Origin of the sequence: Streptomyces sp. NPDC048417 (assembly GCF_040651615.1) — a bacterium.
Lineage (GTDB): Bacteria > Actinomycetota > Actinomycetes > Streptomycetales > Streptomycetaceae > Streptomyces.
In genome coordinates, this window is sequence record NZ_JBEZKI010000031.1 from 71,382 (window position 1) to 129,052 (window position 57,671).

Genomic DNA, 57,671 nt, shown 5'->3' on the forward strand with positions numbered 1-57,671 from the left:
GGCACGAGGAGCCCGCCGTGAGAGGCGCGGGCACGAGGAACCCGCCGTGAGAGGCGCGGGCACGAGGAACCCGCCGTGAGAGGCGCGGGCACGAGGAACCCGCCGTGAGAGGCGCGGGCACGAGGAGCGCGCCGTGAGGGGCGCGGGGGACTGCGCGATCAGCCCCCCGCCGGACCGCGGCCGTGCAACCGCCGGCCGCCCCCGGCCCCGTCTCTCGGCGGACCGAGTCGGACGGGCGGGCAGGCGGCCGGGCGGGGCAAAGTGTTACGGCTGGGGGTGGTGCGCCGGGATGGGCGGGAGGGCGCCCGTCGTCTCGTACTCGGTCAGCATCTCGATGCGGCGGATGTGGCGCTCGCCCTCGGAGAACGGCGTGTTCAGGAAGGTCTCGACGAACTTCGTCGCCTCCTCCTGCGTGTGCATCCGCGCCCCCACCGCGACGACGTTCGCGTTGTTGTGCTGCCGGCCCAGCGACGCGGTCTCCTCGCTCCAGGCGAGCGCCGCCCGCACGCCCTTCACCTTGTTCGCGGCGATCTGCTCGCCGTTGCCGGAGCCGCCGATGACGATGCCGAGGGACTCGGAGTCCGCCGCCGTCCGCTCGGCCGCGCGGAGGCAGAAAGGCGGGTAGTCGTCCTGGGCGTCGTAGATGTGGGGGCCGCAGTCGACGGGGTCGTGACCCGCTTCCTTCAGCCACTCGACGAGGTGGTTCTTGAGTTCGAAGCCCGCATGGTCGGAGCCGAGATACACGCGCATGGGACGAGTGTGACATGCCCGTTAACGCACGGCAGCGTCGGGGCTGAGCCCTGGAAAGTGTGAGTAACACTACAGAACCTCAGGAAAACCTCAAGTAACGATATGGATTCAAAGGTTCAGGAATTCGCCTGCCTCCGTTTCACTGGACCGACTCGTACGCCGCTCGTACGGGACCCCCGCTCAACGGCGCAAAGGAATTCCCCCCATGACTTCGCAGCCGACCACGACTGCCCCGTCCCCGGCCGGTGATCCCGGCAACGGTCTGCACGCAGGACTCAAGAACCGTCACCTGTCGATGATCGCCATCGGCGGTGTCATCGGCGCCGGCCTCTTCGTCGGTTCCAGTTCGGGTATCGCCACGGCAGGGCCCGGCATCCTGCTGTCGTACGCCCTCGTCGGCACACTCGTCGTCCTCGTGATGCGGATGCTCGGCGAGATGTCCGCCGCCAATCCGACCTCCGGTTCGTTCTCCGCGCACGCCGACCGCGCGCTCGGCCGCTGGGCCGGGTTCTCCATCGGCTGGCTGTACTGGTTCTTCTGGGTCGTGGTGCTGGCGGTGGAGGCCACCGCCGGCGCCAAGATCCTGGAGGGCTGGATCCCGGCCGTGCCCCAGTGGGGCTGGGCGCTCATCGTGATGGTGGTCCTCACCGCCACCAACCTGATCTCGGTCGGCTCCTACGGCGAGTTCGAGTTCTGGTTCGCCGGGATCAAGGTCGTCGCGATCGGCGCGTTCATCGTCGTCGGCCTGCTGGCCGTCTTCGGCGTGCTGCCCGGCGTGCACGCCGACAAGGCGAGCTTCGCCAACCTCACCGACCACGGCGGATTCCTGCCCAACGGGCCCGGCGCGATCCTCACCGGTGTGCTGCTGGTCGTCTTCTCCTTCATGGGCAGCGAGATCGCCACCCTGGCCGCCGGTGAGTCCGAGGACCCGCAGCGGGCCGTCACCAAGTCCACCAACAGCATCATCTGGCGGATCGGCGTCTTCTACCTCGGCTCGATCCTCATCGTCGTCGCCCTGCTGCCCTGGAACGACCCGTCGATCAAGGAGAAGGGCTCGTACGTCGCCGCCCTCGACTCCCTCGGTATCGCGCACGCCGGCGAGATCATGAACTTCATCGTGCTGACCTCGGTGCTGTCCTGTCTCAACTCCGGTCTGTACACGGCCTCCCGGATGGCGTTCTCGCTCGGGCGGCGCGGCGACGCGCCCAAGGCGTTCGCCCGGACCACCTCCCGCGGTGTGCCGATGGCCGCGATCATCGCCTCCGTCGTCTTCGGGTTCGTCGCCGTCTTCTTCAACTACCGGTTCCCGGACTCCGTCTTCCTCTTCCTCGTCAACTCCTCCGGCGCGGTCGCCCTGTTCGTCTGGCTGGTCATCTGCTTCTCGCAGCTGCGCATGCGGAAGATCATCCAGGCCGAGGCGCCGGAGAAGCTCGTCGTGAAGATGTGGCTGTACCCGTATCTGACCTGGGCGACGGCCGGTCTGATCGTGTTCGTCCTGGGCTACATGCTGACCGACACGGAGGGCGAGAGCAGCGGTCGTACGACCGTGCTGCTGTCGCTGCTCGTCGCGGCGCTCGTGATCGCCGTCGCCCTGGTGAAGCAGAAGCTCACGGGGAGCCGCGCCGCGGCGACCGCCGCGGAGGCGGGCGAGCCCGCCGACAAGGTGTCCGTCGGCTGAGCCGACCGCCGGTCACAGCAGGGTGAAGTCCTCCTTGACCTGCTCGTACGTCCGCACGGCCTGGGTTTCGATCGCCGGCTGGTACCAGGTGTTGATCTGGTACGACTTGCCGTCGGCGTCGAAGCCCAGCAGCCGTGCGTGCCAGCGGACGCCCTTGAGGGTGAAGGTGTACTCCCAGATCACCGCCGGGTAGCCGCGGAACGCCGTCTCGACCAGCCGGATCTTGGTGTAGTCCCGGCCCTGGTGGGCGCTGCGTTCGGAGGCGCTCCAGCTGTCCATGAGGTCACCGCGGGCCAGGGAGGACTTGGCGACGAGTTCCTGGCTGCCGTCGGGGGACGTGTAGTGCACCTCGGCGCCGGTCTTCACGTCCCGGCGCCAGCCCTTCGGGGTCACCCAGGCGAATCCGCCGGCCTCCTCGTGGGCGCCGGGCGGGAGGCTGCGGGGGCGGGCGGTGCCCTCCACTGTGGGCGTCGATGTGGTGGGCGTCGATGTGGTGGGCGTCGCGGTCGAGGGGGGCGGGGAGGTACCGGCTGCTGTGTCGTTGTCGCCGCCGCCTGTGGTGGTGGTGAGCAGGATGGCGAGGGCGGTGGCTACCGCTGTGGTTCCCAGTACGGCCAGGAGAGTTGTGCGTTTGGGGGCTTTGCGACGGTGGGGCGCTGCGGGTGCGTGGGGGCTGGGCGCGCTCCGCGGCGGAGCCGCTGATGAATGCAGCCCCGCGCCCCTGACGGGGCGCTCCGGTTCGGGGCGCCGCGATGTGAAGCCTGCTTGAGGGAGGGTCGGGCCCGCTGAATTGCTGGGCGGAGTTTCCGAGCGGACCTCGGAGCGTTCCGTCGCCGCCTCCGTCGACGCACTCACCGGCGGGGACGTCCGCACCTGCGTCGGCCGCGGCTGCGGGCGTTCGTCCTCGGGCTCCGCAACGCGCGGCTTCGTCAGGTCCACGTACGCCGGGGTCGGGCGCTCCGCTGGAACCGGGGGCGGGGCCGGAGCTGGGGCCGGAGCCGGAGCCGGGTAGGTCTCTGTCGGGGTCTGGGGTGGGTACGCCACCGGGCGCAGGGTCTGTTCCACCTCCGCCAGGCCGGGCCTCGCCGTCGGTTCCTTCGCCAGCAGCGCTGCCAGCAGGTCGTGCAACGGACCTGCCTCGGCGGGGAGTTCGGGCTCCTCGTAGAGGACCGCGTGCAGGGTGGCCAGGGTCGTGTCGCGCGAGAAGGGGGAGCGGCCGCCGAGAGCCGCGCACAGGGTCGCGCCGAGCGACCAGATGTCCGACGGCGGGCCCTGCGGGCGGCCGGAGATCCGCTCGGGTGCCATGTAGTCGGGGGAGCCGACGAGCATGCCGACCATGGTGAGCGCCTTGGCGTCCTGGATCGCCGCGATGCCGAAGTCGGTGAGGACGACCCGGCCGGCGGTGTTCTCGACGAGTACGTTCCCGGGTTTGATGTCGCGGTGCAGCACTCCCCCGGCGTGCACCTGGCGCAGCGCGGCGACCAGGCCGAGGCCGATCCGCGCCGCCGCACGCGGGCTCAGCGCCCCCTCCTCGGCCATGATCCACTCCAGGGAGCGGCCGTTGACCAGCTCCATGACGATCCACAGGCGTTCGCCCTCGTCGACGACGTCGTAGACCCGTACGACGTTGGGGTGGTCGATCCGGGCGGTGGCCCTGGCCTCGCGCAGGGTGCGTTCGCGGCGGGTGCGGGTGTCCTCGGCGTCCAGGCCGTCGATCCGCATCTCCTTGACGGCGACCTGCCGGTCGAGCGTCTCGTCGGCGGCCCGCCACACCCGCCCCATTCCCCCCTGCCCGATACTCTCGGCCAGCCGGTAGCGACCGGTCACCAGCAGCCCCGGGACACCACCGTGCCCCGCGCTCCCCGAATTCCCTGGACCACCTGAATTCCCTGGACCAACTGAATTCCCTGGACCACCTGAATTCCCCGGACCACCTGAAATCCCTGAACTCCCTGAATTCTCCGGCAATTCGCTGCACCCCCTCAACGACCGCCCCTGCTGACACACAATGGTCACACTTGCGGCCGTACCAGCATAGTGCGGAGAAATCTTGTGGTACCTCTTCAAGTGACCGCGAATTCAGGCGCGGTCCAGGGGGTTGCAAGGGGGACGAACATGAGTTCTCGTCGTATGGCAGTCGTCACGGGATCGCTGGTCACGGCATCTTTCTCGGCCGTGATGATCCTCCCGTTCACGGCTGCCGCCGATGACCAGGGACCGGCAAGCGGCAAGGGGGGAAAGGCGGTTGACCAGGCACCGGCGGGTGTGAAGCTGACGACCACGCTGCCCGAGAAGATCTCGGTCGACAACAGTTCGCAGAAAACGGCGATTACCGCCACGGTCAAGAACGAAGGAACCAAGGACAGCACCGGCATCAGGCTTTTGGTGGTCGGTTTCGACGGCCTGAAGGTCACGAACGTGCAGGGCTGCGACGCCATCGCGGCGAAGGACCTGCCGGCCGGTTCGAACAGCGGCTTCAGCTGCCCGGTCGGCGCGCTCGGCGCGGGCAAGTCGAAGTCGTATCCGGTGGACGCCACGTTCGACCTGGGCAGGACCGGGAAGATCTGTCTGCCCGTGCAGAGCGCGGACGGGAAGAAGACCTTCTGGCAGCAGGGCCCGGTGCCGTTCGGTACGACGAACCCGTCGCCGAACGCCCCGGCCACCCCGCTGCTGCTCGGCACCGACAACAAGCCGGTCGGACCGAGCGGCGACCAGTTGCCGAAGACCGGTGCGGGCAGTGACGTGCTGCCGCTCGGCGCGGCCGGTGCGGCACTGGTCGCGGCCGGGGTGGCGGGCGTGTGGTGGTCGCGGCGGCCGACCGGCTGAGCGGGACACCCATGGGAAGGGGCCCGGGGGGGGGGGGGGGCCCCGGGGCCCCCCCGGGGGGGGGGGGGGGGGGGGGGGGGGGGGGGGGGGGGGGCGGGCCCGCGTGAGCGGGGGGGGGGGGGGGGGGGGGGGGGGGGGGGGGGGCCGCCCCCCGCGCCCCTTCCCGGCTTCGGTCCCGTCAGTTCTTGTCGGCGAACTTCCAGGCGGCCGGCAGCGCGCCCATCGCCAGGGCCGCCTTCACCGCGTCGCCGATCAGGAACGGGGTGAGGCCGGCGGCGACCGCCGCGGACGCGGACAGGTCGGCGGAGTAGGCCAGGTACGGCACGCCGATCGCGTAGATGATCGCCTCGCCGAGCACCATCGTGCCCGCCATCCGCAGCACATTGCGGTCGGCGCCGCGGCGGGCCAGGGCGCCCACGACGGCGGAGGCGAGCATCATGCCGAGGATGTAGCCGAAGGAGACGGAGACCCCGGAGGTGCCGCTCGCGAACCACGGCACGCCCGCGAGGCCCGCCAGCGCGTACAGGGCCAGGGAGAGCAGGCCGCGGCGGGCGCCGAGGGCGGTGCCGACGAGCAGGGCCGCGAAGGTCTGGCCGGTGACCGGGACCGGGGAGCCCGGGACCGGTACGGCGATCTGGGCGGCGAGGCCGGTGAGCGCGGCGCCGCCGGCCACGAGGGCCACGTCGCGCACCCGGGACGCGGGCAGGAGGTCGGCGAGGACGGTGCCGGTGCGGGTCGACGCGGCTGCGGTGGCGGTGCTCATGGGGACTCCGCGAGGTGAGGGTGGGCGGACAACCAGGGGACACCGTGACGCTATCTCGGCCCGCCTGAGCCGAACACGTCAGCGATCGACAAAGCCCGGAACGGGCGGTTGGTGGGCTCCCCACAAAGGGTGCGGGTTACACGCGGTTCGAGGTGACGCCGATCACTGAGGCAGAGATGTTTCAGTCACGTCAACGGCGTTGAACAGGTCTGTGGAGTTCCACCAATCGAATCCTAGTGGTCTGGTGGGATTCCTGGTTGCTGGCCTACGCTCTCGGACATGGTCGCCCAGTCCCGGAACTTCACGTCGCGTCGCTATGTCGACCTGCGACGGCAAGGGGCTGCCACCTGTCGCCGTCCGGCCTGAGGCCGCGCGGCAGGGACCGGACCCGGCGCGCCTCGACCGCCAAGACGTGTCGGCCCCCGTTCCCGAGGACGGTTTCCATGCCCCGTACCGCGGCACCCCCGCTCCCCTCTCCCCCCGGCGACCGGCGGCGGACCAGCGCCAGCGTGGTTCTGCGGTCGGTGCTGGAGCACGGGCCGGTGGCCCGCTCCACCATCGCCCGGCTGACCGGCCTTTCCCCGGCCTCCGTCACCGACTACTGCGCCCGGTTCACCGAACTCGGCCTGATCCGGGAGGCGCAGGCGCCGCGCCGGGCCGGCGGGGTGGGCCGGCCGCACGTGCCCGTCGACCTGGACGACTCGCGGTTCGTGGTCGGCGGGGTGCACGTGGCCGTGCCGTACACCACGGTCGCGCTGCTCGACCTGCGCGGCCGGGTGGTCCTGCGGCGGGAGTTGAAGCACCGGGACACCGAGCCGCGCGGGGTGCTGGAGCGGGCCGCCGCCGGGCTGGCCGCGCTGCTCGACCGGGTGCCGGGCTGCCGGCCGCTGGGCGTCGGGGTCGCGGTCGGCGGCTGGGTGGACCGGGACTCCGGGACCGTCGTCGAGCACCCGCTGCTGGGCTGGCGCGAGGTGCCGGTGCGCGAACTGCTCGGCGCGGCCACCGGGCTGCCGGTCCATGTGGACGGGCACGCGCGGGCGTTGGTCAACGGGGAGCGGCTCTTCGGGCGGGCCCGAGGCAGCCGGAGCGTGCTGCACCTGTTCGTCGGGAACGTGGTCGACGCGGCCTTCGCCACCGGCGACGAGGTGCACCACGGCCCGCGCTCGCAGGCGGGCACGATCGCCCATCTCCCGGTGCCGGGCGGCACCGAGCCGTGCGGCTGCGGGCGCACCGGCTGTCTCCAGGTGGAGCTGAGCGAGCGGACGCTGGTGCGCCGGGCCCGGGCGGCCGGGGTCGTCGACGGTGTCAATCCGATGGACGTCCTCGCGGCGGCCGGCGCCGGTGATCCGGTGGCGGTACGGCTGCTGGTGGAGCGGGCGCGGCTGACCGGGCGGGCGGCGGGGCTGCTCCTCGACGTCCTCAACCCGGAGAGCGTGGTGGTCACCGAGGTGGGGGTACTGAACCGCGAGGACTGCCTGGCGGCGCTGCGGGAGGCGGTCGGGCCGGCGCGGGCGGCCGTGGTCGCGCCGACCAGTTTCGGGGACCGGGTGCTGGCGGTGGCGGGCGGTTCGGTGGTCCTCGACGTGCTGTACCGGGACCCGTTGAGCGCGTCACCACGGCTTATTTAATTCAGAAACTCGGAATGTTGACAGCCGTCGTCCACGGCAAGGAACATCCTTCTCATGACCTGTCGCACCCTCTGTTGCTGACGTCTTGACGCGCCCCGAGCGCGCATTTCACGCTGCGTGAGATCTCTCTTTCCGGCCTTCTGTCGCCGGAAATTCTCCCTGCCTTTCTGCTGCTTCTCAGCTGCTTTTCTCCCGGGAGCCCTCCCATGCCTTCTGCGTCCTCCTCCGGCATCGACCGCCGGCTCTTCCTCACCTCGCTCCTCGGCGCCTCGGCGGCCGTGGCCGGGCTCAGCGGCTGCGCGGGCGGCACGGCCGCCGCCGAGACCACGGGCGCCTCGACCGCTCCGCTGGCCGCCAAGGTCCCGGCCGGCACCAGCCTGAAGATCGCCTCCTATCTGAACACCCAGCAGTTGCAGTTCAAGCTGGCGAAGCTGCCCGCGCTGCCGTTCACGGTGTCGAGCTGGCTGAACATCGGGGCCGGCCCCGATGTCATCAACGCGTTCCGCGCCAAGTCGCTGGACCTCGCCAACAACGCGGGAATTCCGCCGATCCAGGCGCAGTTCCAGGGTTTCGCGGCGAAGATCGTGGCGATCAACATCACCCGCAAACCCAACTATCTGTTCGCCACCAAGCCCGGCAGCGACATCCGCACGGTCGCCGATTTCAAGGGAAAGAAGCTGGCGTTCTCACAGGGCCAGGCCCAGGGGGTCGTGCTGCTGCGGGCGCTGAAGGAGGCCGGGCTCGCCTACGACGACGTGCGGCTGGTCCCGCTGACCAGCAACCAGTTCTTCACGGCCCTGCAGTCCGGCCAGGTGGACGTGGCCCCGCTCCCCAACACCCAGGCGCCGGCCTATATCCAGCAGTACGGCGCGAAGGGCGCCCACACGATCGCCACCGACGTCGTCGACCTGCTCAACCTGCTGTGGGCCCCGCAGGCGGTGCTGAACGACCGGGCGAAGGCGGCCGCGGTCGCCGCGTACATCCCGCAGTGGGCCAAGGGCCTGGTCTGGCAGTGGGAGAACCCGGACACCTGGAACGAGGAGTTCTACGTGAAGACCCAGAACCTGACCCTCGCCCAGGCCCAGGGCATCACGAAGCTCGCGAACAAGCCGTTGTTCCCGCCGAGCTGGGACGAGGCGATCAAGTGGGAGCAGGAGACCGCCGATCTGCTGGCGGAGGGCGGTTTCGTGAAGAAGACCGACGTCTCCTCGCTCTTCGACCACCGCTTCGAGTCGATCGCCGCGAAGGCCGTACCGGCGGAGTACCGCAAATGACCGCCGTGGCCACCGGCACCGTGCCGGTTCCCGTCGAGGAGGAGGCCCGCCGGGTCCGCCCGCGCCGCCGCCTCTCCCCCGGCCGCCGGCTGCCCGCCGCCCGCCTCGCCGGGCCCCTGGTCTTCCTCGCCGCGTGGGCGATCGCGTCCGCCGCCGGACAGCTCGACCCGGGCGCCATCCCGGCGCCCTGGACCGTCCTGGACACCGCCGTCCACCTGTGGACGGCCGGGACGCTGCGCACCGACATCCTGACCTCCGTGGAACGGGCCGGGTACGGCTTCGCGATCGGGCTGACCGCCGGGGTGCTGCTGGCCCTGGCCGCCGGGCTCAGCCGGACCGGGGAGGCGCTGATCGACGGGACCGTGCAGATCAACCGGGCGATCCCGACCCTCGGTCTGATCCCGCTGTTCATCCTCTGGCTGGGCATCGGCGAGACCTTCAAGATCGCCATCATCGCGATCGTCGTCTACATCCCGGTCTACCTGAACACGCACGCCGCGCTGTCCGCCATCGACAGCCGGTACGTCGAACTCGCCGAGGTGCTGGACCTGTCGAAGCTCCGGTTCATCCGGCAGATCGTGATCCCCGGCGCGCTGCCCGGATTCTTCGTGGGACTCCGGCTCGGTGTCACCGGATCCTGGCTCGGCCTGGTCGTCCTGGAGCAGATCAACGCCACCAGCGGCCTCGGCTACATGATGTTCCAGGCCCAGAACTACGGCCGCAGCGACATCATCCTGGTCGGTCTGCTGATCTACGGCGTCTTCGGCCTCGTCTCCGACACCGTGGTCCGTGCCATCGAACGGAGGGTGCTGTCATGGCGCCGCACACTGAGCAGCTGACCCGCCCCGCCGTCGAGATCCGGGGACTGACCCGGTCGTTCGGCGGCCGTACGGTCCTCGACAGCGTCGATCTGGACCTGCCCGCCGGACAGTTCACCGCCCTGCTCGGGCACAGCGGTTCCGGCAAGTCCACCCTGCTGCGGGCGGTCGCCGGACTCGACCACGGGGTCGCGGGCAGTGGCCGACTCACCGCGCCCGAGCGGGTGTCGGTGGTCTTCCAGGACTCCCGGCTGCTGCCCTGGCGCCGGGTGCTGGACAACGTGGTGCTGGGACTGGACGGCAAGGACGCCCATGCGAAGGGCCGGGCGGCGCTGGAAGAGGTCGGTCTCGGCGGCCGGGAGCGGGCCTGGCCGGGTGAGCTGTCCGGCGGCGAGGCGCAGCGTGCCGCGCTCGCCCGCTCCCTGGTCCGGGAGCCCGAACTGCTTCTCGCCGACGAGCCGTTCGGGGCGCTCGACGCCCTCACCCGCATCAAGATGCACCACCTGCTGCGCGAGCTGTGGAAGCGGCACCGGCCGTCCGTGCTGCTCGTCACCCACGACGTCGACGAGGCGATCGTCCTCGCCGACCGCGTCCTGGTCCTGGAGAACGGCCGGATCGGCCTCGACCTGACCGTCGACCGCGCCCACCCCAGCGCCCTCTACCGGAAGCAACTGCTCGCCGCCCTCGGTGTCACGGAGGCCCCCGCATGACCCGCTCGCTCCACCTCAACGCCTTCCTGATGAACACCGGTCACCACGAGGCCTCCTGGCGCCTCCCGGAGAGCGACCCCTACGCGCACGTCGACCTCGCGCACTACGTACGGCTGGCCCGCACCGCCGAGCGCGGCACCTTCGACTCCCTCTTCCTCGCCGACGGCCCGCATCTGTGGGGCAGTGTCGAGCAGCGGCCCTCCGGGGCGCTCGAACCCCTCACCCTGCTCACCGCGCTGGCCACCGCCACCGAGCACATCGGCCTGATCGCCACCGCCTCCACCTCCTACAACTCCCCCTACAACCTGGCCCGCAGGTTCGCCTCCCTGGACATCCTCAGCGGCGGCCGGGCGGGCTGGAACATCGTCACCACCGCGGGGGCGGAGGCGGCCCGCAACTTCGGTCTGGACGCGGAGCCCGCGCACGCCGAGCGGTACGCCCGGGCCGCCGACTTCCTCGACGTGGCCCTGAAGCTCTGGGACAGCTGGGAGGACGACGCGATCGTCGCCGACAAGGCGGCCGGCGTCTGGGGCGACGACGCGAAGATCCACCCGCCTCGGCACCAGGGGCCGTACTTCAGTGTCGAGGGCGCCCTCAACGTGCCGCGCTCCCCGCAGGGTTACCCGCTGCTGGTGCAGGCGGGCTCCAGCGAGGACGGCAAGGCGTTCGCGGCCCGGTACGCGGAGGCGGTGTTCACCGCGCAGCAGACCATCGAGGACGCCCGCGCCTTCTACGCCGACCTCAAGGCCCGCACGGCCGCGGCCGGCCGGGACCCGGACCACATCAAGGTGCTGCCGGGCATCGTCCCGGTGATCGGCTCGACCGAGGCCGAGGCGCGGGCCAACGAGCGGCTCCTCGAGGACCACATCGTGCACCGGCACGGTGTCGACCGCCTGGAGCGGCTCCTCCAACTGGCCCCCGGCACCCTGGAGCTGGATGCGCAGCTGCCGGCCGACCTGCCGTCCGAGGACGCCGTCGAAGGGGCCAAGAGCCGCTACACGCTGGTGGTCGAACTCGCCCGCCGCGACCGGCTCACCGTGCGGCAGCTGATCGGCCGGCTCGGCGGCGGCCGCGGCCATCTGACCTTCGCCGGGACACCCGAGCAGATCGCCGACGCGATCGGGACCTGGTTCACCGAGGGCGCCGCCGACGGCTTCAACATCATGCCGCCGGTGCTGCCCTCCGGTCTGGAGGCCTTCGTCGACCACGTCGTACCGATCCTGCGCGCCCGCGGCCTGCTGCGCGCGGAGTACGACGGCCGCCCCCACCGCACCCTGCGGGAGCGCTACGGCCTCCCCCGCCCCGCCAACCAGTACGCCGGCCCCGTGCTCGTCTGAAGCTCATCCGAAGCTCATCCGAAAGGAACCGCGATGTCCCTCGAGATCACCAAGATCACCGCGAACATCGGCGCCCGGATCTCCGGCGTCGACATCTCCCGGCCGCTCGGCGCGGGGACCGCCACCGCGATCCGCGAGGCCCTCAGTACGCACAAGGCGCTCGTCTTCGACGACGTGAACCTCGACGACGACACCCAGCAGGCCTTCGTCCGGCACTTCGGCGAGGTCACCACCGCGCATCCGACGGTCTCCTCGATCGCCGGCGTCCCGAACGTCCTCCCGGTCGACAGCGAGCGCGGCCGGGCCGCCAACCACTGGCACACGGACGTGACCTTCGTCCTCAACCCGCCGCAGGCCACCACCCTGCGCTCGGTCACCGTCCCGCCGTACGGCGGCGAGACCCTGATCGCCAGCTCGGCCGCCGCCTACCGCCAGCTCCCGGAACCCCTGCGCCAGTTGGCGGACAGCCTGTGGGCGGAGCACACCAACGACTACGACTACGCCGTACCCGACGAGGAGATCGACGAGGAGCAGGCCGCCCAGCGCGCCCAGTTCACCTCGATCACCTACCGCACGGTCCACCCTCTCGTCCGCGTCCACCCGCTGACCGGTGAACGCGGCCTGTTCATCGGCGGCTTCGCGCAGCGGATCGTAGGCCTCTCGCCGTCCGAGTCCCGCAAGATCCTCGACCTGCTCCAGGCATACGTCACCCGGCCGGAGAACATCCTGCGCCACCGCTGGTCGCCGAACCAGCTGGTGATCTTCGACAACCGGATCACCCAGCACTACGCCATCGACAACTACGACGGCCTGCCGCGCCGGCTGCACCGGGTGACCCTCGCCGGTGACGTCCCGGTGGGCACCGAGGGCAAGGAGAGCTACTCGATCGCGGGCGACGCCTCGCACTACACCTCCGTGGCCGCGTGACCGCGGCGCGTTAGGGGCGTGTCGGGACAACGGGCGGTCTCCCCCTCTGAGCGGGGAGGCCGCCCAGACTGGCCTTCTCGTCCGTTGCTGTGCCGCTGCGCGGCACAGGGTTCGGACGGGAATCGTGGCGCGGAGCGTCACGGATGCCGTCCTGCGGAGCATGAGAGTGCGGGTGTCACCACGGCCGGCACGGAGCGTCACGGGCCCGATCCGGCGAAGCTGGGTGACGCCTGTCCCGTTCGGCCCGTTCTGCTCCCCGGTTCAGGGGGATCGGCCGCACATACGGTCCCTCTGCCAGCGGGTAGCGCTCGTTCGTACGATCTCCGCACGCAGCTTCGGTACGCCTTCAGGCGGTACCCGGAACCCGGCCAACGCCTCGCGCCGGCCAGGGCGTTCGGGTGCGCCCGCGTCGTGGACAACGATGCCGTGCGCGCCCGCGAGCGCGCCCGCTGAATCAGGCCCAGCGGGCGCCGTCCCGCAAGCAGAAGGGATCCAGAAACCGGGAGGAGGCCCGCCTCAAGGTCGCCCGCACCCACGCGAAGGTGACCGGTGCGCGTCGCGAGCAGCGGCGGCGCGCCGGCGGCTGATCCCGCCCGTTTCCCGCGAGGCCCTCACGTGACGACACGTGGGGGCCTTGTTTCTTGCCCGCACCAGGCTTCTTGTTGCTAACGTGTAGTTGCAAGTCTTGTGCAATAAGAGGTCCGGAGGGGACTCACGCCCATGCCCGTCTACACGCTCCCTGAACTGCCCTACGACTACTCCGCGCTCGCACCCGTGATCAGCCCCGAGATCATCGAGCTGCACCACGACAAGCACCACGCGGCCTACGTCAAGGGCGCCAACGACACGCTGGAACAGCTCGCGGAAGCACGGGACAAGGACAGCTGGGGCTCGGTCAACGGCCTGGAGAAGAACCTGGCATTCCATCTGTCCGGCCACATCCTGCACAGCATCTACTGGCGGAACATGACCGGCCCGAAGGACGGCGGCGGCGAGCCGCTGGCCGCCGACGGCGTGGGCGACCTGGCCGAGGCCATCACCGAGTCCTTCGGCTCCTTCGCCGGCTTCAAGGCCCAGCTCACCAAGGCCGCCGCGACCACCCAGGGCTCCGGCTGGGGCGTCCTCGCGTACGAGCCGCTGAGCGGGCGGCTGGTCGTCGAGCAGGTCTACGACCACCAGGGCAACGTCGGCCAGGGCTCCACCCCGCTCCTGGTCTTCGACGCCTGGGAGCACGCCTTCTACCTCCAGTACAGGAACCAGAAGGTCGACTTCATCGACGCCATGTGGGCCGTCGTCGACTGGCAGGACGTGGCCCGCCGTCACGAGGCGGCGAAGTCCCGCGCGGATGTGCTGCTGCTGGCTCCCTGAGCCTTCGGAGCGTCCTGCCTCGTGATCGTCTTCTCACCGCTCACGGGGGCAGGCGGAAAGAAGGGAAGCCCCCGCGAGTGGGCACCCCCCTCCGGGGGAGTGACTCGCGGGGGCTTCCCCGTAAGGGTTCTCGGGCCTACAGGTTGCTGAAGTCGGGGCCCTTGGTGCGGGTCCGCTTGATCTCGTAGAAGCCGGGGACGGAGGCGACCGCGAGGGTGCCGTCCCACAGCCGGGCCGCCTCCTCGCCCTTGGGGGCGGGGGTGACGACCGGGCCGAAGAAGGCGATCTGCTCGCCGTCCGCGCCGGGGACCGCGATGACCGGGGTGCCGACGTCCTGGCCGACCTTGTCGATGCCCTCCTTGTGGGAGGCGCGCAGCTCGGCGTCGAACTCGAAGTCCTCCTGCTCGGCGTAGTCGATCAGGTCGGCGGGCAGACCGACGTCCGCGAGGGCGCCCGCGACAGCCTCCAGGGTCGGGCCCTCGCCGTTGTTGTGAATACGGGTGCCGAGCGCGGTGTACAGCGGGCCGAGGACGTCGGCACCGTGCTTCTGCCAGGCCGCGGTGACCACGCGGATCGGCTTCCAGGCCTTGGTCTCCAGCAGCTCGCGGTACTCCTCGGGCAGCTCGTCCAGCCTCGGCTCGTTGAGCACGGCAAGGCTCATGATGTGCCAGCGGACCTCGATGTCCCTGACCTTCTCCACCTCCAGCACCCACCGGGAGGTCATCCAGGCCCAGGGGCAGAGCGGGTCGAACCAGAAGTCGACAGGGGTCTTGCCGGGACTCGTCACGGTGTCGGACATGGCTCTCCTCGGAATACGGGCCTTTTCCAGCCGCAACACCGCCATCGGTCGCCCCATTCCCGGGTCCCCCGGTCAGGGGCGCATGGGAGGATCGGTGCTGTTCCGGCGTACCGACAACGATGAGGGAGTGCCCCCCGTGCCCGGTGAGAATCTGTCCCGCGACGAGGCCCGGGAGCGGGCCGCCCTGCTGTCGGTGGACGGCTACGACGTGTCGCTGGACGTGCGGTCGGCCGCCGGCGAGGGCCAGCGCGAGCCGCGCACCTTCCGCTCGGTGACCACGATCCGCTTCCGCTGCAACGAGCCGGGCGCGTCGAGCTTCGCAGACCTGATCGCGCCGAGCGTGACCGCGGTGACACTGAACGGCAAGGACCTCGATCCGGGCGAGGTCTTCGACGGCACCCGGATCGCGCTGGAGGACCTGGCCGCGGAGAACGAGCTGGTGGTGGACGCCCAGTGCGCCTACTCCCGCACCGGCGAGGGCCTGCACCGCTTCGTCGACCCCGAGGACGGCGAGGTCTACCTCTACACGCAGTACGAGCCGGCCGACGCCCGCCGGGTCTTCGCGGGCTTCGAGCAGCCGGACCTCAAGGCGCCGTTCCGCTTCGAGGTGCGGGCGCCCGAGGAGTGGACGGTGTGGAGCAACGGGGCGGGCGAACTCGCCGACGGGGTGTGGCGGTTCGCGGAGACGAAGCCGATCTCGACGTACATCACGTGCGTGGTGGCAGGCCCCTACCACTACGTGACGGACACGTACTCCCGCACGCTCCCCGACGGGACGACGCTGGAGATCCCGCTCGGCGCGATGTGCCGCAAGGGCCTGGCGCCCTACTTCGACGCGGACGACGTCTTCCTGATCACCAGGCAGGGCCTGGACTTCTTCCACGACCACTTCGACTACCCGTACCCGTTCGGGAAGTACGACCAGGCGTTCGTGCCCGAGTACAACCTCGGCGCGATGGAGAACCCGGGTCTGGTGACGTTCCGGGAGGAGTACATCTTCCGGGGCAAGGTGACGCAGGCGTCGTACGAGGCGCGGGCCAACGTCATCCTGCACGAGATGGCGCACATGTGGTTCGGCGACCTGGTCACCATGGTGTGGTGGGACGACCTGTGGCTGAAGGAGTCCTTCGCGGACTTCATGGGCGCCTTCGCCAACGTCAACGCGACCCGTTTCAGCAACGCCTGGACCACCTTCGCCAACCGCCGCAAGGCCTGGGCCTACCGCGCCGACCAGCTGCCCTCCACGCACCCCGTCACGGCCGACATCCGCGACCTCCAGGACGCCAAGCTCAACTTCGACGGCATCACCTACGCCAAGGGCGCCTCCGTCCTCAAGCAACTGGTGGCGTACGTCGGCCAGGACGCGTTCCTGGAGGGCGCCCGCCGCTACTTCAAGCGCCACGCGTACGGCAACACGCGCCTCGGTGACCTGCTGTCGGTCCTGGCGGAGACCAGCGGCCGGGACATGAGCGCCTGGGCGCGGTCCTGGCTGCAGACGGCGGGGGTGAACTCGCTGACCCCGCAGGTGCTGCTCGACGGCGAGGGCCGGGTCGCCGAAGTGGCCGTGCTGCAGGAGGCGGCCGAGTCCCACCCCGAGCTGCGCCCGCACCGGGTCGCGATCGGCCTGTACCGCCTGTCGGACGGCCGTCTGGAGCGGTACGCGCGCGTGGAGGCGGACGTCGACGGCCCGCGCACGGTGATCGCGGACCTGGCGGGCGCCGAGGCCCCCGAGTTGGTCCTGGTCAACGACGACGACCTCACCTACTGCAAGATCCGCTTCGACGACACCTCGCTGGCGACGCTCCGGGACCACCTGGGTGCCCTGACCGACCCGCTCGCCCGCGCCCTGTGCTGGTCGGCGCTGTGGAACCTGACCCGGGACGCGCTGCTGCCGGCCCGGGACTTCGTCGACCTGGTGCTGCGGTTCGCGAGCCGTGAGTCGGACATCGGGGTACTGCAGATCCTGCACGCGTGGGCGAACACGGCGCTGGTCGGCTATGTGGCGCCCGAGTGGCGGGAGACGGCCGGGCGGCGGCTCGCAGAGGGCGCCCTGCGGGAGCTGCGGCAGGCCGAGCCGGGCAGTGAGCACCAGCTGGCCTGGGCGCGGTTCTTCGCGTCGACGGCGGCGGACGGGGCCGACTTCCAGCTGCTCCAGGAGCTGCTGTCGGACACGGCCACGATCGACGGCCTGGACGTCGACCAGGAGCTGCGCTGGGCGTTCCTCGAACCCCTCGCCGCGCACGGCGTGGCCGACGAGTCCGCGCTGGCGGCCGAACTGGCCCGCGACGACACCGCGTCCGGCAAGCGCCACCAGGTACGCTGCCTGGCCGCCCGCCCCTCGGCGGCGGTGAAGGCACAGGCCTGGGCGCAGGTCGTGGAGTCGCAGGCGCTGTCCAACGCGCTGGTGGAGGCGACGATCGCGGGCTTCGCCCAGCCGTCCCGGCGGGACCTGCTGGCGCCCTATGCGCAGAAGTACTTCGAGGTCATCGCACGGATCTGGGAGGACCGCTCGATCCAGATCGGCATGGACGTGGTCCGGGGCCTGTACCCCTCGCTCCAGGACCGCCCACAGACGCTGGAGGCGACGGACGCCTGGCTGGCTGCCCACGCCGACGCGCCGCCGGCGCTGCGCCGGCTGGTCCTGGAGGCCCGCGACGACCTGGCACGGGCGCTGCGCGCACAGGAGTGCGACGCGAGGGCCGCCGGCGCCTGACCTTTGGCCTTGGGTTTCCCGCCGGGTGACCGTTACGGAATTCAGTCAATCATGGCCGTAACCCCTGGTCCGCACCCGATCGGACCAGGGGTTTTCGCCTCCTACTCGGCACTCGAACACCTGACCTTTAGCACCGTCTTGTCCGCATTCTTCAACAGGAACGTAACAGCGGTTAACGGGCAGACCGGACGCGGGAATCTCCGGTCCATGACCCACAACACCCCACTCTCCCCCCGCCCCCTCCGTCACCTCTCCGACGTCCACCGCCGGGTGCTGACGACGACTCAGCTCCGCTCCCACGGTGTCCCGGCCACCGAGATCGCCGAGCAGTGCCGGGCGACCGGCCCCTGGCAGCAACTGCTCCCCGGTGTGGTCCTGCTCCACCCCGGCCCGCCGACCAGCGAGGAACGCCTGCACGGAGCGCTGCTGTTCGCCGCCCGCGAGCCGGCCCCCGGTGTCCCCACCCAGCCGAACGCCGACTCCCCGCACCGCCCGGTCTACCCGGAGGCGATGATCACGGGCCTGGCCGCGCTGACCCTCCACGGCTTCTCCTCCACCCCGCCGCTGCTCTCCCTGGACCACGTGGACGTCCTGGTCCCGCGCCTGCGCCGGATCCGCTCCACCTCCTACGTCCGCGTGCTCCGCACCCCGGCCCTGCCGACCCCCGAGCCGGTGACGGGCCTGCCCGTCGCCCCGGTCCCCCGCGCCCTCGCGGACGCGGTGGCGGACCTGACCGACGCGGAGGCCGTACGCCGGCTGCTGACGGAGGCGGTACGCGGCCACCACTGCGAACCGGCCGCGGTGGTGCGGGCGTTGAACGAGGCGAAGCTGCTGTCCCGCCCGCATGTGGTCGACGCCGTCGACTCGCTGGTCGCCGAGGGCCGGGCCATCGCCGAGGACCGCCTCTACCGGATGGTCCGCGAGTACGGTCTCCCCGACCCGGTGTGGAACGTGGACCTGCGCCTGCCCGGCGGCCCCCACCTGGGCGGCCTGGACGCCTACTGGCCCGAGCAGGCCGTCGCCGTCGAACTGGACACCCGCGCACCGCGGCAGGGCCAGCGACAGGGCCACCAGCACGGCCTCCAGCCCGGCCCCCAGCAGGACGACGACGCCCTGTGGTCCGAATACGCCCGCAAGCGCGAGCACCTGGAGCGGCTGGGCATCACCGTCGTCCACCTCACCCCGAAGAAGCTCCGCGACACGATGGAGCAGCAGGCGGCGGTGGTCCGTACGGCACTGATGGCGGCCGACGACCGGGACCCGGCCGCGTATGTCGTGGTGCTGCCCCGATAACGGAGGGGGATCACGGAGGGGAGCGGAGGGTCCGTCGGTCCGGAGGGGGACCGACGGCCCCTCCTCGTGCCGTCGGGGGCGACGCCCGAACGCCGGCCGTCAACCCGTGCACCCTCGGCGACCAGGGTGCACACGACGAGCGAGACGGAGAACGTCGCCGAGCAACGCGCGCTTTGGAAGACCGGCTTCACCCGTGGGGCGCGTCCTGCGCGGCATCGTGTTCCGCGACGGTCACTGGCGGGACGGTGTCCTCTACAGCGTCCTGCGCGACGACCCGCTCCCTGGGTGACCCGCCGGCCCCGCCCTTCTACTGCCCGCCGACGCCTGGGCGCAGTTCGTCGCGTACGTCGCCGGCGACGCGGGCGAGCAGGTCGGCGTACGCGGCGATCATCCGCGTACGGCTGAACCTCTCGCGGCTCGCGAGCAGCGCCGGTGCGAAGGCGTCCCGTTCGGCCACGGCCGCCGACCACGCGAAGGCGATCGCGTCGGGGTCGAAGGGCGTCACAAGACCGTGCCCCTCGACGATCGACGCGCTGTCGCCGACGTCCGTCGTGACCGGTACGGCGCCGCACATCATGCCCTCGATGAGGCAGAGCGGTGCCGCCTCCCCGGAGACGGAGGTGAGGGCGACGACGTCGGAGCCGGCGTAGACGGCCTCCATGTCGTGCCGTACGCCGAGGAGGTGCACGCGGTCGCCGAGGGCGGCCCGGTCGGCGCCGAAGGCGACCTCCATGTCGGCCCACAGGGCGGCGTTGTCCTCGGTCATCCCGGCCCCGCACATGACCACGTGGCCACCGCCCTCGCGGGCCAGCCAGGCGCGGGCCGCCCGCAGGAAGAGCGGCACGTTCTTCATGCCGGCGTACCGGGCGGCGAAGACGACGACGGGGGCGGTGGCCGGGATCCCGGCGGACTCGCGGAACGCGAGGCGCACCGCCGCGTCCGGGCGGAACCGGAGCAGATCGACCCCGTTCGGGATGACGTGCAGCAGCTCACCGGGGATGCCGGCCGCCTCGTACGCGTCCCGCGTGGACTCGGCGCAGCACACGCACGCCACGACCTTGCCCTCCGCGATGGCGGTCTTCAGCTCGTCCAGCGCCGGGCCCTGGTTCTCCGGGTCGGACCGGTGCAGGCAGACGACGACGGGACGACGGGGCAGCCCGGCCTGGTTGAGGAGGGCGAGCGGCTGTTCCTTCAGCGAGAGGATGACGTCCGCACCGGCCATGGCCCGCGCGGTATCGGCCAGCTCGGGCCCGCTGAAAACCGACGCCGCGACCGTGCCGTCGACGAGGCCCGCGGTGCGGCCGAGGGAGGTGACGTCGATGCCACCGGCGGTGAGCGCGCGGTAGCAGGCGTCGTCCTCCATCCGTTGTGTGGTGGCTTCCCGGTGGACCTCACCGTGCAGACTCAGCACCCGATGCCACTGCTGGCCGCCCTCTACCAGACCCAGCAGCACATCACTGTGCACGATCCGGGCTCCCCCGGAGAAAAACCCCTCGTAGACCGAGAGGACACGAAGTCCGAGCCGAGCGTCCACACGACCACCTGCCTTGCACCAGATCGAGCCATCCCCGGGAACCGCGGGTTAGCCGATATGAGGCGGTACGGACGTTTCATTCGGATGAACGGTATGTCTCGTATCGGAGTCCGATTCGTTTACACGGCGAGTGCCGGAACCGTCACGCGCGGCATCGTCCGACGACCTTCGTTGTCACCCCTCTGACCTGCGGTTTCACGAGAGCGATCGGAGCGGAGGGGGGCCAGGGGACCGGCCCGGCCGAGGGCAAAAAATCGGCAAGCGCGCCACCCGAACGTACGACGGTGTCAGCGACGGTGGCGGCCGGCGTTGAGCCGGGCGGCCTGGCGGGTCAGATGGTCGCGTTCGGCGAGGACGGTCGCCTTCCGGGCCGCCTCGGCGTACAGCCGGGCCGCGGTCGGCAGGTCGCCGTCGCGCTCGTGGAGGTAGGCCTGGGCCGCGGTGTGCCGGGGCAGGGCGGGGTCGAGTGCCGCGAGCGCGGCCAGACCGGCCCGGGGGCCGTCGGCCTCTCCCACGGCGACCGCGCGGTTGAGCCGGATCACCGGGCTGTCGGTCAGGCGGGCGAGTTCGTCGTACCACTCGACGATCTGCACCCAGTCGGTCTCCTCGGCGGTGGGCGCGTCCGCGTGGAGTGCCGCGACGGCGGCCTGGGCCTGGAACTCGCCGAGGCGGTCGCGGGCGAGGGCCGCCTGGAGGATCCCGACGCCCTCGGCGATCGAGGTGGTGTCCCATCGGCCGCGGTCCTGCTCGGCGAGCGGCACGAGGCTGCCGTCGGGTGCGGTCCGGGCGGCTCGCCGGGCGTGGTGGAGCAGCATGAGCGCGAGCAGGCCCGCCACCTCGGGGTGGTCGATCGAGGCGGCGAGTTGCCGGGTGAGCCGGATGGCCTCGGCGGCGAGGTCGACGTCACCGGAGTAGCCCTCGTTGAAGACCAGGTAGAGGACGCGCAGCACGGTGGCGACATCGCCGGGCTGGTCGAAGCGCACGCCGGAGACGGTGCGCTTGGCCCGGCTGATGCGCTGGGCCATCGTCGCCTCCGGCACCAGGTAGGCCTGGGCGATCTGCCGGGTGGTGAGCCCGCCGACGGCACGCAGCGTGAGCGCGACCGCGGACGACGGGCTCAGGGACGGGTGGGCGCACAGGAAGTAGAGCTGGAGCGTGTCGTCCACCGCGGGCGCCGGCCCGGGGGCCGGCTCCTCGTCGACGAGGTCCTCACGGCGGCGGCGGGCGGTGTCCGCCCGGGTCGCGTCGAGGAACCTGCGCCAGGCCACGGTGACCAGCCAGCCCTTCGCATCGCGCGGCGGGTCGGCGGGCCACCCGCGGACCGCCTCGACGAGCGCGTCCTGTACGGCGTCCTCGGCCGCCGCGAAATCGGCTCCGCGGCGGACGAGGATCCCGAGCACGCTCGGCGTGAGGCTCCGGAGCAGAGCCTCGTTCACCTCTGAGGTCATTCCGTGACCGTGGGCCGCACGCCGTAGAACGGGCGCAGCTCCAGCCACTCGTGGATCGGCTTGCCCCCGGCCCCGGGGGCGGCCGACAACTCCCCCGCCAGCTCGACGGCACGCTCGTAGCTGTCGACGTCGATGATCATCCAGCCGGCGATGAGGTCCTTGGTCTCCGCGAACGGTCCGTCGGTGACCGGCGGCCGCCCCTCACCGTCGTAGCGGACCCACATCCCCTCGGGGGCGAGTGCCTGCTCGCCGACGAACTCGCCGGTCTTCTCCAGCCGGGCCGCGAAGTCGTTCATGTACTGGATGTGCGCCGTGATCTCCTCGGGCGCCCACTGGTCCATGGGTACGTCGTTGACCGCGGCCGGCGCGCCCCGGTAGTGCTTGAGCAGCAGGTACTTGGCCATGGTGTTCTCCTCGGTGCTCGTGCGACCCATTGTGGCCGCGTTCACCCCTGGGACGGAGCCGACCGCGCGTTCTCGACATCACCCTCGACGTCGTCGCCGGATTTTTTTTCCGGGCGCTCGCGGAAGCGCTCAGCCTCCGCAGAACTCCGCGTCGAGGACGGTACCCGGGTCGCCCGCCCAGTCGCCGTTGAAGTTCACGGCCAGGGCGTGGCGACCGTCGGCGGTGGTGGCCGCCGTGGAGGCGGAGCCGTGGATACCGCCGTCGTGGCCCCAGACGTGGACACCGCAGGAGAGGGTGTGGTCGATCAGGCCGAGGCCGTAGGCGCTGTTGGCGGCGCCGGGGACGGGGACCGTGGTCTTCATCTCCTTCAGCTGCCGCGGGGCGAGGAGCTTTCCGCGGAGCAGGGCCTCGTAGAAGCGGGTCAGGTCGGCGCCGGTGGAGATCAGCTCGCCGGCGGAGGAGGCCATGGAGGGGTTGAGGGCGGTGACGTCGTAGGTCGGACCGGCCGGGTCGGTCAGTTTCGAGTAGGCGCGGCTGCTCGGGTGCGGGAGCGTGGTGCGGGTGCCGGGGAGGGACGTGCCGGTGAGGTGGAGGGGCCGGATCACCCGGTTCGTGATCTCCTCGGCGTACGAGTGGCCCGTCACCGCCTTGATCACCATGCCGGCCAGGACGTAGTTCGTGTTGGAGTAGGCCCAGCTCGTGCCCGGCGCGAAGGCCGGCTTGTGCTTCATCGCGATCGCGACCAGCCCGGCGGGCGTCAGCGTGTCGTAGCGGTGCTGGAAGAAGCCGTCCTTCGTGAAGTACGTGCGGCCGAAGTCCTCGTCCGCCGTGTAGTTGAAGATGCCGCTGGTGTGGTTGAGGAGCCGGCGGACGGTGACACGGCGGCCGTCGTTGCCGTGGCCGGTCACCACTCCCGGCAGCCACCTGTCCACCTTGTCGTCCAGGGACAGGCGGCCCTCCGCCTCCAGTTGGAGCAGCACGGTGGAGACGAAGGTCTTCGTGATGCTGCCGACCCGGTAGCGGTCGGAGGCGGAACGCGGGGCGCCGGTCCGGGTGTCGCCCACCCCGGCCGTCGTCGACCAGGTGCCGTGCGGGTCACGGGCCGTGGCCGTCACCCCGGGTACCCCGGCCTCGACCGCGGCCCGCACCGCCTTGCGGGTGGCCTGGTGGCCGGCGGCGGGTGCGGCCACCGCCGGTGCCGCCAGTGCCGCGGACAGGGCCGCCGCCGTGGCCGCCATCAGTGTCGTACGCAGGAACATGTCTCTCCCCCAGTCGGGTCAGCGGTCGAGTCGACTCGGTCGTCGGACTCGGTCGGGGGGAGGGACACCGTCGTGATCGGCGAGGTTGCCCGCTGTGGGCCGGTTGGGTGAGTTTCAGCCCTTCTTCAGGACCAGCTCGGTGTTCCGGTCCACGGCGTCGCCGCCCAGGACCTTGCTGGAACCGGGGGCGTTGAAGGCCAGTTCGCGGTAGAGGGCCGCGAGGCCGGTCTGGGAGAGGTCGGAGAAGTCGGTGCGGTGCGGGGCCGCCGACTCGATCAGCGTGGTGAAGAGCGAGACCGTGCCGTCCTTGTTGTCCACCAGCTCCACGACCCGGGCGAGCTGGGGGTAGTCGACGTGCGAGGCGGTGGTGATCTCCCAGAAGGAGTTGCCGTTCGAGGCCCTGTGCGGGGTGATGAGGTTGCGGTGGATGTGGCCGTTCACCCAGGCCAGCACATTGGCGTGGCGGTTGAGGAGGGTGACCAGCTCGGCGCCCGAGTGGCGGCGGTCGCCCGGGTGGGCCGGGTCGGGGCGGGTGTTGGTCATCGTCTTGCCGGTGTGGTGGCTGAAGACGACCGCGTAGGAGTCCTTGTTCTCCTTCAGGGTCCGCTCCAGCCATGCCAGTTGGGCCGTGCCGATCGATCCGTCGTAGTGGCCGCCGGCGTCCGTCGTGTCCAGGCTGATGCCGATGACGTCGTCGGAGATACGGAAGGCGTAGTACTGGGTGCCCGCGGCCACGTTCGCGGAGGAGTAGCCGTGGCCGACCGGGCCGACGCCCTGGTAGGCCGGGTCCAGGTGGGCCTTGAGGTAGTCCGCGGCCGTGTACGGGGCGCGCTTGTCGTCCGCGGTGACCGAGCGCGTCGAACGGGCGTGGGCCTTGAGGAAGTCGCGGTAGCCGCTGCCCTTGGGGTCCCGGGCCGTGCGGATGGAGTCCTGGAGCTTCTTGGCCTCGGCGTCGGTCACCGTCATCAGCTTCTTGCCGGCGACCGCGGCCGCGGCGAGGTAGGGGTCGGCGTGGGAGCCGAAGCAGCCGAGCGGCAGGGCGTCGTGATTGCCGACGGTGGAGTACCAGGGGAGGTTGAGGCCGGGGCTGTTCACCTCGCGGATCGCGGCGGCGAGGAAGCCTGCGAGGTGCGGGAAGCCGAGCGCCTTGTCGTTGTCGCGGGCCGTGGCGGAGGCCTGCCAGTACAGCTTGAGGCCGCTGTTCTGCACGCCCTCGTAGTGCTTGGGGTCACCGCTGTTGGGGGTGATCCGGCCGCCGCTCATCACCTTCATGTACCACTCCAGCTCGGAGTGGGCGTTGTTGTCGGTGTTGTCGCCGGTCGTCATCACGAAGTGCAGCGGGGAGCCGGTGACCGGGGCGCCGCGCAGCGCGTTCACGCGCTCGACGAGGGAGATGGCGCCGGGCACGGTGAGCGCCTCGTGGGGGCGCCAGGCGTGCGGGTCGTGGGCGCGCAGGTATTCGAGGCGCAGCGGGTGCTGGACGTCCATCAGGTGCAGGTCGGTGAACTGCACGAACGCGGCGAGGGCGGTGCGGCGGCCGGCCCGGCCGGACTTGGCGGCGGCCAGGTCGGAGCGGAGCACGCGTGACCAGCCGGCGCCGTCGCCGAGCCGCCGGTACCCGGAGCCGGCGCGGGGCGCGGCGACGGAGGCGAGGGTGGTGCCCTTGGTGTACGGCGCGAGGGGGGACGCGGCGGCCCTGCGGCCCTCGGCGACCGGCTCCTGCTCCTCGGTCGCGGCGGGCGCGGCCTGGCTGTCGGTGGGGCGCAGGGCGTAGCCGACGCCCGCGGAGAGCGAGACGGCTCCGGCGGCGGCGAGCACGGTACGGCGGTTGATCTCCAGTGCCTCGCGGCCCTTCTGGGCCGCGGAGGTGGCGACTGAGCGTATGCGCGACATGGCGCGGTCTCCCCGAGTACGAACGCGTCCGACAGTGGTCGCGGGCGATCGCTTCCGCGAACTTCCCGCTCACTCTGGATCGTTGGCACCGGGGATGGCCTGCGCGTGAACGCGGCGGCAACGCGCAGCGCCGATCACCGTACGTGGATCAGGTGAGGTGGGGACCGGTCATGGAGCGGATTGCGGGCGGCCGGGGGACGGCTACTCCGCGTTCATCTGCCGGGGTAGGGGAGGGTCTCCGGCGCTCACGACTGCTACGACCGCTACGACTGATAGGACCGCTGCGACCGCTGCGACTCCCACGACCGCTGCGACTCCTACGACCGCTCCTCCGCGAACCGCCCGGCCGCCGGCCGCTCCCGCCACAGCCGCAGGGCGACATCGATCAGCGGGACGCGCCGCAGAGCCGGTACGGCGTCCAGGTCCTGCCAGGCGGCCATGTCGGTGGAGCCGCCGATCTCGTTGCGCAGTTCGCCGCCGACGATCTCACCGCTGTAGATGATCCGCACGCCGTGGTGGTCGGTGGGGAGGCGCAGCGGGCCCTCGGCGGCGAAGTGGCGCCGGAAGGAGTCGATGCCCAGCAGTCCGGTCACCTCGATGCGGTAGCCGGTCTCCTCCATGAGTTCGCGGCGGACCGTGTCGTACGGGTCCTCGCCGTGCTCCATGCCGCCGCCGGGCAGGACCCACTCGGGTACGCCGTCGTCGTCGGGCGACCGGGCCAGCAGGATCCGTCCGTCGCGGACGCACACGGCGTAGGCCGCCACCCTCAGCTTCTCGCGCACATCGGCACGGTAGAGCCCGCGCGGGCCGGCGGCCAACGGGATTTCCGTCCACAGCAAGGACACAGATAGGGGGTTTTCCCCATACGTTCATATCGATTCGGTCAACGTTCCCAAAAGACCGTTCCCTTGGGGAAAGCTGTGCGCCTACGTGCCGGCTCTTGACCGGGTTCCGGCCGCTCCATGCTCGTTCCTTTACCTACAAGGGATGCAGATGACCCTCAGCCCCCAGCACGACCCGATACCGGGCCACAGACGCATGGGCCGCATAGCCCTGGCCGTCGGTGTCGTGGCCGCGCTCTCCGCCGCCGGGCCGATACCCCTGGCCGCCGCCGCGACGCCGTCGCCGGCCGCCGCCACCGCGGACGCCAAGTCGGCCCACGACAAGCTCGGTTCGGACGACGCCGAACTGCTCGCCGAGGCCAAGGCCGACGGCACCAAGAACGTCACGATGATGATCGCGACCGCACCGGGGCAGACCGCGCAGGTCGCGCGGGAGCTGGACGGCGTCAAGGGCGGCTCGGTGGGCCGTACGTACGACAAGCTCGGCTATGTCCGCGCCACCGTCCCCACCGGCCGGGCGGACTCGGCGATCGCCGCCGCCGCGAAGCTGTCCTCGGTGCACGCGATCGACCTGCGCCAGGAGATCCAGCTCGACGACCCGGCGGTGTCGGACACCGCCAAGTCGGCCAAGGCCGCGAAGACCTACCCGGCGCCGAACAAGAACACCCCCGCCGAGAACCCCTACAACCCCTCCTTCGAGACGGGCGCCGTCGACTTCGTCAAGGAGCACCCGAAGGCGGACGGCCGGGGCATCACCATCGGCATCCTGGACTCCGGCGTGGACCTCGGCCACCCGGCGCTGCAGAAGACCACCACGGGTGAGCGAAAGATCGTCGACTGGGTGACCTCGACCGACCCGATCGTCGACAGCGACCAGACCTGGCGGCCCATGGTCACGGCCGTGTCCGGGCCGAGCTTCAGCTACGGAGGCAAGACCTGGACGGCGCCCGCCGGGTCGTACCAGGTCAGCACCTTCAAGGAGTCGTACACCACGGGCGGCGACGCGGCCGGTGACGCCAACCGTGACGGGGACACCACCGACAGCTGGGGCGTGCTCTACGACCCGGCGGCCGGCACGGTCACCGTCGACCTGAACAACAACAGCGACTTCTCCGACGACACGCCGATGAAGCCGTACAAGGACGGTTACCAGGTCGGCTACTTCGGCACCGACAACCCGGCGACCGACGTCGTCGAGCGGCAGCCGTTCGTCGTGCAGATCCGCAAGGACGTCCCCATGGACCCGTTCGGCGGGGACTGGGTCGGCAAGACGGCCGACTTCGTCAACATCGGGGTCATCGAGTCCGAGCACGGCACCCACGTCGCCGGCATCACCGCCGCCAACGGCCTGTTCGGCGGCAGGATGAACGGCGCGGCGCCCGGCGCGAAGATCGTCTCCTCCCGGGCCTGCACCTGGACCGGCGGCTGCACCAACGTCGCCCTCACCGAGGGCATGATCGACCTGGTCGCGGGCCGGGGCGTCGACATCGTCAACATGTCGATCGGCGGCCTCCCGGCCCTGAACGACGGCAACAACGCGCGCGCCGAGCTCTACACCCGGCTCATCGACACCTACGGCGTGCAGCTGGTGATCTCCGCGGGCAACTCCGGCCCGGGCGCGAACACCATCGGTGACCCGGGACTCGCCGACAAGGTCATCTCGGTCGGCGCGGGCATCTCCAAGGACACCTGGGCCGCCAACTACGGCTCCCAGGTGACCACGAAGTACCAGCTGCTGCCCTTCTCCTCGCGGGGTCCGCGGGAGGACGGCGGCTTCACACCGACGCTGGTCGCCCCCGGCGCCGCGATCAACACCACCCAGACCTGGCTGCCGGGCTCCCCGGTCGCCGAGGCGGGCTACTCGCTGCCGGCCGGCTACTCCATGCTCCAGGGCACCTCGATGGCGTCCCCGCAGGCCGCGGGAGCCTCCGCGCTGCTGCTGTCGGCGGCGAAGGAGAAGGGGATCAGCCTCTCCCCCGCCGACCTGCGCACGGCCCTCACCTCGACCGCCGACCACATCAAGGACGTGCAGGCGTACGAGGAGGGCGCGGGCCGGATCGACATCGTCGACGCGTGGGAGTCCATCCGTGACCACGCCACCGCGCACGACGCTGTGCCTAATAACTACGCCGTCAAGGCACCCGTCGACACCGCGATCGACTACGCGCTGAAGACCCCGGGCTACGGCACCGGGCTGTACGACCGTGAAGGCGGTCTCAAGGCGGGGCAGAAGAAGACGTACGACGTCTCCCTCACCCGGACCTCCGGCGCGGACAGGTCGGTCCGCCACGAGCTGCACTTCGAGAACAACGCCGGGCACACCTTCAAGATCCTCGGCTCGGACGAGGTGCAGCTGCCGCTGAACCAGCCGGTGACGGTCAAGGTGCAGGCGCGGGCGAAGAGTTCGGGCATCAAGTCGGCGATCCTGGAGGTCGACGACCCGAAGACCGAGGGCGTCGACAAGCAGATCCTGACGACGGTCGTGGTGTCGGCGCCCGTCGACTACACCTGGGCCGCGTCCGGTTCGGTCCAGCGCAACAGCTCCACGTCGTACTTCGTGACCGTGCCCGAGGGCGCCAGGTCGCTGGAGGTCGCGATCGGCGGGCTGGCCGCCAAGAGCCAGACGCGGTTCATCTCCATCCACCCGTACGGCGTCCCGGTCGAGGACACCGGCACCCCGTACTGCTACAACAACTACCTCGACGGCAACGGCTGCAAGCCGGACGTCCGCTCCTACGCCGACCCGCAGGCCGGGGTCTGGGAGATCGAGGTCGAGGCGCGCCGCACCTCGCCGCTGCTCGACAACCCCTACCACCTGGACGCCACCGTGCTCGGCGCGGCCTTCGACCCGGAGACCGTGACCCTGCCCGAGGCCAAGGCCGGCGTCCCGGTCGACGCCTCCTGGAAGGTGACCAACGAGTTCGCCGCGCTCGACGGCAAGCTGGTCGGCGGCCCGCTCGGCTCCTCGAAGACGACCCGTCCCTCGATCAAGGAGGGCGAGGTCCAGACCACCACGGTGACCGTGCCGGCGGGTGCGCAGTCGCTGGACGTGGCCATCGGCGGCGTCTCCGACACGGCCGCCGACCTCGACCTGGCGGTGTACGACGCGTCCGGCAAGCAGGTCGGGCTGTCCGCCGACGGCGACTCGGAGGAAGCGGTGTCCATCGCCTCGCCGGCCGCCGGCACCTACACCGTCGAGGTCACCGGCTACTCGGTCCCCTCGGGCAGCACCGACTACGACTACCGGGACGTGTTCTTCTCCGCCGCGCTCGGCACGGTCTCGGTCGACGGGTCGACGCCGGTCAAGCTCGGCACGGGTGCCTCGGCCACGGTGACCGGCCAGGTCACGGCGGTCACGGCGGCCCCCGAGGGACGTGAGTTCTTCGGCCGCATCCAGCTGGTCAACGCGCGCGGCACGGTCGCGGGCGTCGGCAGCGTGAAGATCGAGAAGGTCGTTCCGTAGGAAGGCCGGTACTGAGGCGGGCGTCCTTCGGGGCGCCCGCCTCTTCATGTGCCCGGGCAGGTCATCTTCCGGGACCCTGGCAGGTCCCGGACGATCCAGGCGCGCTCCTGCGCGATCCCGGCCTCGCCGACGGCGTACAGGTCGGCCACGGTCCGGCCGCGTGTGACGCCGACCAGCAGCCGGGCCCCCGCGCGGATCCGGGCGTCGGACTCGACGACGACGTCGACCTCCCCGGCGGCCTTCGCCGGTTTGTAGGCGTGGGTCACGTGCAGGGTGACGCGTTCCGTGCCGGTGTCCGGGAGCTGCTGTACGCCGGTGACGGTGCCCTCGGCCACCAGCCAGGCGCAGACCAGATAGGCGGGCCCGGCGGTGAACTTCGCGCCCGAAGCGCTGTCGGCCGCCTTGCCGTCGGCGCTGCTGTCGGACGCCGCCCCGCTCGGGCCGTGCGCCGCCAGCCAGCCGAAGCCGAGCACGACCGAGGCGAACGCGGCGGCGAGGGCGCCGGCGATCCCGAGGGCGCGGAGGCGGGGGTGCCGCCGGGGACCCGGCCGGGGCCGGGCCGCGGGGCGGAGCGCCGGCCGGGGGTCGGCGAGGGCGTCCCCGATGAGGCCGAGCCGCTCGCGCAGGATCGCGGTATCCGCGGTGGCCGCCCGGTACTCGGCCATGAAGGCGGGGTCGGCACGCTGTGCTTCGCTCGGTTCCGCGTCCATGAGTACGGCCAGCAGGGCGTCGTCGCCGTCGTGACGGTCGTCTCCGGCGGTCTGTCCGGCGGTCATGTCACACCACCTCGTCCTCGTGCAGGCGGGCGCGCAGGGCCCGTACCGCCGTGTGCAGCCGGCTCTTGACCGTGCCCTCGGGGATGCCGAGTTCCTCGGCTATGCCGCGCACCGGCAGATCGGCGTAGAAGCGCAGGACGAGGACCTGGCGCTGGGCGTCCGGCAGTTCGTCCAGGCCGCGGGCGACGGCGACGGAGAGCAGGCTGCTGTCCTCGCCGGAGGTGTGGTCGGGGATGCGGAGGGCGGCCAGCCGTTCGCCGATGCGTTCCTGGCGGCGCTTGGCGCGGTGCCAGTCCATGGCGAGGTTGGAGGCGACCACCGCCGCCCACGCCGAGACGTCCCGCGGTGCCTCCCGGCCGCTCGCGGCCCGCTCCAGCAGCCGCAGGCGGACCTGCTGTACCCCGTCCAGCAGGTCCGCCTGCGGTACGCCGCCCAGCGCGAGCACCGCCCGCACCCGGCGCTCCTGGTCCTCGTCCAGCGGATCACCGTGCTGGTCCCCCTGGACCCGGCGGGCCTTTCTGCGCAGCACAACCCACCCCCCTCACCGCGTTTCTCCTACGACGCCGCGGCCCCCGGAAACGTTCGGGCGGCTCCCGGAAATCTTTTCCGAGGCGTACGTCACACCGGCGCGCCACGCAGCACAGCTTGCGGTACGAGGGCCAGGGAGAGGTAATTTCTGCAGCTCAGCGTGGGTGACGGCGGGAGTTCCACAGGCCGTGAGGTCCGTTCGGCGGGCATGGCGGGCAAAGAATTGGACAGGCTGACCCGGGTCGGCCGCATGATGGAAAGGCCGTAGACACACGTCGCCGTATGCAGAGGGAGTCACCGTGAGGGTCGGAATCGTCGGAGCCACCGGTCAGGTCGGCACGGTCATGCGCAGGATCCTCACGGAGCGCGACTTCCCGGTCACCGAGCTGCGGCTGTTCGCCTCGGCCCGCTCCGCCGGGACCGTGCTGGACGGCGTGACGGTGGAGGACGCGGCGACCGCCGACTACACCGGCCTGGACATCGTGCTGTTCTCGGCGGGCGGGGCCACTTCCAGGGCGCTCGCGGAGAAGGTCGCCGCCCAGGGTGCCGTCGTCATCGACAACTCCTCCGCCTGGCGCAAGGACCCCGCGGTCCCGCTGGTCGTCTCCGAGGTCAACCCGCACGCGATCGCCGACCGCCCCAAGGGCATCATCGCCAACCCGAACTGCACCACGATGGCCGCGATGCCGGTCCTGAAGGTGCTGGACGCGGAGGCGGGCCTGCAGGCGCTGGTCGCCACCACCTACCAGGCGGTGTCCGGCTCCGGTCTCGCGGGCGTCGCCGAGCTGCACGGGCAGGTGCAGAAGGTCGCCGCCGACGCGGACAAGCTCACGCACGACGGCGGGGCGGTCGACTTCCCCGAGCCGCAGGTCTACAAGCGGCCCATCGCCTTCAACGTGCTCCCCTTCGCCGGCAACCTCGTCGACGACGGTCTGAACGAGACCGACGAGGAGCAGAAGCTGCGCAACGAGTCCCGCAAGATCCTGGAGCTCCCCGAGCTGAAGGTCTCCGGCACCTGTGTGCGCGTCCCGGTGTTCGCCGGCCACTCCCTCCAGCTCAACGCGCGGTTCGCCCGGCCGATCAGCCCCGAGCGCGCGACCGAACTGCTCGCGGACGCCCCGGGCGTCGAGCTCTCCGACATCCCGACCCCGCTGCAGGCCGCCGGCCAGGACCCGTCGTACGTCGGCCGGATCCGCCGTGACGAGACGGTCGAGAACGGGCTCGCGCTGTTCGTCTCCAACGACAACCTCCGCAAGGGGGCTGCGCTGAACGCCGTGCAGATCGCGGAGCTGGTGGCGGCGGAGCTGTCCGCGAAGTAGAGGGGCCGGGCGCCTCAGGGGGTGCCGGGATCGGCCGTCGCGCGGGTGCGGGTACGTGGGGGCTGATCGCGCCCACGCGGCGGAGCCGCATATCGGCACAGCCCCGCGCCGCTTTGGGGCGCTGATGCTCACGTACGTCATCCAGGGGAGCCACCACGCATGAGCAACACCCAGTCGGCCTGCGCCGCCTCGCGCGTTCTCGAAGGCAAGGTCGCCATCATCACCGGTGCGTCCAGTGGGATCGGGGCGGCCGCCGCGCGGCTGTTCGCCCGGGAGGGTGCGGCCGTCGTGCTGACGGCCCGGCGCGCCGACCGGCTGCGGGCGCTGGCCGAGGAGATCGGCGCCGACGGCGGCCGGGCCCTGGCCGTACCGGCGGACGTGGCCTCGGCCGACGACGTCGAGCGGGTCGTCCGCACGGCCGTCGCCGCCTTCGGCCGCCTGGACTGCGCCTTCAACAACGCCGGGTTCGGCACCGCCGGCACCGAGCTGCACGAGACCGGCCAGGACGTCTACGAGCAGACCATGGACGTCAACGTGCGCGGGGTCTGGAACTGCCTGCGCTTCCAGATCCCCGAGATGCTCGGGGCCGGCGGCGGCACGATCGTCAACACGTCGAGTGTCGCGGGGCAGCGGGCGACCGGGGCGTCGGCGGCGTACGTGGCCGCCAAGCACGCCGTCCTCGGGCTCACCCGGGCCGCCGCGGCCGAGTACGCGCAGCGCGGCATCCGCGTCAACGCGCTGGTGGTGGGCAGCACCCGCACCGAGATGATGGACCGGGCCGTGCGGACGCTGCCGGAGCTGCGGGAGCGGTTCGAGGGCGAGACTCTCCAGAAGCGAATGGCCGGCCCCGCCGAGGTCGCCGAGGCCGCGCTGTGGCTGTGCAGCGACCGCTCCTCCTTCGTCACCGGCGCGGCGATGCCGGTCGACGGCGGCACGACGGCCGCCTGACACCTCCCGTCCGGACGATCTCTGGGGTTTTCCCTCGTCGCCCGGGCCGGGCTGCCGTGGAAGGATGGCGCAACCCACACATAACGAGGAGATGACCGCGTGCCTGGCACAAACCTGACTCGCGAAGAGGCGCAGCAGCGGGCGAAGCTGCTCACCGTTGACTCGTACGAGATCGATCTCGACCTCTCCGGCGCGCAGGAGGGCGGTACGTACCGGTCCGTGACCACGGTGCGCTTCGACGTCGCCGAAGCAGGCGCCGCTTCCTTCATCGACCTGGTGGCCCCGGCGGTCCACGAGGTCACCCTGAACGGCGACCCGCTCGATGCCGCCGAGGTCTTCGAGGACTCCCGGATCGCGCTGCCGGGCCTGCTGGCGGGCCGCAACGTCCTGCGGGTCGTGGCGGACTGCGCGTACACCAACACGGGCGAGGGCCTGCACCGGTTCGTCGACCCGGTCGACGAGCAGGCCTACCTCTACACCCAGTTCGAGGTGCCGGACGCCCGCCGGGTCTTCGCCAGCTTCGAGCAGCCGGACCTCAAGGCGACCTTCCAGTTCACGGTGAAGGCGCCGAGCGGCTGGACCGTCGTCTCCAACTCGCCGACGCCCGAGCCCAATGACTCGCTGCCCAACGTATGGACCTTCGAGCCGACGCCGCGCATCTCGTCGTACATCACCGCGCTGATCGTCGGCCCGTACCACTCGGTGCACAGCGTGTACGAGAAGGACGGGCAGAGCGTGCCGCTCGGCATCTACTGCCGGCCCTCGCTCGCCGAGTTCCTGGACTCGGACGCGATCTTCGAGGTGACCCGGCAGGGCTTCGACTGGTTCCAGGAGAAGTTCGACTACGCGTACCCGTTCAAGAAGTACGACCAGCTGTTCGTGCCGGAGTTCAACGCGGGCGCGATGGAGAACGCGGGCGCGGTGACCATCCGCGACCAGTACGTCTTCCGGTCCAAGGTGACCGACGCGGCGTACGAGACGCGGGCCGAGACCATCCTGCACGAGCTGGCCCACATGTGGTTCGGCGACCTGGTCACCATGGAGTGGTGGAACGACCTGTGGCTGAACGAGTCGTTCGCCACCTACACCTCCATCGCCTGCCAGGCGTACGCGCCCGGCTCGCGCTGGCCGCACTCGTGGACGACGTTCGCCAACTCCATGAAGACCTGGGCGTACCGGCAGGACCAGCTGCCCTCCACGCACCCGATCATGGCCGAGATCCGCGACCTGGACGACGTCCTCGTCAACTTCGACGGCATCACCTACGCCAAGGGCGCGTCCGTCCTGAAGCAGCTCGTCGCCTACGTCGGCATGGACGAGTTCTTCAAGGGCGTGCAGGCGTACTTCAAGCGCCACGCGTACGGCAACACGCGCCTGTCCGACCTGCTGGGTGCCCTGGAGGAGACCTCCGGGCGTGACCTGAGCACCTGGTCGAAGAAGTGGCTCCAGACCGCCGGGATCAACATCCTGCGCCCGGAGATCGAGACAGACGGCGAAGGAGGGGCCGGTGTCGTCACCTCCTTCGCCATCCGCCAGGAGGCCCCGGCGCTGCCCGCCGGCGCCAAGGGCGAGCCGATCCTGCGCCCGCACCGGATCGCGATCGGCCTGTACGACGTGGACGAGGCCAGTGGCAAGCTGGTCCGCGCCGACCGGATCGAGCTGGACGTGGACGGCGAACTGACCGCCGTACCGCAGCTGACCGGCCGCCGCCGGCCGGCGGTGTTCCTGCTCAACGACGACGACCTGTCCTACGCGAAGGTCCGCCTGGACGAGCGGTCGCTGCAGTTCGTGACGGAGCACCTGGGCGACTTCGAGTCCTCCCTGCCCCGCGCGCTGTGCTGGGCGTCGGCCTGGGACATGACCCGCGACGCCGAACTGCCCGCCCGCGCGTACCTGTCCCTGGTGCTGGCCGGCATCGGCAAGGAGTCCGACATCGGTGTCGTGCAGTCCCTGCACCGCCAGGTGAAGCTCGCCGTCGAGCTGTACGCCGACCCGACCGCCCGCGAGGCCCTGCTCACCCGCTGGACCGACGCCACCCTCGCCCATCTGCGGTCCGCCGCCCCGGCGAGCGACCACCAGCTGGCCTGGGCCCGCGCGTTCGCGGCGACCGCCCGCACCCCGGAGCAGCTGGACCTCCTGGACAGCCTGCTGGAGGGCACCCACACGATCGAGGGCCTGGCCGTCGACACCGACCTGCGCTGGGCGTTCGTGGAGCGGCTGGCGGCGGTCGGCCGGTTCGACGAGGCGGAGATCGCGGGCGAGTACGAGCGGGACAAGACGGCCGCCGGCGAGCGCCACGCGGCCACCGCCCGTGCCGCCCGTCCGACCGAGGAGGCGAAGGCCGAGGCGTGGGCGTCGGTCATCGAGTCCGACAAGCTGCCGAACGCCGTGCAGGAGGCGGTGATCGGCGGCTTCGTCCAGACCGACCAGCGTGAGCTGCTGGCGCCGTACACGGACCGGTACTTCGAGGTCCTGAAGTCGGTGTGGGACACCCGCTCGCACGAGATCGCCCAGCAGATCGCGATCGGCCTCTACCCGGCCCTCCAGGTCTCCGAGGAGACCGTCACCAAGACGGACACCTGGCTGGCCGCGGCCCAGCCGAACGCGGCCCTGGCCCGCCTCGTCTCGGAGTCCCGCGCGGGCGTCGAGCGCGCCCTGCGGGCCCAGGCGGCGGACGCGGCGGCCGAGTAGCGCGGCGAGTAGCGAGTAGCGAGTAGCCGACGGTACGACGAAGGGGGCGCCCGGGGCCGATGCCCCGGGCGCCCCCTTCCTCATGTGCACAGTCGTGCGGCGAGGTCCAGCATCGTGCGCACCCGCGGTCCGGTCAGGTGCCGTTGGCGTTGCTGTCCCCTGTGGTTTCCTTCTTGTCCAACGGGCGGATCTCGATCTTGGTAGGCATTTCAACTCCCCCTTTCGGTAAGGACGTTGATGGTCCCCATGGGAACTCCCGTCGTAACGGCTGTCAAGGGTGCCCCCGAGTCCCCCGCTCCCCATCACCCAGGGGGAGTCGAGTACCCGTGCTCACGCCCGGGGTGCCCGTGGGTTGCGAGCATCGGCGCAACGGCGCGGTACGGAGCGCCGGTTCGTCCAGTCGCGCACTCAGACCGTCACGGAGAACCCGTCATGTCCCGTCGTACCGCTCTGTCCGTCGCCGCCGGTGTCGTCGTCCTCACAGGCGCCGGGGCCTTCGCCCTCGCCTACGCGGGGGACCAGCCGCCCGCCTTCGCGCACAGCACCGCCCGCTACACCGCGCCCGCCGGGGGCCGGGACGGTTCGCTCACCTTCTCCACCGAGGTCACCGCGGCCTCCGGGGTGAAGAGCCTGAAGGTGCTGGCGTGGCGGGAGAAGTCCGGGTTCGCGAAGAAGCCGCCGACCGCCAAGGACATGGCCGAGGTGGAGTCGGCGGCCTGCGAGCCGGCCGAGACAGACACCACCCGGTGCGCGTACCGGGCCGCGGTGTCCGCCGCCGACGCCGCGTCGACCCCGCACGGCGCCTGGCACATCGCCGTACTCGCCACCGCCGAGGACGGCAGCACCACCCTGGACACCAGGGTGAGCGACTTCACCGTCGGCTGCGCCGGTCCGCCGCCGGTGGGATCCGCTCAGCCGACGTGCGCGGTCAGCGCCGACTCGATGTCCGCGCCCCGGGCGTCCTCCGCCGCCCAGGCCACGTACCCGTCGGGCCGCACCAGCAGCGTCGTACCGCGGTCGCTCGCCCAGTGCGCCACGGCCAGCCGGTCCGCGCGCCCCTCGCCCGCGTCGTACGACCCCGGGGTGACCAGGACGAACCGGCCACCGCGCAGAGCCTCGTAGAGACGGCCGCCGCCGGCCAGGGCGAGGTCGGGGACCCGGGCGCCGGTGACGGGGTGGGCGCCCCTCGGGGCCGGGTACCTGTAGCCGACGCCGGTGATCTGGCCCGTGATCCTGCGGCGGACGGGGGCGAGCCGGCCGAGGGCCGTGATGAGCGCGGCCCGCACCTGCAGCTGCCAGCCCTTGGCCATCGCGAGACGGACGAGCGCGCCGCTGCTGCGCAGGACCGACCTGCCGACGGGGTGGCGTTCGGCCTGGTAGGTGTCGAGCAGGTCGGGGGTGGCGTGGCCGTGCAGGACGGCGGTGAGCTTCCAGCTCAGGTTGGCCGCGTCCTGCAGACCGGTGTTCATTCCCTGGCCGCCGGCCGGGGTGTGCACATGCGCGGCGTCGCCGGCCAGGAAGACCCGGCCCACCCGGTAGCCGGGCGCCTGCCGCTCGTCGCTGTGGAAGCGGGACATCCAGCGGGCCTCGTGCATCCCGAAGTCCCGGCCCAGGACCAGCCGGGTGATCTCCCTGACCTCGTCGAGGTCGACCGGCTCGTGGTCGGGGACGTCGCGGCCGCGGTGCCAGCAGATGACCCGGTAGTAGCCGTCGCCGAAGGGCGCGAGGAAGACGAACGCGTCGCCGACCGCGGCGGCCGTGATCAGCGTCTCGGGCTTCTCGTCGAGCAGTACGTCGGCGAGGACGACGGACCGGATGGCCGACCGTCCCGGGAACGGCAGCCCGATCGCCTCCCGCACGGCACTGCGCATGCCGTCGGTGCCGACGACGTACGCGGCCCGCAGGTCCTCGGCGCCCTCGACGTGGACGGTGACCCCGTCGGCGTCCTGCGTCAGCCCCGTCACCTCGGACTCGTAGCGGAAGTCGACGCCCGCCTCGACCGCGCGGCGCTCCAGCACCTTCTCCACCTCGTACTGCGGGAGCACCAGCACATGCCGGAAACGGGAGGGGAGGCCGCCGAGGTCGAGGGTGAGCCCGTCGAAGAGGTTGAGCCGGGTCAGCGGCCGGCCGACGGCCTCCAGGTCGTCGGCGACGGCACGGGCGTCGAGCTGCTCCAGGGCGCGGGCGTGCAGGACGAAGGCGCGGGAGAGCTTGCTGGTCTTGTGGGGCCGCTTCTCCAGGAGGGTGACCGGGACGCCGGCGGCGGCGAGGTCACCGGCCAGGAGCAGGCCGGTGGGACCGGCGCCGACGACGATCACGTGGGGGGCGTGGGCGGCTTGGTCGGCGTGGGGGGCTTGGTCGGCGTGGGGGGCTTGGTCGGCGTGGGGGGCTTGGTCGGCGTGGGGGGCTTGGTCGGCGTGGGGGGCTTGAGGGGTGGGGCCAGTCGTGCCGTTCATGAGGGCCTCCTGGGGCGGCAACGCTCGTTGGCCCACGGTTGTGGGCCAACAGTTGTTGGCCAACGGCTGCGGGTCACCGTTTGTGGTCAACGGCTGCGGGTCACCGTTAGCTGGTCAACGGCTGTGGGCCTACGGGCGTTGGTCAACACTTGTTGGTCAACACTTGTTGGCAAGCATAGGGCGGGGCAGGCGCGAGAGTCAACAGGTGTTGGCCCACACTCGTTGGCCTACACTTGTTGGCCCACATATGTTGGCCTACGCTCGTTGGCATGACCGGCACCCCCAGCAGAAACACAGAGCCCACGAACGGCTCGGCGGCACGCCGCTCCGACGCCAGCCGCTCCGCCATCCTGGCCGCGGCCCGCGAGCGCTTCGCCACCGACGGCTACGAGCGGGCCACCATCCGCGCCATCGCCAGGGACGCGCACATCGACCCGTCCATGGTCATGCGCTACTTCGGCAACAAGGACGGCCTGTTCGCGGCGGCCGTCGCGCTCGATCTGCGGATGCCTGACGTGTCCCAGGTGCCGCGCACCGAGGTCGGGCGGGCGCTGGTGGCCCACTTCCTGACCCTCTGGGAGACGAACGAGGAGCTCACCGCGGTGCTGCGGGTCGGCATCACCAACAAGGCGGGGGCCGAGCGGCTGCAGGGCATCTTCCGGGAGCAGGTGGTACCGGTGGCCCAGCGGGTGTGCCCGGACCCCGAGCAGGTGCGGACACGGGCGGGGCTGTGCGCCGCGCAGTTGATGGGGCTCGCACTCACCCGTTACGTGCTGCGGCTGCCGCCGGTGGTGGCGCTGGCGCCGGAGGAGATCCTGGCATGGCTCGGGCCGACCCTGCAGCGGTATCTGACCGCGCCGAGCCCCTGAGCGACGCGCCGAGGGCGCCGGTCAGCTCCCGTACATCCCGTCGGGGGATGTACGGAAGGCGACCGGCGCCCTCGGTGGAGAAGCGGAGGTCAGGCCTTCGCCTTGGCCTTCGTCGTGCCCGGCTTGGTGACCCGGATCTTGGACTTGTCCAGCACCATGACCAGGCCCGCGATGACCGCGAACAGCACGAGCGGGATCAGGACGTAGAGACCCAGCGTCTCGATGACGCTCAGGCCATTGCCGGGGTCGTCGCCGTCGTCACGCGTGAGCGCGAGGGCAGGGGACGACATGAGCAGCATCATCAGCGTCGTACCGGCAGCCAGGGCGCCGGCGCGCAGGGCGTTCTTCTTGTCCACGTTGCCAAAGTTAGCGGGCCGACTTGAGGGGCGCGCGTCCGGGGTCCCCGTACGCGGCCCGCACACCACGGCGACCGTTCCGGGGCTGCCGCCCGGAGCTCCGTATCGGCCTGAACGGCCTCGTCCTCGCCCCTCCGACACCGGACGGGTTGCAGGTGCGTTGCAGATGCGGCTGGGCCCCGTCGCGACCGCCCGCCCGGCCGTCCGAGAACCGACACCGTCCGACCACCGCCTCACACCCCGGAACGAGCCGGAACGAGCCGGAACGAGCCGGACGGCGGTGCCGGTCAACCACCGGTCTCAACGGGTCTCAACCGGTCTCATGCCCCGGACGGGCTGGGAAGAGGCACCGCGCGGTCGTTCTCCTCCTGGTCGGGCGGGTTGTCCGACCGCAGTACCGCCAGGAGTGCCCGAACCCTCCCTGATTCCATCAGCTCCTCCAGTGTCACCGGGCGGCCCGTCGCATCGGCGATCGGGAGGCGCCAGTTCGGGTACTGGTCCCAGGTGCCGGGGAGGTTCTGGGGGCGGCGGTCGCCGACCGTGTCGGGGAGCCAGAGGCCGACCATGCGGGCCGGGGTGCGGAGCAGGAAGCGGTGGACGGCCTGGATCTCGGCCTCCTCGTCACCGGCGTCGGACACGGCCAGCAGGCCCAGCCTGGTCAGCAGGGCCAGCCACTCCGCCGTGTCGGCCGCCGCGTCCGCCCGCTCCTCGGCCACCGGACGGGTCAGCAGGCCCAGCCGGTCGCGGAGTTCGACGTGCTCGCCGGTGAGGCGGGCGGCGGTGGGCGGCAGGTCGTGGGTGGTTGCGGTGGCGAGGCAGTCGGCGCGCCAGCGCTCCGGGGGGAGCGGGCGGCCGTCGCCGTCCCAGTCCCGTTCGAACCAGAGCACCGACGTACCGAGCACCCCGTGCCGCTGGAGCGTCTCGCGCACCCCCGGCTCCACGGTGCCCAGGTCCTCCCCGATCACCACCGCCCCCGCCCGGGTCGCCTCCAGGGCCAGCAGGGCGAGCATGGCCTCGGCGTCGTAGCGGACGTAGGTGCCCTCCGTGGGCGGTCGGCCCTCCGGCACCCACCACAGCCGGAACAGGCCCATCACATGGTCGATGCGCAGGGCGCCGGCGTAGCGGAAGAGGGCGCGCAGCAGCTGGCGGTAGGGGGCGTGGCCGGAGGCGGCGAGGCGGTCGGGACGCCAGGGCGGCAGGCCCCAGTCCTGGCCGCGGGCGTTGAAGGCGTCGGGCGGGGCGCCGACGGACATCCCGGCGGCGAAGAACGCGCGCTGCGCCCAGGCGTCCGCGCCCTGGGGGTGCACGCCGACGGCGAGGTCATGCACGATCCCGACCGGCATCCCGGCCTCGCGGGCGGTGTGCTGGGCGGCGATGAGCTGGGTGTCGGTGAGCCAGGCGAGCCGCGAGTGGAAGGCGACCCGGTCACGCAGCCCGGCGCGGGCCCGGGCGGTCTGCGGTGAGCGGGGGTCGCGCAGGGCCTCGGGCCACCGGTGCCAGTCGGAGCCGTGCCGCTCGGCGAGCGCGTACCAGGTGGCGTGGTCCTCCAGGGCCGGTCCCTGTTCGGCGCGGAAGGCGTCGTAGGCGGCCTGCCGGGCGGGGGTGAGCGGTACGGCGGCCAGCGCCTCCAGCGCTTCCCGCTTCAGCTCCCAGACCGCGTCCCGGTCGATGTGGGCGCCCTGGTCGAGGACGGCGGCGCGCAGGCGCTCGGCGCGTTCCGCGAGGGCGGGGTCCGGGACGTACTCGGGGACGGACTCCAGTCGCAGATGCACCGGGTCGGGGAAACGGCGGGAGGAGGGGCGGTACGGGGAGGGGTCGGTCGGGGGGCCGGGCACGGCCGCGTGCAACGGGTTGACCTGGACGAATCCGGCACCGGCGGTGCGTCCTGCCCAGTCGGCCAGTTCGGCGAGGTCACCGAGGTCGCCCATGCCCCAGGAGCGGCGGGAGAGGAGCGAGTACAGCTGGACGAGGAGTCCGTACGAGCGGCCGGCCGGGGTGGGCAGCCGGTCGGGGGCGACGATCAGGTGGGCGCGGGCGGTACGGCCGTCGGGCGCGGCGGCGGTCAGCAGGTGCACGCCCGTCGGCAGGTCCCGTACGTCGTCCCGGGTCTCCCCGTCCTCCGTCCGTACCTCCAGCCGGGTACCGGCGGGCAGGTCGAGGGCGGGGTCGCCGGAGCCGGCCCAGTGGACGACCGTCGGCGGCAGCAGCCGTTCGGCGAGGTCCCGCTCCCGGTCGGCGAGGGCGGTGCGGACGGCCTCCGGGCCGCTCGCGTCGACGCCCAGGGCGGCCAGCGCGGCGGTCACGGCGCCGGCGGAGGCCGCGACCGTACGGTCCGGGGACGGGCTGTAGGAGGTGGCGACGCCGTGCAGCTCGGCCAGCCGGCACAGCCCCCGGTCCAGGGCTTCGCTCATCTACAACCCCGGCTCACTGGTCAGCGGGGTCGCGTCGGCGAGCGGCGGTTCGCTGGTGAGGGGCTCGGCGTCGGGCAGCGGCGGCTCGCTGGTCAGCGGCGCCTCCGCGCAGACGGTCTCGGCGCTGAACACACACAGACGGGACTCCTCCTCGGTCTCCACCGGGGGTTTGAACTGGGCCGGGATCGGATGGTGAACCGTTGCGGCCACGGTGGCCTCCTTGTCCTGACGTCGGGTACCGCGGCGTATGCCGCGTCTCGGCAGGCCTACCCCATCGTGGCGAGGGCACTCCCCACGGCCGTCCCAGCGCCCGGCGAACCGATCGCGTCCGGGTGATCGATAAAGACGGTGTGAGACTGTTCCGCCCCATGGGGGGCCACCGGGAGAACGACGAGACGGCCGACGGGGACGCGGCGCTGCTACGGGCCGTCGCGGCCGGCGACGGCTCGGCGCTGGCCGTCCTGTACGACCGCCACGCGGGCTGGCTGCACGCACGACTGACCCGGCGCTGCGCCGACCCCGAGGTGGTGCGGGAGGTGCTCCAGGACACCTTCGTCACGGTGTGGCGGTCGGCGGCCGGGCATCGCGGGCAGGAGGCCGGCGGCTGGCTGTGGACGATCGCCGCCCGCCGGCTGGTGGACGCCCGCCGGGTGCAGGAACGGGCCGCACGGGTGGAGCCCCTGCCCGACCCCGCCGTCACGCCCTCCGCGGAGGACCGGGTGCTCGCGGGCCTGGAGTACGGCGATGTCGGCACCGCCCTGGACCGGATCTCCCCCGAACTCCGCGAGGTGCTGCGGGCGACGGTCGTGGACGGCCTGAGCACCCGGGAGACCGCGCGGCTGCTCGGTATACCGGAGGGCACGGTCAAGTCCCGCGCGCTCCGGGCACGGGCCGAACTCCGCGCCGCCCTGGCCCAGTTGAACCCCTCGCCGATGGGAGGCCCGGCATGACGGCGATCTGGCACGCCTCGGACGACCTCACCCTGCGTTATGCCGACGGCTCCCTGCCGGAAACAGAAGCGTGGTCCCTGGAGAAGCACCTGGAAACCTGCACGACCTGCGCGACCCGAGTATCAGCGGCGGTGCGGAACACAGCAGCGGGACCGGCACTGGCGGAGATACGGGACCTGGTACTGGCAGAGGTGGGGGACTCGGCACCGACGGCCCCCACAACGCGCGCCATGGGGGCGCGGCGCTCTGACATGCGCGGCTCCGCCGCGTCGGCGCGACGAGCCCCCACCCGGCCGCACCGGCCCTCACGTCTCCACCCCGCCCTCTGGTCCCTGGGCCCCGCCCTGAGAGGCACCTGGCTGCTGGCCCTCCTCGCGGTAAGCCTCACCGCCCTCCTCCTGGACCGCGCCGCCGGTTACGAGGCCACCCGCACCCTCCTCCTCACCCTCGCCCCGGTCGTCCCCGTGGCCGGCGTGGCCCTCTCCTACGGCCCGCACGCCGACCCCCTGTACGAGATCACCGCGGCCACCCCCTCCGGCGGTCTGCGCCTCGCGCTCACCCGCACCGCCGCCGTCCTCGCCGTGAGCCTCCCCGCGCTGACCGTCACCGGCGCCGCGCTGCCCGCCTCGGGCGCCCCCGGCGCCGCCGACTGGCTGCTGCCGGGCCTCGCGCTGACCCTCGGCTCTTTGGCGCTCGCGTCCTACGTCGGCTGCCGTACCGCGACCGCGGTGATCGGGGGCAGCTGGCTGGCCGCCGTCCTCGTCCCGGCCGTCGCCGACCACGGCGGCCCGTTCACCGCACGGCTGGCCGGACAGCTGTCCGCCCGCTTCGACGGCACCCAGGCCGGCTGGGCCGCGGCCGCCGTCGCGTGCGCCGCGCTCCTGGCCGTCCGCCGGGGCGCCTACGACCACTTGGAGAACCGTTGAGCATACGAGTGACCGGCCTGTGCGTCCGGCACCGCCGGACCGTCGCCCTGGACTCGGTCGACCTCGCGCTCGGCACCGGCGTGCACGGGCTGCTGGGTCCGAACGGCGCCGGGAAGACCTCGCTGATCAGGGTGCTGGCGACGGTCGCCAGGCCGACCGCGGGCCGGGTGCAGTTGCTCGGCCGGGACACCGCCGGGCATCGCGCCCTCGGCGAGGTACGCGCCCGGCTGGGCTATCTGCCGCAGGAGTTCGGCTACTACCCGGGGTTCACGGTGCGGGAGTTCGTGGCGTACGTGGCCTGGCTGAAGGAGATGCCGGCCGCCGAGGTCCCGGCGGCCGTGGAGCGGGCGGTGACCCGGGTCGGGCTCGCCGACCGGGCCGACGCGAGGATCCGGACGCTGTCGGGGGGCATGGTCCGCCGGGTCGGCATCGCGCAGGCGGTCGTCAACGAACCGGAGGTCCTGCTGCTCGACGAGCCGACCGCCGGCCTGGACCCCGAACAACGCGTGGAGTTCCGCGAGTTGCTGCGCGAGCTGGGCGCCTCGGCGACCGTGGTCGTCTCCACCCACCTGGTGGAGGACGTGGCGGCGGCCTGTACGGAGGTCACCCTTCTGGACGCGGGCCGGGTCGCCTACCGGGGCACACCCGAAGCGCTGGCCGCCCTGGGCGAGGTGTCCGACGGCCCCGGCGATCATCCCATCGAGCGCGGCTACACGACGGCCCTGCGCACCCACCGCACCACGGAGGCGCTGCGATGAACGCCATGACACAGGCGGCGGCGCCTTTCCGTACGGAAGCCCGCCGGGGTTTCGCCCCCTGGGCCGGGCTCACCGTGCTGCTGACGCTGGGCGTGCTGCTCGCCGCGTCGGCCGACAAGTGGCAGGGCGGCTGGGCGGAGACGGCCGTCCAGCTGCACAACGCCGTGCTGATCACGGTTCCGGCGGCCGCGGCGGCGGGTTGCTGGCAGGGCGGGCGGGAGCGGCGGCGCCGTACGGAGGAGCTGTGGGGGACGGCGGTACGGCCGCCGCTGGCCCGGTTCCTGGTGTCCGCGCTGCCGACGGCGCTCTGGGTGGTCGCCGGGTACGCGGGCGCGACGGGGCTGGCGCTGCTCGCGACCTGGCCGTACGCCTTGGGGGACGGTCCCCGGCTGACCCTGGTGCCCACCGACGCGTTCGTGTCGGGGGCCGCGGTGCTGGTCGGTCATGCGGTGGGGCGGCTGGTGCCCTCACGGCTCGCGGCTCCGCTGCTGGCGACGGCCGGGTATGTCGGGCTGGGGCTGACGGCGGCGGCGCACGAGGGGGCCGGGCGGTATCTGAACCCCGCGTTCTCGGTCATGGAGACCCAAGTGCCGGTGTGGTGGCAGCCGTCCGCGATGGCGGTCTGGGCGGGAGGCCTGGCGGGGGCGGCCGTACTGGCGTACGCGGCCGGGCGCCGGTGGACCGCCCTGCTGCCGCTGGCCGCCGCGACGGCCGCCGCCGTGCTGCTCACGCAGACCGGGGACGGGCTGTGGCGCACCGACCCGCTCGTCCACCGGCAGATGTGCGACGCGTCCGTCACCCCGGCGGTGTGTGTGAACGCCCGGTACGCGGGTGCCCTCCCGCGGCTCACCGAGGCGCTGTCGGGCGTCACCGGCAGGCTGGAGGGCGTACGGAACCTGCCGGTGCGCTGGGCGGACCGGTACGGCGAGCCGCGCGAGGACGAGGCGCAGCTGCCGTCCCTGACGCCGCTCGGCTGGTCGTTCGTGCGGGGGCGGCTGACCGATCCCGGGATGTTCGCGCGGCAGGCGGTGGGGGCGCTGGAGCTGCGCGGCGACTGTCCGGACGAGCTGTCGGACAAGCGGATCGACCGGGCCGACGACGCGGTCGAGAACTACCTCTCGCCCGAGCCCTCACAGGAGGATTTCGACCGCCTGGAGGCCCACGGCGACGCGGAGCACCGGGCCGCGCTGGCCGAGCGGCGCGCCGCCCGGGCCCGGCTGGCGGCGATGAGCGGTGCGGAACGCCGAAGCTGGCTGTCGGCGTACTTCGCGGCCCGGGCCGCGTGCGACCCGAAGGGGGTGCCGGCCCTGTGAACTCCGTCCGGCGACCACTCGCTCTCTACGCCCGCTCCCGCGCGGTTCCCGCCAGCCTCGTCGCGCTCGCCGGGACGGCCGCCTTCGCCGTCTGGGCGGCGGCCCGCCTGAACGGTTTCCTGGACCCCGACCGCCGGGTGCCGGTGGTCGCGCTGGCCCCGCTGCTGGCGGCCGCGGTGATCGGGGTGAGCCTGTACTCGCCCTCCGACGAACTGGACCGCACGGCGGTACGGCCGTGGTGGCCGCGCCGGCTGGCCCAGCTGGCCGGGCTCACCGCGCTCGCGGCCGTGCTGCTGCCGCTGGCGGTGCTGGGGCATCCGGAGACCTTCGGGCCACCGGCCGTGATCCGCAACACGCTGGGCTGTACCGGGGTGACGGCCGCGGCGGCGGTGCTGCTCGGCGCCCGGCTGAGCTGGCTGCCGGCCTTCGGTTACGTCAGTGCCGTGTACCTGGGCGCGGCGGGGGCGCGCGGAAGCGCGGCGACGGTGTGGGCGTGGCCCGTGCAACCGGGCGCGCAACCTGGCGCCTGGGCGGCGGCGCTGGGGGCGTTCGCGGTGGGCGGTGCGCTGTATGTCGTACGCGGTGCCCGCACCGAAGGGCCCCGTGGCTGAAGCGGGCAGCCACGGGGTATGCGAAAGCCCGGATCGTCAGGCGGAGATGCCGTCGATCCGGGCCAGGGCGTCGTCCGCGCCGTACGGCTGCAAGTAGGGCAGCCAGCGCGGGTCCCTATGGCCGGTCCCGATGATGCGCCAGGCCAGGCCGGTGGGTGGGGCGGGTTTGTGCCGCAGCCGCCAGCCGATCTCGAAGAGATGGCGGTCGGCTTTGACGTGGTTGCAGCGACGGCACGACGCGACCACGTTGTCCCAGACGTGCTGACCCCCGCGGCTGCGCGGGATGACGTGGTCGACGCTGGTTGCGACGCCACCGCAGTACATGCACCGGCCCCCGTCGCGCGCGAAGAGCGCCCTTCGGGTGAGCGGAACGGGCCCTCGGTAGGGAACCCGGACGAATCGCTTGAGCCGGACCACGCTGGGTGCGGGGACTGTGACGGTTGCGCTGTGCATATAGGCGCCGGATTCCTCCAAGGCGACTGCCTTGTTCTCCAGGACGAGGACGAGCGCGCGGCGGAGCGGTACGACGCCGAGCGGCTCGTACGACGCGTTGAGGACCAGGACATGCGGCACGGGGGCCTCCTTGGGCGTCGGCGGCGCGTGGCTCGCGCCGGGACGATCTGTGGTCAGTGTCCCCTCTTGCCTGGTGGCCGCGCCACCATGTCCGCGTAACGGCCTGGGAGTGTTTTCGACCACACCGCATTCATCCCCCGGCTACCCCCCTTTTCAAGCGAGCCTGTTCAACCGGGAGGCCCGCGAAGTGAGCACGGTCTCTCCTTCTCGTATCCGTCGGGCGCACACACGATGCCCCGTTAGTGTGGTGATCCTGCCCGTCCGGTGACCTTTTCGTGACCTTGAACGCCGTACGTGACCGTGAACGCCGTACCGGAGGGCAGTACCGCACCGCCTGGAGGTACCCGCCGTGTCCTTGCCCGCCGTCCTGCCGGCCGCCGGTCCGTCGCCGTCGCCGACCCCCTCGGGATCGTCCACCCCGGCGGTGCCCTCGCTCCAGGACGCCCAGGAGAGCGCCACGAACGCCGCGAGCTGGGTCGAGCAGAACTGGTCGACATGGCTGGCGATAGGTCTGAAGGTGCTGCTGATCCTGGTGATCGCGGTGGTCCTCAGAAGGGTCGTGCTGCGGGCGATAACCAAGCTCATCGACCGTATGAACCGGACCGTCGAGTCGGCGGAGGGCACCACCCTCGGCGGGCTGCTGGTCAACGCCGAGCGGCGGCGGCAGCGCTCGCAGGCGATCGGGTCCGTGCTGCGGTCGGTGGCGAGCTTCGTGATCCTGGGCACGGCCGCGCTGACAGTGCTGTCCGCCTTCCAGATCAACCTGGCGCCGCTGCTGGCGTCGGCCGGTGTGGCCGGTGTGGCGATCGGTTTCGGCGCCCGCAACCTGGTCACGGACTTCCTGTCCGGCGTGTTCATGATCCTGGAGGACCAGTACGGCGTCGGCGACTCGATCGACGCGGGGGTCGCCTCCGGCGAGGTGGTCGAGGTCGGCCTGCGGGTGACCAAGCTGCGCGGCGACAACGGAGAGATCTGGTACGTCCGCAACGGTGAGATCAAGCGCATCGGCAACCTCTCGCAGGGCTGGGCCACGGCCGGTGTCGACGTCACCGTCCGGCCCAGCGAGGACCTGGACCGGATGCGGGCCACCCTGGACGAGGTCGCCGAGAAGATGGCCAAGGAGGAGCCCTGGAACGAGCTGCTGTGGGGCCCGATCCAGATCCTCGGCCTGGACTCCGTCCTCATCGACTCGATGGTGGTCCGCCTCTCCGCCAGGACCATGCCCGGCAAGGCCCTGACGGTGGAGCGCGAGCTGCGCTGGCGGATCAAGCGGGCCTTCGACGAGGCGGACATCAGCATGGTCGGCGGCGCCCCCACCGCACTCTCGGAGGACGAGGCCCCGGACCCGACGGCGGCCGTGGCGGCACCGTCGGCGTTCGCCAACGCGGACTCCCCGCAGGTGGCGGCCACGACACCGATCGCTGCGCAGCGGCCGCCGACGGCGGGGAAGTAGCGGAACGGTTCAGCACACTCGTTCGAGTGAACGGTGGAGCATTCCGGCGTCTCACGACGTGCGGGGTGCCCCATCATGCTGCCGGGGCACCCAGCGCAGGCTTAGCCTGGCATCAATCCTACGAGGAGACCCAGCGATGAGCGCGGAGCCGATCATGGAACCGGTCAGGCCGCAGGCGGACCCCATCGACCTGTTGATCGCGCTCGAAAAGGCAGCGTCGCCGATGCCAATTCGAGCGGAGTTCGTCGAGGGGACGGGCTACGTGCCACCTCAGCCAGAACACCGGCACAATGCGGGTGCCGTGAAGCTCATCGTCCAGTTTCACCTGGCCGGACTGGACCTGGCCGGCGTGAACGATGGCTTCCGAGTGCCCCACCCAGACGGTCGAACGATGGCTTTGGTCGTCCCGGACTTCTACGTCTGCCGCCGCACTCCGACCGAACTCGACGAGTCGTATCGCAGAGCCCACAGGGGCTGGTATCCCATCGACATGATCGCCCTCGTCGGCGAGGTCACTTCCACCAACCACGAAACGGACACCGGTCCCAAGTTCCGCACCTACGCGGCCGCCGGTGTACCTGTCTATGTCCTCATCAACCGCCATTCCAAGACCGCCCACTGCTACACCGACCCCGTCCTCCCCGGCGACGACCCCACCGAGGCCTACTACAAGACCGACGAGAAGGTGAGCCTCGGCGACCCGCTCCCCCTCCCGGCGCCCTACCCCACCCTCGACACGGCCCCCTTCCGCGGCGACTGAGCGGCCCTCGGCTCAACGGCCTTCGAGTGTGCGCACCATCTGTTCGAGTGTGCGCACCATCTGACAGAGCGCGACGAAGACGGCGCCCCGGAAGAGGACGACGCCGCCCTCAAGACGTTGCCGGCGCGGACCTCGACGCGGGCCTCCCCGGTGGACTCAGCTCTCTTCGAGGGGCCATATTCAGTCGCCGTTCTCCTGGCCGGTGCCGGGATCCAAGAGCAGGAAGCCATCAGAAGGGCCCGCCTGACCAGGCGCGACGAAGATCCTTACGGAGTCCTGATCACGGAGCGGGGTCCGGCCGGATTCAGATGTTCTTCACAGCTCCCCCGCATTCTCCGCGCGTCCCGCGATCATCTAGGGTCACTCCACCACGGGTCCTTGTTCTGGAGCGCGAAGTCGCCCGGGGACCCGTAGTGAATGTGGGGATACATGAGAAAGCTCGCCATAGGCGCCGCCCTGTCCGGCGCCCTGGCCCTGGCCGGACTCGCGGCGCCCGCCGCCTCCGCGGCCACGAGCACGCCCGATCTGAAGTTCACCGGCATCAAGGTGAACAACGGCAAGGCCATCGTGGTCGGCACCACCAAGTCGGTGAGCGTGCCGGTGACGTACACCCTGACCCGGCCCGTGGACGTGGACGTGGACGGCGACTCGTCGTTCGCCGGCGTGATCCTCTACCGCGGCACCCTGAAGTCGTTGCAGAACGTGGTCGGCCCCGACGACCTGCCCACCTGCACGACGACGGCGACTACGGACACGACCGTCACCGCGAGTTGCTCCGAGAAGATCGTCATCGCCCCGGAGGAGGGCCTGTTCGAGGCCGCCGACGCCACCACCTGGAAGGCCGGCGGCTTCTACAGCTACGTCGACGGCACCGTCTCGGACGACTTCCTCAGCTCCAACTCGGGCACCGCGATCTGGGGCAACCTCGGCACGGCCAAGGTGCAGCGCGCGGCCAAGCTGACCGCCGACGCCTCGCCGGAGCCGGTGACCAAGGGCAAGACGATCACCGTCAAGGGCAAGCTGACCCGGGCCGACTGGGACGCCGTCGCATACAAGGGCTACCAGGGACAGAAGGCCGTCCTGCAGTTCCGCGCCGAGGGCGGCAAGACGTACACGGACGTCAAGGGCATCACCTCCGGCACCGGCGGCGCCCTGTCCACCACGGTGAAGGCGTCGAAGAGCGGCTACTACCGCTATGTCTTCGCCGGTACGACGACCACCGCGGCGGCGACGGCCACGGGTGACTTCATCAAGGTCAAGTAGCCCCTGCGGTCGCCTCACCACAGGGCCCGTCCGGTCTTCCGGGCGGGCCCTTCGTGCGTCCGAGCGCAGGTAACGAGTGGGTTGCCGCGCCGGCGGGCTATTGACGCTCTCCTTCCGGCGCCCTACGTTTTCCAGCCAACAGGAAACTTTCCTAACAGTGATCAACGGATGAGCGATCCGGTGAGCCGTCGGGGCCAGTGATCCGGGCCAGTGATCCGGGCCAGTGATCCGGGCCAGTGATCGGGCCAGTGATCCGGGCGGGTCACCCGGGTGGACCGATCACCCAGGTCACTGGGAAACTGAGCGGCTGGAAAGGCAGGTGTCGAACCGCATGGCAGGAACCGCCGGTACGCCGGGCACCCCGCGCGTACTCCGCGCCATGAACGACCGCGCCGCACTGGACCTGCTGCTGGAGCACGGCCCGCTGTCGAGGACCCGGATCGGCAAGCTCACCGGCCTCTCCAAGCCGACCGCCTCCCAGCTGCTGGCCCGCCTGGAGGCGGCCGGGCTGGTGCTGGCGACCGGCACGAGCGAGGGCCGGCCGGGCCCCAACGCCCAGCTGTACGCGGTGAATCCGGCCGCCGCCTACGCCGCCGGGCTCGACGTCAACCCGGCCCGGATCCGGGCCGCCGTCGCCGACGTCACCGGCCGTACCGTCGGCGAGTACGAACTCCCCACCCCGGGAAGGCGGTCGGCCCAGTCCGTCGTACGGCAGGTCACCGACGCCCTCGACGGTGCCGTGAAGGCGGCCGGGCTGGCCAGGGACGACGTCCGCCGGCTGGTCATCGGCACACCCGGCGCCTTCGACCCCAACACCGGCCGGCTGCGCTACGCCTCGCACCTGCCCGGCTGGCACACCCCCGCGCTGCTCGACGACCTCGCCGCCGCGCTGCCGATGCCGGTCGAGTACGAGAACGACGTCAACCTCGTCGCCATCGCCGAACAGCGGCTCGGCGCGGCCCGCGGCCACGGCGACTTCGTGCTGCTGTGGAACGAGGAGGGCCTCGGCGCCGCCCTGGTCCTCGGCGGCCGGCTGCACCGCGGCTGGACCGGCGGTGCCGGTGAGGTCGGCTTCCTGCCGGTGCCGGGCACCCCGCTGGTCCGCCAGGTCATCAAGGCCAACAGCGGCGGTTACCAGGAACTCGCCGGTGCGCAGTCGCTGCCCAGGCTGGCCGGCGCGCTCGGCATCGGGGACCTGCCGACCGGGTCGCACTCCGAGGTGGCCGCCGCGCTCGTCGCCCGCGCCGCCGATCACGGCAGCGGACCGCACCACGAACTCCTGCGGACCTACGCGACCCGGGTCGCCACGGGTCTCGCCTCCCTCGTCTCCGTCCTCGACCCCGAACTCGTCGTCCTCAGCGGCACCGTCCTGACCTCCGGCGGCGAAGTACTGCGCGCCCTGGTCCAGGCCGAGCTGGAGGAGCTGGCAGCCGCCCGGCCGCGGCTCGTCGTCGGCGACGTCCAGGAACACCCCGTGCTGCGCGGCGCACTGGAGAGTGCGCTCGCGACCACCCGCGACGAGGTCTTCGACACCTCGCGCTGATCCGTACCAGCCCCGCACCAGCCCCTTTCAGCCCCCCGCACCGGCCCCTTCCCTGACCGCCCGCCCTTGGGAGACCTTGCCATGCCCATACCCTCCGCTGCCCGAAAGACGGCTTTTGCCCTGACCGCCCTGACCGGTTCGCTCGCCCTTCTCACCGCCTGTACCGGCCAGTCCTCCTCCGGCGCCACCGACGACGCCTCCGCGGACACCACCATCAACTTCTGGCACGCCTGGAGCGCGCCGAGCGAGGTCAAGGCCGTCAACGCGCTGATCGCCGGCTTCGAGAAGGCGCACCCCAACATCCACGTCAACGTCGTCGGCAACATGACCGACGACAAGATGAACCAGGCGCTGCGCACCGGCGGCGACAAGGCCCCGGACGTCATCTCGTCCTTCACCACCAACAGCGTCGGCAAGTTCTGCGACTCGGGCGCGCTGGTCGACCTCAACCCCTTCTTCAAGAAGTCGGGCATCGACCCGGAGACGACGTTCCCGAAGCCGATGAACGAGTACACCCAGTTCGAGGGCAACCGCTGCTCGGTGCCGCTGCTCGGGGACGCGTACGGGCTCTACTACAACAAGACGGCGTTCAAGAAGGCCGGCATCGCCGGCCCGCCGAAGACCTGGTCCGAATTCGAGTCCGACGCGAAGAAGTTGACGATCGCTCAGGGTGACAGCTACAAGCAGCTCGGATTCATGCCGGACTACCACGGCTGGGAGACCACGACCGAGCACTACCTCGGACAGTTCTCGCCGACGTACTTCGACAGCCAGGGCAAGTCGAACGTCGCCAAGGACCCGGCCTTCGAGAAGTCCTTCACGCTCCAGAAAGACCTCGTCGACCAGCTCGGCGGCTACAAGAAGCTGGAGACATTCCGGGCCACGCTCGGCGACGAGTGGGGCCCCAAGCACCCCTTCCAGACCGGCCAGGTCGCCATGCAGCTCGACGGCGAGTGGCGGCTCGGCATGGCCCTGGACGCCAAGCCGAACTTCGACATAGGTGTCGCCCCGATGCCGGTTCCCGACGACCAGGCCGCCCAGTACGGCAAGGGCTACATCACCGGCACCATCGCCGGTGTCGCCGCCACCAGCAAGAAGCAGAACGCGGCCTGGGAGTTCGTGAAGTACATCAGCACCGACACGGACGCGGTGGTGGACTTCTCCAACGCCATCCACAACGTGCCGTCCACGCTGGCCGCCCTGAAGTCGCCGAAACTGAAGTACGACCCGCGGTTCAAGACGTTCCTGGACATCGCCGCGAACCCGGACTCCACGACGGCACCGGCCTCCGTCAACGGCGGTGTGTACCTGGTGACGATCCAGCAGCTCGGCTACGACTACGAGAGCGGCAAGGTCACCGACCTGAAGGCGGGCCTCAAGCAGGCCGCCGCGCAGATCGACACGGACATCGCGCAGGCGAAGTAGCGATGAGCACGATCACACTGGCGTCGAAGCGCCGCAGCTCTGGCCTTGTGGCGAAGCGCAGGAAACAAGCACTTCGCACTCTCGCCTTCATGTCGCCCTGGCTGATCGGCTTCGCGGTCTTCTTCGCGTATCCGCTGATCTCGACGGTCTACTTCTCGTTCATGCACTACGACGGTTTCAAACCGCCGACGTGGAACGGCACGAAGAACTGGACGTACGTCTTCGAGCACTATCCCTACTTCTGGCCCGCGATGCGCAACACCCTGTGGCTCGTGGTCGTGATGGTCTCGCTCCGGGTCGTCTTCGGCCTCGGCATCGGCATGCTCATCACGAAGATCAAGACGGGTACGGGCGTCTTCCGCACCCTCTTCTATCTGCCCTACCTGGCCCCGCCGGTCGCGGCCACCATGGCCTTCGCCTTCCTCCTCAACCCCGGCACGGGCCCGGTCAACTCGATCCTGGAGAAGATCGGCATCCCGGCCCCGGGCTGGTTCAACGACCCCACCTGGTCCAAGCCGGCGCTGACCCTGCTGGCGCTGTGGGGCATCGGCGACCTGATGGTCATCTTCATGGCCGCGCTGCTCGACGTGCCGGCGGAGCAGTACGAGGCGGCGGAGCTGGACGGCGCGTCGGCCTGGCAGCGCTTCCGGTACGTGACGCTGCCGAACATCTCGCCGATCGTGATGTTCGCGGTCGTCACGGGTGTCATCCAGACGATGCAGTACTACACCCAGCCGCTCATCGCCGGGAAGGTCGCCTCGGGGGTCATCCAGGGCGCGGGCACCCAGTTCGAGCCCGGGTATCCGGAGAAGTCGACGCTCACCCTGCCCCAGCTCGTCTACAACCTCGGTTTCCAGCGCTTCGACTACGGCTCCGCGTGTGTCGTCGCCCTCGTCCTCTTCGTCCTGTCCATGGTGTTCACGTCGTTCCTGATGCGGCGCCGGGGCGGTCTCATCCAGGCAGGTGACTGAACATGGCCCAGGTACTGGACCGGCCGGTGGACGTGGCCGGGCAGCCGATGACCTCGGCCGAACGCACCGCCCGCCGCAAGGCGTTGCTGAACTGGGTGGCGGTCCACTCCCTCGGTGTCGCCGCCGCCCTCTTCTTCACCCTTCCCTTCGTGTTCGTGTTCCTGACCTCGCTGATGAGCGACAGCCAGGCGCTCAGCCGGGACCTGATCCCGCACACCTGGGAGTGGGGCAACTACCGGAAGGTCTTCGACACCCCCGGCTTCCTGACCTGGTGGCGCAACACGCTGTTCTACGCCGGCCTGGGCACCGTCCTGACGGTCGTCTCCTCGTTGCCCGTGGCGTACGCGCTCGCGAAGTTCCGTTTCCGGGGCCGCAATCTCTCACTCATGCTGGTGATCTCGATGATGATGCTGCCACCGCAGGTGGTCATCATCCCGATGTACCTGTTCTGGGCGAAGCAGCTGGGCCTCTCCGGCACCCTGTGGCCGCTGATCGTGCCGATGGCGTTCGGTGACGCGTTCTCCATCTTCCTGCTGCGGCAGTTTCTGATGACGATCCCGAACGAGTACCTGGACGCGGCGAAGGTGGACGGCTGCGGGGATCTGCGCACCCTGCTGCGGGTGGTGATCCCGATGGCGAAACCGGGTATCGCCGCCGTCGCCCTCTTCCAGTTCTTCTACGCCTGGAACGACTACTTCGGCCCCCAGATCTACGCCTCGGAGAACCCGGGCGCCTGGACGCTGTCCTACGGCCTGGAGTCGTTCAAGGGCATGCACCACACCGACTGGAACCTCACCATGGCCGCGACCGTACTGGTCATGGCCCCCGTGATCCTCGTGTTCTTCTTCGCCCAGAAGGCGTTCGTCGAGGGCGTCACGCTCACCGGAGTGAAGGGTTAACCACGTATGAAACTCACTGTGGTCGGCGGAGGCTCGACCTACACCCCCGAACTCATCGACGGCTTCGCGCGGCTCAGGGACACCCTGCCCATCGAGGAACTGGTCCTGGTGGACCCGGCCGCCGAACGCCTGGAACTGGTGGGCGGACTGGCCCGCCGTATCTTCGCCAAGCAGGGCCACAGCGGCCGTATCGTCACCACCTCCGACCTGGACGCGGGCGTGGAGGGCGCCGACGCGGTGCTGCTCCAGCTGCGCGTCGGCGGCCAGGCGGCCCGGCAGCAGGACGAGACCTGGCCGCTGGAGTGCGGCTGCATCGGCCAGGAGACGACCGGCGCCGGCGGGCTCGCCAAGGCCCTGCGGACCGTCCCCGTCGTCCTGGACATCGCCGAACGCGTCCGCCGGGCCAACCCGGACGCCTGGATCATCGACTTCACCAACCCGGTGGGGATCGTCACCCGCGCCCTGCTCCAGGCCGGGCACCGGGCGGTCGGACTGTGCAACGTGGCGATCGGCTTCCAGCGGAAGTTCGCGAACCTGCTCGGTGTCACGCCGTCCGAGATCCACCTGGACCACCTCGGCCTCAACCACCTCACCTGGGAGACCGCGGTCCGCCTCGGCGGCCCCGAGGGCGAGAACGTGCTGCCCAAGCTGCTCGGCGAGCACGGCGACGCCATCGCCGCGGACCTGAGGCTGCCGACGGCGCTCCTCGACCGCCTGGGCGGCGTCATCCCGTCCTACTACCTGCGCTACTACTACGCGCACGACGAGGTCGTACGGGAGCTGCGCACCAAGCCGTCCCGGGCGGCCGAAGTGGCCGCGATGGAGAAACAGTTGCTGGAGATGTACGGCGACCCGGCCCTCGACGAGAAGCCGGAGCTGCTCGCCAAGCGGGGCGGCGCGTACTACTCGGAGGCGGCGGTGGACCTGGCGGCGGCGCTGCTGGGCGGCGCCGGCAACCCCTACCAGGTGGTGAACACCTACAACGGCGGCACGCTCCCCTTCCTCGCCGACGACGCGGTGATCGAGGTGCAGGCGGCGGTCGGCGCGGGCGGGCCCGTGCCGCTGTCCGTCCCGGACGTCGACCCGCTCTTCGCCGGCCTGGTGGCGAACGTGACGGCGTACGAGGACCTGGCCCTTGAGGCGGCGCTGCGCGGCGGCCGCGACCGTGTGTACAAGGCCCTCCTCTCGCATCCCCTCGTCGGCCAGTACGAGTACGCCGAAGCCCTGACCGACCGACTGATCGCGCACAACCGGGAGCACCTCGCGTGGGCCTGACCGCACCTGTCCTCGCCATCGACGCGGGCAACAGCAAGACCGACGTCGCGGTGGTGGCGGCGGACGGCGAGGTCCTCGCCACGGCTCGCGGCGGCGGCTTCCGGCCGCCGGTGGTGGGCGTGGAGCAGGCCGTGGACGAGGTGGCGGCGGCGGTCGCCGAGGCGTACGCCGCCGCCGGCGTCACCTCGGTCGCCCATGTCTCCGCGTGCCTGGCCAACGCCGATCTGCCAGTGGAGGAGGAGCAGTTGGCCGCCGCGCTGGCCGCCCGCGACTGGGGCGGTTCGGTGACCGTCCGCAACGACACCTTCGCGATCCTGCGGGCGGGCGTGGCCGAGCCCCGGGGCGTGGCCGTGGTGTGCGGGGCGGGCATCAACTGCGTCGGCATGCGCCCCGACGGCCGCACCGCGCGCTTCCCCGCGATAGGGCGCATCTCCGGTGACTGGGGCGGCGGTTGGGGACTGGCCGAGGAGGCCCTCTGGCACGGGGCACGGGCGGAGGACGGCCGCGGCGGGCCGACGGCCCTGGTCCACACCCTGCCGGCGCACTTCGGGCTGACGTCCATGTACGCGCTGATCGAGGCGCTGCACCTGGAACGCGTCGAGTACGGCCGCCGGCACGAGCTGACGCCGGTGCTGTTCGCGACGGCGGCCGACGGCGACCCGATCGCCCGCTCGGTGGTGGACCGGCTGGCCCAGGAGGTCGCGACGATGGCCACGGTCGCCCTGACCCGCCTCGACCTGCTGGACGAGGAGACGCCGGTGCTGCTGGGAGGTGGCGTGCTGACGGGCGGTCACCCGCAACTGGACGACGGAGTGCGGGAACTGCTGGCGGCCCGCGCCCCGAAGGCGGTACCGAGGGTGGTGACGGCG

Annotated in this window: 47 protein-coding genes and 2 pseudogenes (1 of these 49 only partly in view); 32 read left to right on the top strand and 17 right to left on the bottom strand. The window is 71.4% G+C overall.

Translation table 11 applies throughout. From position 1 onward, the window contains the following. Window positions 1-264: 264 nt before the first annotated feature. Window positions 265-750, bottom strand: a complete 486-nt coding sequence (locus tag AB0D59_RS39005) for a ribose-5-phosphate isomerase (RefSeq protein ID WP_362575726.1) — start codon at window positions 748-750, stop codon at window positions 265-267. 205 nt (window positions 751-955) lie between these two features. Here AB0D59_RS39005 and AB0D59_RS39010 point away from each other — a divergent pair, with 205 nt between their 5' ends. Further along, the gene (locus AB0D59_RS39010) at window positions 956-2,428 is read left to right on the top strand and encodes an amino acid permease (RefSeq protein WP_362575728.1); all 1,473 of its coding nucleotides are present in this window, start codon (window positions 956-958) and stop codon (window positions 2,426-2,428) included. 12 nt (window positions 2,429-2,440) lie between these two features. Here the strand turns inward: AB0D59_RS39010 and AB0D59_RS39015 are convergent, their stop codons facing one another. After that, window positions 2,441-4,210, bottom strand: coding sequence for a serine/threonine-protein kinase (locus tag AB0D59_RS39015; RefSeq protein WP_362575832.1), 1,770 nt, complete (start codon window positions 4,208-4,210; stop codon window positions 2,441-2,443). Between the two features lie 333 nt (window positions 4,211-4,543). Here AB0D59_RS39015 and AB0D59_RS39020 point away from each other — a divergent pair, with 333 nt between their 5' ends. Further along, the gene (locus AB0D59_RS39020; RefSeq protein ID WP_362575730.1) at window positions 4,544-5,254 is read left to right on the top strand and encodes an LPXTG cell wall anchor domain-containing protein; all 711 of its coding nucleotides are present in this window, start codon (window positions 4,544-4,546) and stop codon (window positions 5,252-5,254) included. 178 nt (window positions 5,255-5,432) lie between these two features. Here AB0D59_RS39020 and AB0D59_RS39025 read toward each other — a convergent pair whose 3' ends face one another. Next, window positions 5,433-6,017 carry a biotin transporter BioY gene (locus AB0D59_RS39025; RefSeq protein ID WP_362575732.1) on the bottom strand — a complete coding sequence of 195 codons (585 nt, stop codon included), beginning with the start codon at window positions 6,015-6,017 and terminating at the stop codon, window positions 5,433-5,435. A 443-nt stretch (window positions 6,018-6,460) separates the two neighbouring features. On the opposite strand from AB0D59_RS39025, the gene AB0D59_RS39030 reads away from it, so the two are divergent. From AB0D59_RS39030 to AB0D59_RS39065, 8 genes and pseudogenes are all read left to right on the top strand, one after another. Further along, entirely contained in the window at window positions 6,461-7,645 is a 1,185-nt protein-coding gene (locus AB0D59_RS39030; protein WP_362575734.1) for an ROK family protein, read from the top strand. Between the two features lie 206 nt (window positions 7,646-7,851). Then, a complete protein-coding gene (locus AB0D59_RS39035; protein WP_362575736.1) occupies window positions 7,852-8,919 on the top strand; it encodes an ABC transporter substrate-binding protein in 1,068 nt (355 codons plus the stop codon). Continuing rightward, window positions 8,916-9,758: an ABC transporter permease gene (locus AB0D59_RS39040; RefSeq protein ID WP_362575738.1), complete on the top strand. Its 843-nt coding sequence runs from the start codon at window positions 8,916-8,918 to the stop codon at window positions 9,756-9,758. The genes AB0D59_RS39035 and AB0D59_RS39040 overlap by 4 nt, the downstream gene beginning before the upstream one ends. Beyond that, window positions 9,734-10,447 (top strand): ABC transporter ATP-binding protein, encoded by a 714-nt coding sequence (locus AB0D59_RS39045; RefSeq protein ID WP_362575740.1) that lies wholly within the window; start codon window positions 9,734-9,736, stop codon window positions 10,445-10,447. The genes AB0D59_RS39040 and AB0D59_RS39045 overlap by 25 nt, the downstream gene beginning before the upstream one ends. Next, the gene (locus tag AB0D59_RS39050) at window positions 10,444-11,784 is read left to right on the top strand and encodes an LLM class flavin-dependent oxidoreductase (protein ID WP_362575741.1); all 1,341 of its coding nucleotides are present in this window, start codon (window positions 10,444-10,446) and stop codon (window positions 11,782-11,784) included. Before AB0D59_RS39045 ends, AB0D59_RS39050 begins: the two co-directional genes overlap by 4 nt. A 33-nt stretch (window positions 11,785-11,817) precedes the next feature. Next, a complete protein-coding gene (locus AB0D59_RS39055) occupies window positions 11,818-12,711 on the top strand; it encodes a TauD/TfdA family dioxygenase (protein WP_362575743.1) in 894 nt (297 codons plus the stop codon). Between the two features lie 291 nt (window positions 12,712-13,002). Beyond that, window positions 13,003-13,158 (top strand): annotated as a pseudogene (locus AB0D59_RS39060) (helix-turn-helix domain-containing protein); the annotation flags it as partial. A gap of 273 nt (window positions 13,159-13,431) precedes the next feature. After that, window positions 13,432-14,079: a superoxide dismutase gene (locus AB0D59_RS39065; protein ID WP_362575745.1), complete on the top strand. Its 648-nt coding sequence runs from the start codon at window positions 13,432-13,434 to the stop codon at window positions 14,077-14,079. Between the two features lie 136 nt (window positions 14,080-14,215). Here AB0D59_RS39065 and AB0D59_RS39070 read toward each other — a convergent pair whose 3' ends face one another. Beyond that, window positions 14,216-14,878 (bottom strand): DsbA family protein, encoded by a 663-nt coding sequence (locus tag AB0D59_RS39070; protein ID WP_362575747.1) that lies wholly within the window; start codon window positions 14,876-14,878, stop codon window positions 14,216-14,218. A gap of 136 nt (window positions 14,879-15,014) precedes the next feature. Here AB0D59_RS39070 and pepN (AB0D59_RS39075) point away from each other — a divergent pair, with 136 nt between their 5' ends. Beyond that, entirely contained in the window at window positions 15,015-17,591 is a 2,577-nt protein-coding gene (pepN, locus tag AB0D59_RS39075) for an aminopeptidase N (RefSeq protein WP_362575749.1), read from the top strand. 207 nt (window positions 17,592-17,798) lie between these two features. Continuing rightward, complete coding sequence (locus AB0D59_RS39080; protein ID WP_362575751.1) at window positions 17,799-18,884, top strand: hypothetical protein; 1,086 nt, start codon at window positions 17,799-17,801, stop codon at window positions 18,882-18,884. 307 nt (window positions 18,885-19,191) lie between these two features. On the opposite strand, the gene AB0D59_RS39085 is transcribed toward AB0D59_RS39080, so the two are convergent. The 6 genes from AB0D59_RS39085 to AB0D59_RS39110 all read right to left on the bottom strand — a co-directional run bounded on the left by AB0D59_RS39085 (window position 19,192) and on the right by AB0D59_RS39110 (window position 26,205). Beyond that, window positions 19,192-20,349, bottom strand: a complete 1,158-nt coding sequence (locus AB0D59_RS39085) for a glycosyltransferase (RefSeq protein ID WP_362575752.1) — start codon at window positions 20,347-20,349, stop codon at window positions 19,192-19,194. A gap of 356 nt (window positions 20,350-20,705) precedes the next feature. Next, complete coding sequence (locus AB0D59_RS39090) at window positions 20,706-21,854, bottom strand: DUF6596 domain-containing protein (RefSeq protein WP_362575834.1); 1,149 nt, start codon at window positions 21,852-21,854, stop codon at window positions 20,706-20,708. Between the two features lie 8 nt (window positions 21,855-21,862). After that, window positions 21,863-22,270, bottom strand: coding sequence for a YciI family protein (locus tag AB0D59_RS39095; protein WP_362575754.1), 408 nt, complete (start codon window positions 22,268-22,270; stop codon window positions 21,863-21,865). A gap of 129 nt (window positions 22,271-22,399) precedes the next feature. Further along, window positions 22,400-23,509, bottom strand: coding sequence for a serine hydrolase domain-containing protein (locus tag AB0D59_RS39100; RefSeq protein WP_362575836.1), 1,110 nt, complete (start codon window positions 23,507-23,509; stop codon window positions 22,400-22,402). Window positions 23,510-23,644: 135 nt separating this feature from the next. Next, window positions 23,645-25,423: a TIGR03767 family metallophosphoesterase gene (locus AB0D59_RS39105; protein ID WP_362575756.1), complete on the bottom strand. Its 1,779-nt coding sequence runs from the start codon at window positions 25,421-25,423 to the stop codon at window positions 23,645-23,647. A gap of 317 nt (window positions 25,424-25,740) precedes the next feature. Continuing rightward, entirely contained in the window at window positions 25,741-26,205 is a 465-nt protein-coding gene (locus tag AB0D59_RS39110; RefSeq protein ID WP_362575758.1) for an NUDIX hydrolase, read from the bottom strand. 211 nt (window positions 26,206-26,416) lie between these two features. Between AB0D59_RS39110 and AB0D59_RS39115 the strand changes: the two genes are divergently transcribed. Continuing rightward, entirely contained in the window at window positions 26,417-29,728 is a 3,312-nt protein-coding gene (locus AB0D59_RS39115) for a S8 family serine peptidase (protein ID WP_362575760.1), read from the top strand. A 44-nt stretch (window positions 29,729-29,772) separates the two neighbouring features. Here AB0D59_RS39115 and AB0D59_RS39120 read toward each other — a convergent pair whose 3' ends face one another. Next, entirely contained in the window at window positions 29,773-30,504 is a 732-nt protein-coding gene (locus AB0D59_RS39120; RefSeq protein WP_362575762.1) for a hypothetical protein, read from the bottom strand. A gap of 1 nt (window position 30,505) precedes the next feature. Continuing rightward, window positions 30,506-31,033, bottom strand: coding sequence for a sigma-70 family RNA polymerase sigma factor (locus AB0D59_RS39125; RefSeq protein ID WP_362575763.1), 528 nt, complete (start codon window positions 31,031-31,033; stop codon window positions 30,506-30,508). A 298-nt stretch (window positions 31,034-31,331) separates the two neighbouring features. On the opposite strand from AB0D59_RS39125, the gene AB0D59_RS39130 reads away from it, so the two are divergent. The 4 genes and pseudogenes from AB0D59_RS39130 to AB0D59_RS39145 form a co-directional block, all read left to right on the top strand. Then, window positions 31,332-32,351: an aspartate-semialdehyde dehydrogenase gene (locus AB0D59_RS39130; protein WP_362575765.1), complete on the top strand. Its 1,020-nt coding sequence runs from the start codon at window positions 31,332-31,334 to the stop codon at window positions 32,349-32,351. A gap of 159 nt (window positions 32,352-32,510) precedes the next feature. Continuing rightward, on the top strand, window positions 32,511-33,299 hold the full coding sequence (locus tag AB0D59_RS39135) for a glucose 1-dehydrogenase (RefSeq protein ID WP_362575767.1): 789 nt from the start codon (window positions 32,511-32,513) through the stop codon (window positions 33,297-33,299). 99 nt (window positions 33,300-33,398) lie between these two features. Further along, window positions 33,399-35,990: an aminopeptidase N gene (gene pepN, locus AB0D59_RS39140; RefSeq protein ID WP_362575769.1), complete on the top strand. Its 2,592-nt coding sequence runs from the start codon at window positions 33,399-33,401 to the stop codon at window positions 35,988-35,990. 432 nt (window positions 35,991-36,422) lie between these two features. Next, window positions 36,423-36,803, top strand: a pseudogene (locus tag AB0D59_RS39145) (DUF5707 domain-containing protein); the annotation flags it as partial. Between the two features lie 98 nt (window positions 36,804-36,901). On the opposite strand, the gene AB0D59_RS39150 reads toward AB0D59_RS39145, so the two are convergent. Continuing rightward, complete coding sequence (locus AB0D59_RS39150; protein ID WP_362575771.1) at window positions 36,902-38,446, bottom strand: FAD-dependent monooxygenase; 1,545 nt, start codon at window positions 38,444-38,446, stop codon at window positions 36,902-36,904. A 269-nt stretch (window positions 38,447-38,715) separates the two neighbouring features. Here AB0D59_RS39150 and AB0D59_RS39155 point away from each other — a divergent pair, with 269 nt between their 5' ends. Further along, window positions 38,716-39,315, top strand: coding sequence for a TetR family transcriptional regulator (locus AB0D59_RS39155; protein ID WP_362575773.1), 600 nt, complete (start codon window positions 38,716-38,718; stop codon window positions 39,313-39,315). An 89-nt stretch (window positions 39,316-39,404) separates the two neighbouring features. Here AB0D59_RS39155 and AB0D59_RS39160 read toward each other — a convergent pair whose 3' ends face one another. The 3 genes from AB0D59_RS39160 to AB0D59_RS39170 form a co-directional block, all read right to left on the bottom strand. Continuing rightward, window positions 39,405-39,671 (bottom strand): hypothetical protein, encoded by a 267-nt coding sequence (locus AB0D59_RS39160; RefSeq protein ID WP_362575775.1) that lies wholly within the window; start codon window positions 39,669-39,671, stop codon window positions 39,405-39,407. A 320-nt stretch (window positions 39,672-39,991) separates the two neighbouring features. Further along, the gene (gene malQ / locus AB0D59_RS39165) at window positions 39,992-42,082 is read right to left on the bottom strand and encodes a 4-alpha-glucanotransferase (RefSeq protein ID WP_362575777.1); all 2,091 of its coding nucleotides are present in this window, start codon (window positions 42,080-42,082) and stop codon (window positions 39,992-39,994) included. Beyond that, window positions 42,083-42,268 (bottom strand): hypothetical protein, encoded by a 186-nt coding sequence (locus AB0D59_RS39170; protein ID WP_362575837.1) that lies wholly within the window; start codon window positions 42,266-42,268, stop codon window positions 42,083-42,085. 182 nt (window positions 42,269-42,450) lie between these two features. Here AB0D59_RS39170 and AB0D59_RS39175 point away from each other — a divergent pair, with 182 nt between their 5' ends. The 5 genes from AB0D59_RS39175 to AB0D59_RS39195 are packed head-to-tail and all read left to right on the top strand — an operon-like array spanning window position 42,451 to window position 46,640. Next, window positions 42,451-43,032 (top strand): RNA polymerase sigma factor, encoded by a 582-nt coding sequence (locus AB0D59_RS39175; RefSeq protein WP_362575839.1) that lies wholly within the window; start codon window positions 42,451-42,453, stop codon window positions 43,030-43,032. After that, window positions 43,029-43,958: a zf-HC2 domain-containing protein gene (locus AB0D59_RS39180; RefSeq protein ID WP_362575779.1), complete on the top strand. Its 930-nt coding sequence runs from the start codon at window positions 43,029-43,031 to the stop codon at window positions 43,956-43,958. The genes AB0D59_RS39175 and AB0D59_RS39180 overlap by 4 nt, the downstream gene beginning before the upstream one ends. Then, a complete protein-coding gene (locus tag AB0D59_RS39185) occupies window positions 43,955-44,716 on the top strand; it encodes an ABC transporter ATP-binding protein (protein ID WP_362575781.1) in 762 nt (253 codons plus the stop codon). The genes AB0D59_RS39180 and AB0D59_RS39185 overlap by 4 nt, the downstream gene beginning before the upstream one ends. Further along, a complete protein-coding gene (locus AB0D59_RS39190) occupies window positions 44,713-46,029 on the top strand; it encodes a hypothetical protein (RefSeq protein ID WP_362575782.1) in 1,317 nt (438 codons plus the stop codon). The genes AB0D59_RS39185 and AB0D59_RS39190 overlap by 4 nt, the downstream gene beginning before the upstream one ends. Then, complete coding sequence (locus AB0D59_RS39195; protein WP_362575784.1) at window positions 46,026-46,640, top strand: hypothetical protein; 615 nt, start codon at window positions 46,026-46,028, stop codon at window positions 46,638-46,640. Before AB0D59_RS39190 ends, AB0D59_RS39195 begins: the two co-directional genes overlap by 4 nt. Before the next feature lie 36 nt (window positions 46,641-46,676). On the opposite strand, the gene AB0D59_RS39200 is transcribed toward AB0D59_RS39195, so the two are convergent. After that, the gene (locus AB0D59_RS39200) at window positions 46,677-47,213 is read right to left on the bottom strand and encodes an HNH endonuclease (protein ID WP_181805740.1); all 537 of its coding nucleotides are present in this window, start codon (window positions 47,211-47,213) and stop codon (window positions 46,677-46,679) included. A 349-nt stretch (window positions 47,214-47,562) separates the two neighbouring features. On the opposite strand from AB0D59_RS39200, the gene AB0D59_RS39205 reads away from it, so the two are divergent. From AB0D59_RS39205 to AB0D59_RS39245, 9 genes are all read left to right on the top strand, one after another. Next, a complete protein-coding gene (locus AB0D59_RS39205; RefSeq protein WP_362575786.1) occupies window positions 47,563-48,666 on the top strand; it encodes a mechanosensitive ion channel family protein in 1,104 nt (367 codons plus the stop codon). Between the two features lie 136 nt (window positions 48,667-48,802). Then, complete coding sequence (locus AB0D59_RS39210) at window positions 48,803-49,426, top strand: Uma2 family endonuclease (protein WP_362575788.1); 624 nt, start codon at window positions 48,803-48,805, stop codon at window positions 49,424-49,426. Window positions 49,427-49,855: 429 nt separating this feature from the next. Continuing rightward, window positions 49,856-50,689, top strand: coding sequence for a hypothetical protein (locus tag AB0D59_RS39215; protein ID WP_362575790.1), 834 nt, complete (start codon window positions 49,856-49,858; stop codon window positions 50,687-50,689). Between the two features lie 331 nt (window positions 50,690-51,020). Continuing rightward, complete coding sequence (locus AB0D59_RS39220; protein WP_362575792.1) at window positions 51,021-52,232, top strand: ROK family transcriptional regulator; 1,212 nt, start codon at window positions 51,021-51,023, stop codon at window positions 52,230-52,232. Between the two features lie 81 nt (window positions 52,233-52,313). Then, window positions 52,314-53,657, top strand: coding sequence for an ABC transporter substrate-binding protein (locus AB0D59_RS39225; RefSeq protein WP_362575793.1), 1,344 nt, complete (start codon window positions 52,314-52,316; stop codon window positions 53,655-53,657). 2 nt (window positions 53,658-53,659) lie between these two features. Then, window positions 53,660-54,628, top strand: coding sequence for a sugar ABC transporter permease (locus AB0D59_RS39230; RefSeq protein ID WP_362575795.1), 969 nt, complete (start codon window positions 53,660-53,662; stop codon window positions 54,626-54,628). A gap of 2 nt (window positions 54,629-54,630) precedes the next feature. Further along, entirely contained in the window at window positions 54,631-55,527 is an 897-nt protein-coding gene (locus AB0D59_RS39235; RefSeq protein WP_362575797.1) for a carbohydrate ABC transporter permease, read from the top strand. 6 nt (window positions 55,528-55,533) lie between these two features. Beyond that, window positions 55,534-56,802, top strand: a complete 1,269-nt coding sequence (locus AB0D59_RS39240; protein WP_362575799.1) for a 6-phospho-beta-glucosidase — start codon at window positions 55,534-55,536, stop codon at window positions 56,800-56,802. After that, window positions 56,793-57,671: the 5' portion of a BadF/BadG/BcrA/BcrD ATPase family protein gene (locus AB0D59_RS39245; RefSeq protein WP_362575801.1), read on the top strand. 93 nt of this gene lie beyond the right edge of the window; 879 of the gene's 972 nt are visible here — the first part of the coding sequence; the start codon lies at window positions 56,793-56,795; its stop codon lies off the right edge, out of view. Before AB0D59_RS39240 ends, AB0D59_RS39245 begins: the two co-directional genes overlap by 10 nt.

Excerpts from the sequence above, each read along its gene's own strand:
- AB0D59_RS39065 (WP_362575745.1), top strand. The coding sequence starts at position 13,432 with ATGCCCGTCTACACGCTCCCTGAACTGCCCTACGACTACTCCGCGCTC.
- AB0D59_RS39095 (WP_362575754.1), bottom strand. The coding sequence starts at position 22,270 with ATGGCCAAGTACCTGCTGCTCAAGCACTACCGGGGCGCGCCGGCCGCG.
- AB0D59_RS39240 (WP_362575799.1), top strand. The coding sequence starts at position 55,534 with ATGAAACTCACTGTGGTCGGCGGAGGCTCGACCTACACCCCCGAACTC.
- AB0D59_RS39175 (WP_362575839.1), top strand. The coding sequence starts at position 42,451 with ATGGGGGGCCACCGGGAGAACGACGAGACGGCCGACGGGGACGCGGCG.
- AB0D59_RS39120 (WP_362575762.1), bottom strand. The coding sequence starts at position 30,504 with ATGACCGCCGGACAGACCGCCGGAGACGACCGTCACGACGGCGACGAC.
- AB0D59_RS39050 (WP_362575741.1), top strand. The coding sequence starts at position 10,444 with ATGACCCGCTCGCTCCACCTCAACGCCTTCCTGATGAACACCGGTCAC.
- AB0D59_RS39150 (WP_362575771.1), bottom strand. The coding sequence starts at position 38,446 with ATGAACGGCACGACTGGCCCCACCCCTCAAGCCCCCCACGCCGACCAA.
- AB0D59_RS39190 (WP_362575782.1), top strand. The coding sequence starts at position 44,713 with ATGAACGCCATGACACAGGCGGCGGCGCCTTTCCGTACGGAAGCCCGC.
- AB0D59_RS39210 (WP_362575788.1), top strand. The coding sequence starts at position 48,803 with ATGAGCGCGGAGCCGATCATGGAACCGGTCAGGCCGCAGGCGGACCCC.
- AB0D59_RS39235 (WP_362575797.1), top strand. The coding sequence starts at position 54,631 with ATGGCCCAGGTACTGGACCGGCCGGTGGACGTGGCCGGGCAGCCGATG.
- AB0D59_RS39180 (WP_362575779.1), top strand. The coding sequence starts at position 43,029 with ATGACGGCGATCTGGCACGCCTCGGACGACCTCACCCTGCGTTATGCC.
- AB0D59_RS39020 (WP_362575730.1), top strand. The coding sequence starts at position 4,544 with ATGAGTTCTCGTCGTATGGCAGTCGTCACGGGATCGCTGGTCACGGCA.
- AB0D59_RS39225 (WP_362575793.1), top strand. The coding sequence starts at position 52,314 with ATGCCCATACCCTCCGCTGCCCGAAAGACGGCTTTTGCCCTGACCGCC.
- AB0D59_RS39010 (WP_362575728.1), top strand. The coding sequence starts at position 956 with ATGACTTCGCAGCCGACCACGACTGCCCCGTCCCCGGCCGGTGATCCC.
- AB0D59_RS39220 (WP_362575792.1), top strand. The coding sequence starts at position 51,021 with ATGGCAGGAACCGCCGGTACGCCGGGCACCCCGCGCGTACTCCGCGCC.
- AB0D59_RS39115 (WP_362575760.1), top strand. The coding sequence starts at position 26,417 with ATGACCCTCAGCCCCCAGCACGACCCGATACCGGGCCACAGACGCATG.
- AB0D59_RS39015 (WP_362575832.1), bottom strand. The coding sequence starts at position 4,210 with ATGGGGCGGGTGTGGCGGGCCGCCGACGAGACGCTCGACCGGCAGGTC.
- AB0D59_RS39105 (WP_362575756.1), bottom strand. The coding sequence starts at position 25,423 with ATGTCGCGCATACGCTCAGTCGCCACCTCCGCGGCCCAGAAGGGCCGC.
- AB0D59_RS39230 (WP_362575795.1), top strand. The coding sequence starts at position 53,660 with ATGAGCACGATCACACTGGCGTCGAAGCGCCGCAGCTCTGGCCTTGTG.
- AB0D59_RS39025 (WP_362575732.1), bottom strand. The coding sequence starts at position 6,017 with ATGAGCACCGCCACCGCAGCCGCGTCGACCCGCACCGGCACCGTCCTC.
- AB0D59_RS39055 (WP_362575743.1), top strand. The coding sequence starts at position 11,818 with ATGTCCCTCGAGATCACCAAGATCACCGCGAACATCGGCGCCCGGATC.
- AB0D59_RS39005 (WP_362575726.1), bottom strand. The coding sequence starts at position 750 with ATGCGCGTGTATCTCGGCTCCGACCATGCGGGCTTCGAACTCAAGAAC.
- AB0D59_RS39080 (WP_362575751.1), top strand. The coding sequence starts at position 17,799 with ATGACCCACAACACCCCACTCTCCCCCCGCCCCCTCCGTCACCTCTCC.
- AB0D59_RS39100 (WP_362575836.1), bottom strand. The coding sequence starts at position 23,509 with ATGGCGGCCACGGCGGCGGCCCTGTCCGCGGCACTGGCGGCACCGGCG.
- AB0D59_RS39135 (WP_362575767.1), top strand. The coding sequence starts at position 32,511 with ATGAGCAACACCCAGTCGGCCTGCGCCGCCTCGCGCGTTCTCGAAGGC.
- AB0D59_RS39035 (WP_362575736.1), top strand. The coding sequence starts at position 7,852 with ATGCCTTCTGCGTCCTCCTCCGGCATCGACCGCCGGCTCTTCCTCACC.
- AB0D59_RS39155 (WP_362575773.1), top strand. The coding sequence starts at position 38,716 with ATGACCGGCACCCCCAGCAGAAACACAGAGCCCACGAACGGCTCGGCG.
- malQ (WP_362575777.1), bottom strand. The coding sequence starts at position 42,082 with ATGAGCGAAGCCCTGGACCGGGGGCTGTGCCGGCTGGCCGAGCTGCAC.
- AB0D59_RS39070 (WP_362575747.1), bottom strand. The coding sequence starts at position 14,878 with ATGTCCGACACCGTGACGAGTCCCGGCAAGACCCCTGTCGACTTCTGG.
- AB0D59_RS39215 (WP_362575790.1), top strand. The coding sequence starts at position 49,856 with ATGAGAAAGCTCGCCATAGGCGCCGCCCTGTCCGGCGCCCTGGCCCTG.
- AB0D59_RS39040 (WP_362575738.1), top strand. The coding sequence starts at position 8,916 with ATGACCGCCGTGGCCACCGGCACCGTGCCGGTTCCCGTCGAGGAGGAG.
- AB0D59_RS39030 (WP_362575734.1), top strand. The coding sequence starts at position 6,461 with ATGCCCCGTACCGCGGCACCCCCGCTCCCCTCTCCCCCCGGCGACCGG.
- AB0D59_RS39045 (WP_362575740.1), top strand. The coding sequence starts at position 9,734 with ATGGCGCCGCACACTGAGCAGCTGACCCGCCCCGCCGTCGAGATCCGG.